Consider the following 56,690-nt stretch of genomic DNA (forward strand, 5'->3'; position numbering starts at 1 on the left):
TGTGATCCTCGAGAAATCTCATTCTTTCACCACGACAGGGCATTTCGCTGTTACAACCCGCCTCCCATCCCTACCTCATCGGTGAATCCAGGCTTAGATCGCCGGCCCGAGAAGGTCGTCGGCGTCCTTGATCACGTACCCGTAGCCCTGCTCGGCGAGAAAGCGCTGGCGGTGCGCGGCGTACTCGGCGTCGAGGCTGTCGCGCGACACGACCGAATAGAAGACGGCGCCGCCACCGTCGGCCTTGGGTCGCAGCAGCCGTCCCAGACGCTGGGCCTCCTCCTGTCGGGATCCGAATGTCCCTGAGACCTGGACTGCCACACTGGCTTCAGGCAGATCGATGGAGAAGTTCGCGACCTTGGAGACCACCAGGGTGCGGATCTCGCCGCGGCGGAAGCCGTCGAACAGGGCTTCGCGCTCGGCAGTCTTCGTCGACCCCTGGATCACCGGGGCGCCGAGTTCGGCGCCCAGTTCGTCGAGCTGGTCGAGGTAAGCGCCGATCACCAGCGTCGGCTCATCGGGATGTCGCTCCAGGATCGATTTGACCACGGCGATCTTGGTGTGTGCGGTCGCGCACAGTTTGTAGCGTTCCTCGGGCTCGGCGGTCGCGTAGAGCATGCGCTCGTTGTCGGTCATCGTGACGCGCACCTCGATGCACTCCGCGGGCGCGATCCAGCCTTGCGCCTCGATGTCCTTCCAGGGGGCGTCGTAGCGCTTGGGTCCGATCAGCGAGAACACGTCGCCCTCGCGGCCGTCCTCGCGGATCAGCGTCGCCGTCAGCCCCAGCCGTCTGCGGGACTGCAGATCGGCGGTCATCCGGAACACCGGCGCGGGCAGCAGGTGTACCTCGTCGTAGATGATCAGACCCCAGTCGCGGCTGTCGAACAGTTCCAGATGCTTGTACTCGCCTTTGGTGCGGCGGGTGATCACCTGATAGGTGGCGATCGTCACCGGCCGGATCTCCTTGCGTTCGCCGGAGTACTCGCCGATCTCCTCCTCGGTCAACGACGTCCGCGCCACCAGCTCGCGCTTCCACTGGCGGCCGGCCACGGTATTGGTGACCAAGATCAGCGTCGTGGCACCCGCCTTGGCCATGGCCGCCGCACCGACCAGCGTCTTGCCCGCCCCGCACGGCAGCACCACCACACCGGAGCCACCCGCCCAGAACGACTCCGCCGCCATCTCCTGGTAGTCACGCAGCTGCCAGCCGTCCTGCGCGAGGCTGATCGCGTGGGCCTCGCCGTCGACGTAGCCGGCCAGGTCCTCGGCCGGCCAGCCGATCTTCAGCAACAGCTGCTTGATATGGCCGCGCTCGCTCGGGTGCACGATCACGGTGTCGTCGTCGATACGCGCCCCCAGCATCGGCGCGATCTTCTTGTGGCGCATGACCTCCTCGAGGACCGCGCGGTCCAAGCTGACGAGGATCAGGCCGTGCACCGGGCTCTTGACCAGCTGCAACCGGCCGTAGCGGGCCATCGTGTCGACGATGTCGACCAGCAGCGGCTGCGGTACCGCGTAGCGGGAGAAGCTGACCAGGGCGTCGACGACCTGCTCGGCGTCATGCCCGGCGGCGCGGGCGTTCCACAACGCCAGCGGGGTGATCCGGTAGGTGTGGATGTGTTCGGGCGCGCGTTCCAGCTCGGCGAACGGGGCGATCGCAGCGCGGGCTGCCCCGGCCAGCTCGTGGTCGACCTCGAGCAGCACGGTCTTGTCGGACTGCACGATCAGCGGGCCGTCGGTCATGCGCGATCTCGATAGGAAGTCATCCGACCCATTATCCGGATTCCGCGGACACCACCGAAGTCACGCGGTGGATGGCGAACTCCCGGACCCTGCCGGACGCCGGGTCGTAGGCGGTCAACTGCCCGCCGCGGACGTTGATCGGCGCGACCACCCGCTGCGTCGCGACGCCCGCGGGGTCGACGTAACCGATCACCACCGACTCCTGATGGTGGGCGGCGTGCTGCAGTTCTGTTATGGCGACGGCGGGGTCCAACCGCATGCCCGAGGGCGTCGCCGCCACCTTGCGCAGCACCGCCACGATGGCGCCGAGCGTCTGATCCGTCGGAGTCAGGTTGTGCCGGTATCCGCGCCGCCGGCCCGGCGTGGGAACCCGCGAGCCGCGGCTGCGCAGATCCACGATCGCCCCGGTCGAGTCCTCGGCTGCAGGGGCGAAGCCGGCGTTCCGCAGCGCGGCGAGCACCTCGGCGATCGGCGCCTGTGACACCGCCACGGTCGGTGCGAGCAATCGCAGATCCACCGGCTCGGTAGCGGGTGCGGCCACCGCCTGGGCGAGCAGCGCAGCGTCTTCGCAGCGGACGAACGACGAGGCCATGCCGACGCGCAGCTGCCCGTGACGGCGCGCAACATCGTCGACCATGTACGTCAAAGATTGCGGCACAGGGGTTTTCGAGTGCCGTGCGAACAGTGCGTGCAGTTCCCCCGCGGTCCTTCCGGTGTCGAGTGCCCGCCGGATGGACGCTTCCGTGATGCGGTACACCATCGCCGCGCCCGCAGATTCCACCGTCGCGACTGCAGCCAGTTGCTCGGCCAAGGTTCGCTCGAGAGGGCCGGGCACGATAACGGTCAGGTCGGCCTGCAGCAGGAAGTGATCGATCGGCGCGGGAAGCACCTTGGCCATTGCGGCGACGACCGCGTCCTCGGGCTCACCGGCGAGCATGCGTCGAAGCGGTGTCGATAGGGCGCCGCGGCCCACCGCGCCGACGGCGTGGGCTTCGGTGAGCAGGTCGGCGACAGGGTCAGGCTGAAGCCGCACCGACCATCGGGGGCGCCGCCACACCATCGCCCTGGATGCGCTGTCGCCGTCCACTCCCGAACCCGGCGGCAGGTCGTCGAGCGTCTCGAGAAGAAGCCGACGATCCAGGGGAGCGGCCGTGGAGTACAGCGAATCTGACAGCGCCGCATAGGGTTTGCCATCAGGTCCGCGGCTTCCGATGAGGCTGGGCCTGCCCGGAAGATCCAGCCACGCCGACACGACCAGATGCCATTTGACCGCTGTCGGAGACTCGATGAACCGGTCGGCGGCGACCGTCGGCGTCCAGTACGGTCCCGCCGCGGTGAGTGGTTCGGGGTCGGGCATCCCCGGCGCGATCAGCCCGGCGGCCGCCGTCACCTCGAGTATCAACCCGAGTCGGCGTTCCTCGATGCCGGTCGACTTGGTCAGCCGCTTGACATCCCGTACGCCCAGGCCGCCGCTTCGGAGCTCGGGAATCGGTGTGGCGCTGAGAGTCTCGATCACGATCTCGACTTCACGCAACAGGTCCAGTGCCGCTCCGGCGGCCACGGCATCGACATCGCGTGCGCTTGTCGACGAGACGGTGGGGTCTGGCCTGCTCAGGCTGACCGGGCCGGGAACTTCGCCGCGCAACACCTGGCCGACCAGCCTGGGCAGGATCACGGTGTCGGTGTCGAGCCTGCGGAGCAGTCCGGCCGCCAGCAGGCGCTGCACAGGACGGTCGGGCGGGGCGTCCGGCATCGCGTCGCGGGTGCGGCCGACCGGCGACCCTTCGAGCAGTTTGTCCAGCAACTCGCGCGCGGGGGCATCCAGTGATGCGAGCGCTTCGCTGATTTCGGCACTCGACATCGCTGTGGTCTCCGCGGTGACCTGCCCCGGGTACCAGGGCATGCCGGACGCCGCCTCGGCGACCACGCGGAGCGGATCGTCCCCCCAGACGAGGGCACGCTCCCGCAGACCCTCGACGGCGGCGGTGAGGGCCGGCCCGTCGACCCGTTCACCCAGGGCACCGGTCAACTCGGTGAGGGTGATGGCGGTGGTCTCGGCATGCAGCGTGAGCAGCGCATCGAGCACCGCCAGATGTAGGAAATCAAGATCGTCGGTGGCGGCCTTGACCGACTGACGCGCAGCGGCGCGGGCGGCCAGTGCGGCGATGGTGCCCGGAGGGGGTTGGGTGAGGTCGGGGCGCAACCGCAGCAGCCGGATCAGCCGCTCGTCATCCAACTCGGCCAACCAGGCGCCCAGCGGCACGCCCGGGGAATTCCCGCTCATCGCCGTCTGCTCTTCGTCCGAGGCCTCATCGGCACGGTCTGCTCTTCGTCCGAGGCCTCATCGGCACGGTCTGCTCTTCGTCCGAGGCCTCATCGCTGACCAGCTTAAAGCAGGCGGCCGGCCTCGCCAGCCGGCAAGCAACCTGCCACAATGTCACCGTGGCTGACGAGAAACGGCAGAAGACCAAGTACATCGACCCGGGGTGGCCCACGACCGACGCCGACGACCACGCGGTCAGCGAGCTCGCCACCGACCGCACGGGCGCACTGTCGCCGTTCGGTGACATCACGTTCCCTCTGCCGGCGGAGGAGCTTCCCTTCATCCAGTCGGCCACCGTCATCAACAGGTAACGGTGGCCTCGAGCGGCGGAGACGGCCTCTCGCATCTCGACGAGTCGGGAGCGGCCCACATGGTCGACGTCACCGCCAAGGACGTCACCAGACGGATCGCGGTCGCCGCGGGATCAGTGCACACCCGCCCCGATGTGATCGCCTTGATCAGCGCCAACGGGCTGCCCAAAGGTGACGCCCTCGCCACCGCGCGTGTCGCCGGAATCCTGGCCGCCAAGCGCACCAGTGAACTGGTCCCGCTGTGCCATCCGCTGGCGGTCACCGGTGTGGACGTCGATTTCACCATCGGTGGCGTCGACGACGACCCGGGCTCGGTCGGCATCACCGCGACCGTGCGCACCACCGACCGCACCGGTGTGGAGATGGAGGCGCTGACTGCGGTCAGCGTCGCGGCGCTGACGATCTACGACATGATCAAGGCCGTCGACCGCGCCGCGCGCATCGACAACATCCGGGTCGTGCGCAAGGAGGGCGGTAAGACGGGTTCATGGGTCAGGTGACGTCCGCGTGACACGGTCAGGCGTGGTGATCGTCGCGTCCACCCGCGCATCCGCCGGTGTCTACGAGGACCGGTGTGGTCCCGTGATCGCGGACTGGCTCAACGGCCGCGGCTTCGTCACCGTCCCGCCCGTCGTCGTCGCCGACGGGGAACCCGTCGAATCCGCGCTGCGGGCCGCCCTGCGCGACAACCCCGACGTCATCCTCACCTCCGGGGGAACGGGAATCTCGCCGACGGACTCCACTCCGGAGACGACCGCGGCATTGGTCGACTATCAGATCCCGGGTCTCGCCGATGCGATCAGGCGCGCCGGGCTTCCGCACGTGCCGACCTCGGTGCTGTCGCGCGGTGTGTGCGGCGTCGCCGGCCGGACTCTGGTCGTGAACCTTCCCGGGTCCACCGGGGGTGTGCGGGACGGCCTGGGCGTCCTCGCAGACGTGCTGGAGCACGCGGTGGATCAACTGCGCGGCAAGGATCACCCGCGATGAGCCTCGTCGTCCGCGCTGCGCTGACCGATCGGCCCATCGACTCCGCCGAACACGAAGCCCTCGTGTCACACCACGCGGCGGGCGCTGTGGTGGTGTTCGCCGGTGTCGTCCGCGACCACGACGGGGGACGGACCGTGACGCGGCTGGACTACTCGTCGCACCCGTCCGCCGAGAAGACGCTGGCAGACGTCGTCGCCGAGATAGCGGCCGACTGCGCGGGTGTCCGTGCCATCGCCGTCAGCCATCGCGTCGGCACCCTGCACATCGGTGACGCCGCGCTGGTCGCCGCCGTGGCTGCCGACCACCGGCACGCCGCTTTCGAGACCTGCGCACGTCTGGTGGACAGCGTCAAAGAGCGGCTACCGGTGTGGAAGCACCAGTTCTTCGCCGACGGAACCGACGAGTGGGTGAACTCCGCCTGACCTGATCAGGCGGGCGGCAGCACCGGCGCCGGAGCGGGAGCAACCGGAGCGGCGCCCGCGGGAAGCGGCGTGTGGGGCGGCACACCGCCCGGGTCGGGCGTGCTCAGCGGACGCTGGGTCAGCGCCAGCAGCGCATCGCTGCCGGTGATCTCCTGAGTCTGGATCGCGTGCCAGATCTCCTTCAGATACGTCACGTTCGGGCTCTCGTTGGGCACGAGCGCCGGATCGACGGTGGTACCCGGGGGGAGGTTCTCGGGGCTCACGAGGTGCGGCATGCCCTCGGGCACGGGGAGCTCCCCGCTGACCGCCTGGTTGGCCAGGTCGTAGGCCTCACCGGGAACTGCGACACCGGCCAGCGGTGCCAGCGGTTCCGCGGGAGCGGGCGCCGGGGCGGGCGCCGGTGCCGGAGGCGGAAGGACCGGGGCACCGGGAGCGGGTTGCAGCGGGACGTCGGAGGGCAACGACCACAGCTGGGGCTGATCCGCGGGTGCGGGGACCTGCGCGGTGTCCCAGTTCCCCGCCGCGACGATCGGGAGCTCCGCCGGCGGGGCGTCGACGGGTGCCGGTGGGGGCAACGGTGCGTCGAGAGGTGCGACGACCGACACGTCGACGACCGGGGGAGCCGGCTCGGGCAACGGTGCGGGCGGCAGGGGCGCCGGCGCGGGCAGCGGGGCGTCCATCGGCATCGGGGCCGGCGGCAGCGGGGCGTCCATCGGCACGGGCGCCGGCGGAACCGCCTCGGGCAGCGGGGCGGGGGGAAGCGGAGCCGCGAGCGGATCGACGGGCGCGGGCGGCATGGGCGCGGGCGACAGCGGCGCCGACATCGTGTCGAACGGGGCCGGGGCGGGAGGCGGCGGTGGCGCGAACGGATCGAGGGGTGGCGGCGGGGGAGGCAGCACGCCGTTCAGTCCGATCGGATCGACAGGCTGCGGTTCCTCGTTGACGACGTTGCGCGGTGTGGACGCGGAGAGCGGTCCACCGCATGACGGCCACGCACCCTTGCCCTGGGATGCCAGGACGCGCTCGGCGACGGCGATCTGCTCTTCCTTGGTGGCGAGGTAGGCCGCGGGGGCGAACTCGCCACCGCCGTGGCCGGACCAGGTGCTCGGCGAGAACTGCAGGCCGCCGTGGTAGCCGTTGCCGGTGTTGATGGCCCAGTTGCCGCCTGACTCGCAGCTGGCGACGCGATCCCATTCACTGTCGGTGGCGGCACCTGCCTGCCCGGCGAGGGCGATGGTTCCACCACCGATTACTGCACCGGTGAAGGCGATCTTGGCGACGTTGACGCTTGACGAAGTGGGCTTGCGATGCCGTCCACTCATAAGTACGTGTGGTCCTCTCTGTAGCGCCCGCGAGGTCAGCTGTCGGGTTCGGGCTGGAGAGGTCGCCCGGCCGTCTTCGTCGGAACGAAGTCGGCTTCACCCCTAGGAGCCGATCGGCTCCAGGTCCTTCTGTTCGGTGGACCGGTGGGTCCCCCGCCTCCATCCAGGTTGTTTCTCGTTGTCCCCGTGGACCAACGGATGGAGCTCGGCGCAATTGGTCACACGGCGGGCCGATCGGGTTTGGGGTCGTCGGCCTGAGTCAAGACGGTAACCGGAAGGCGGTGCCTCGTCATCTCGTGGCCGCACCGGCGTTTCCGGCTGCGGCAAATACTAAAAAACCTCTAAATGCCCAGGAAGGTCTGTTGTTCCTGCAGGTGCCGCACGCCGCTACCGCGCCGTAGCCATCCTGTGACTATTCCGTTATGTGACGCAAATCACGGAATACCTTTTCGGGGTGGAAACCGCTACCCGCCGGCGAACGGCGGAAGAACGTCGACTGTCTGCGCGTCGCCCAAGACGGTCTGCGGATCCCGCACCGCCACTTCGTCGCAGAGAAAAGAGCACCTGGCCAGCACCTTCGACAGTTCGGCATCTCGCGCCTTGAGCATGTCGAGCAACTCGGTCACCGTCGTGCCTTCGGGCAGTTCGACCGTCTCGGCCTCGGTGCCCGCCGCGGCACGTGCTGCGGCGAAGTAGCGCACGGTGACCCGCACGCTGACGTCTGCGTGCATCGATCAGCCGCCGATCGCGCTCATCGGGCGATCGGGCTGGACGAAATCGGGGTCGTTGATGCCGTGCCCCGCGGCCTTGGCCCACATCGCCGCCCGCCACGCGGCCTCGAGCGCTGCGTCGTCCGCGCCCGTCCGCAGCAGGGCGCGCAGATCGGTTTCGTCGCGTGCGAACAAGCAGTTGCGAACCTGCCCGTCGGCGGTGAGCCTGGTCCGGTCGCACGCCGAGCAGAACGCCTCGGAGACCGACGCGATGATGCCGACCCGTCCGGCCACCCCCGACTCGTCGTGGACCTGCCACAGCGCGGCGGGCGCCGAACCGCGTGGGGCCGGATCGGGGGTCAGCGTGAAGTGACGCCGCAGCGTGGTGAGGACGCCGTCGGCGCTGATGGCGCGGTCTCGCTGCCAGGAGTGGTCGGCGTCGAGGGGCATCTGCTCGATGATGCGTAGCTGGTAGCCGTGCTCGAGGCAGAAGCGCAGCAGTGCCACCGCATCTTCGAGACCGGTGACCGGGTCGAGGACGGCGTTCACCTTCACCGGGCTCAGTCCTGCCGCCTTGGCGGCACTGAGCCCGGCCAGCACGTCGGCGAGCCGGTCACGTCGGGTGATGGCGGCGAAGTGCGCGGCGTCGACCGTGTCCAGGGACACGTTGATGCGGTCGAGGCCGGCCTCTTTCAGCGCGGCGGCACGTCGCGCCAGCCCGACGCCGTTGGTGGTCAGCGTGATCTCCGGGCGCGGGTGCAGCGCCGCCGTCGCCGCGACGACCTCCTCGAGATGGGGGACGACCAGCGGTTCACCCCCCGTGAAGCGGACGCTGGTGATACCGAGGCGGGTGACCGCGATGCGCAGCAGCCGGGCGAGCTCGTCGAGTTGCAGCTTCTGGTCGCCCGGCAGCCAGTCGAGACCCTCGGCGGGCATGCAATAGGTGCAGCGCAGATTGCACAGGTCGGTCAGCGACACCCGCAGGTCCGTCGCGACGCGGCCGAAGGTGTCCAGCAGGGGGCCGTCGGCGGGGGCGGGCGACAGGGGGCGGTGCACGGAGGGCACCCCGAGAGCGACGACCGTCACCGTGCGACTCCGCCAGGCATGTTGACGCCGTTGACGGCGTCCACCGGCACGATCTCCTTGCCGAGCGGCATCAGCGACACCGGGACGAGCTTGAGGTTGGCCAATGCCAGCGGGATGCCGATGATCGTGATGGCCATCGCGGCGGCAGTGATGATGTGGCCGAGGGCCAGCCACACGCCGAAGAGGATGATCCAGATGATGTTGCCGACGAGCGCGCCGGGGCGGGTGCCGGGCTTGTCGACGATCGTGCGGCCGAACGGCCACAGTGCGTAGGACGCGATGCGCAGCGACGCGAAGCCGAACGGAATGGTGATGATCAAGACGAAACAGATGAGCGCGGCGAGCAGGTAACCCAGCGAAAGCCACAGACCGCCGAAGATCAACCAGATGACATTCAGGATCAGTCGCATCTTCTTCCTCCAACGGTGACTGCAGCCTACCGATATAAGGGGATGCTGGCTGTGCGGGCGTCCGAGTAAGATCGCCTCGGACGCGTCCCAGCGCAGGCGGGGCGCTTTAGTTATGTACCCGACAGGTACAGACCTTTTATCAGCTCAGACAGACAAGCAGGTGAGACCAGTGCCTACCGGCCGGGTGAAGTGGTACGACGTGGAGAAGGGCTTCGGGTTCCTCTCCCAGGAAGACGGCGAGGACGTCTACGTGCGTTCCTCGGCGTTGCCCGCCGGTGTCGAAGGTCTGAAGGCCGGGCAGCGCGTCGAGTTCGGCGTGGCCGCCGGCCGTCGCGGACCCCAGGCGCTGAGCCTGAAGTTGATCGACCCGCCGCCGAGCCTGAGCAAGACCCGGCGCGAGGCCGAGCGGCCGGAACACAAGCACACCCCCGATGAGTTGCACGGCATGGTCGAGGACATGATCACGCTCTTGGAGGGCGCTGTGCAGCCGGAGCTTCGCAAGGGGCGTTACCCGGACCGCAAGGTGGCCCGCAGAGTCTCCGAAGTGGTGAAGGCCGTCGCGCGCGAACTCGACACCTAGTTCTTGGCGCGGCGCGCCGCGCCGGGCGCCGAAACTGAGGTTGTGACCGGTTTTCGGGCCGGACTTCGCGTAGACGTTCAGTTTCGGCGGGTATGACTGGAACCATGAGCTACGTCGCCGACCCGTCGTCCTCCAGCGGAGAGTTCAACCGCGACACCGACTACATCACCACCCGGATCACCGCCGACGGCCGCGACGGCTACCCCGTCAAACCCGGTCGGTACCGGCTGGTGGTCGCCCGAGCATGCCCGTGGGCGAACCGCACCATCATCGTGCGCCGCCTGCTCGGGCTGGAAGACGTTCTCTCCATTGGCTTCTGCGGACCCACGCACGACGAGCGCAGCTGGACCTTCGACCTGGACCCCGACGGCGTCGACCCGGTGCTGGGCATTCACTACCTGCGCGACGCCTACAACAACCGAATCCCCGACTACCCCAAGGGTGTGACGGTGCCCGCGATCGTGGAGGTCTCGACGGGTCAGGTGGTGACCAACGACTTCGCCCAGATCACGCTGGACTTCTCGACCGAGTGGACGGCCCACCATCGCGACGGTTCCCCGCAGCTGTACCCCGAGCCGCTGCGCGCAGAGATCGACGAGGTCGCCCAGCGGGTGTACACCGAGGTCAACAATGGCGTCTACCGGTGCGGGTTCGCGGGCTCGCAGCGGGCCTACGAGAAGGCCTACGACCGGTTGTTCACCACCTTGGACTGGCTCTCCGACCGACTGGCCGATCAGCGCTACCTGGTCGGGGACACCATCACCGAAGCAGACGTGCGGCTGTTCACGACGCTGGCCCGGTTCGACCCCGTCTACCACGGCCACTTCAAGACCAACCGGAGCAAGCTCGCCGAGATGCCGGTGCTGTGGGCCTACGCGCGTGACCTGTTCCAGACACCGGGGTTCGGGGACACCACCGACTTCGTCCAGATCAAGCAGCACTACTACATCGTGCACTCCGACATCAACCCGACCGGCGTGGTCCCGAAGGGGCCGGACCTGTCGAACTGGCTGACACCGCACGGTCGAGAAGCGCTGGGCGGCAGGCCTTTCGGTGACGGAACGCCGCCAGGTCCGACGCGTGAGGCCGAGCGCGTGCCCGACGCTCACGCCGCCGGTTAGGACTCGGCTAATCCCATACCGTGCGCACCGACCATTCGGCGTGCGGCACGGGGAACTCATTGCCTGCTTCGTCGCGGACCAGCGTCGGCAACTGCACGGCGATGCCGGTGAGCCGACCCCGCTGCGGGTCGACGGTCGGGATCGTCACCGCCAGCCTGGTGTCGGGGCGGAACTCCTCGATGACGTCGTCGTCCTCGTAGGCGCGCAGCAGCACCCACGGCGCCCGCGCGACGGCCTTCGGCACCGAAAGTTGGATGGGGAAGCGGCCCGTCACCGGGAGCTCACCCTGCTCACCCGGCTCCACGCAGTCGGTCGGATCGAGCACCTCGCAGAACCGGTACGGCCCCACCCGGGTCAGGTGCCCGTGCGAGTACGCGGAGATCTCGGGCAGCTCGGGTGTGTGATCGCGGGTGAGTCGCCAGACCAGCACGCCCGTACCGATCGACGCCAACAGCGCCACCGCCGCGAGAACGGCGACAACACGTTTCACTCCGGCGTCACCGCCGTCACGTCCGTCCACACGCCCTCCTGCTCGGCGAGCACCGGACGGTTGCCGCCCAATCCCGGTATCAACGACTCGCCGCGGTAGCTGACGATCGTCTGGGCCAGACCCAGGATCAGGATCGCGGTGATCGTGGTGAAACCCGCCCACAGGTCGGTGTAGATCAGGACACCGGTGGCTCCTCCGGCGACCCAGGCCAGCTGCAGCAGCGATTCCGACCGTCCGAACGCCGACGCCCGCGACTCCTCGGGCAGGTCGTCCTGCAGGGAGGCGTCCAGCGATGCCTTGGCGATTGCGCTGGCACCGGACGTCACCAAGGTGGCCGCCGCGGCGACCAGCAGGTTGCCGGTCAGCGCGGTCGCCAGCGCCACGGCGGTCACCGCGATGGCGCAGCGCACCACCAATCGCGCCGGGTGTCCGAGGCTGAGGCGCGCGGCGGTGAAGTTGCCCGCGAAGTTGCCGATGGCAGCCGCCGCGCCGATCAGTCCGAGGATGCGGAGCTGTTCCCACCCGCTGGCGTCGTGCGCCTTGGCCACGAACGCCGGATACAGGAACAGGAAGCCGACCATCACCTTCACCGTGCAATTGCCCCACAGGGCGGTGATGATGTTGCGGCCCAGCGGCTGGCGGGCCTTCGTCGTCGCTCGGTACTGTCCGTGGTCGCGGCGCAGGTCACCCGACCCGCCGTGATAGCTGAGGGTCGCGGGGACCTCGCCCTCGGTGACCTCGACCCACTTCGGGATCCGCATCGCCAGGACAGCGCCGGCCACCGTCACCGCCACCACGATGTAGAGCGCGCCCGGCATCTGGAAGAAGTGGAACCCCCATTCCGAGGCGGCCGCGACACCGCCGCCGACCAGGGTGCCGCCCAACAACCCGAAGGTCGTCAGCCGGGAGTTCACCCGCACCAGATCGATCGTCGGTGGTAGCACCCGAGGGGTGACGGCGCCGCGGAGCACCGAGAACGATTTCGACAGCACCATCATTCCGAGCGCGCACGGGTAGAGCACCCACGACGGGAAGCTGCCGGTCGCACTGTCGTAGTTGGCGATCAGCACCAACGCCAGCACGGTGCGCAGGCCGAACGACGTGGCCAGGGCGACGCGGCGGCCGTGCTGCAGGCGGTCCAGCGCCGGTCCGATCAGCGGTGCGATGACCGCGAACGGTGCGATGGTGATGAGCAGGTACAGCGCGACCTTGCTCTTGCTCTCACCGGAGGCGGCCGCGAAGAACAACGTGTTGGCCAGCGCCACCGCCATCGCCGCATCCACGGCAAAGTTGGCGACCACCGGCCAGGTCAACGCCGTCAGGCCGGACTTGTCGGCGCCGTCGGCGGTGGCCGCGCGGTGCACGAGGTCATACATCTTCGTGCCCATTTCACGGCTGCGCTGAGCGGCTGCCCGCGTCACCGTCACCTTCTCGCCGGCACCCGAGCCGAGTCGGCCCGACGGCGCGTCGAAGCGGTCGTAATGCGATGACGATCCGCCGTGGCGGGCGTTTTCGTCCAGCGGCGGCAGCCACCGGTTGGCACTCTGATTCGCCGAACCGGACCGACGCGTCGTCCGGTGATCGGGACTCCACGGCGGGTCGCTGGGGTAATTCGCCATCCCCGGGTGTTCACCCGCAGGTGGGCGCGGTGGGTAGTAGCGTTCACCGTGCTGACCGTCACGGTCTCGGTGGTCACGCCGCGCTCCGGTCACGTGTCGATTCTCCCCTATGCGGACGACAGCGGGCGTGCAGGCGACCGGTGTGGCTTCACGTTGCACCGTTCGGGCAAGATTGGAGGCAATGGACAGCGTGATCGAACCCTCGCAACAGTCCGAGCCGGACCCAGCACAGGCCGAAACGGACCCGGCACAGGAACCCGACCCCGGACAAGACCCGGAGGCGGCGCCCGTGCCGGCGTCGCAGGAGGTCCCCCCGGATCTGGCCGCGGTGCTGACGGGAGCCGTCGACGCGGCCAGGGCGGCGATCGTCGAGTTCAGCGGCGAGAACACGGTGGGCGAGTACCTGGGCGCCGGGTTCGAGGATCCGACGTCGGCCACCCACCGATTCCTCGCCGAACTGCCCGGCTACCGCGGCTGGCAGTGGGCCGTCGTCGTTGCGGCCTGCCCCGGTGCCGCGCAGGCCACCATCAGCGAGGTGGTGCTCGTGCCGGGTCCCACCGCGCTGCTCGCGCCCAAGTGGGTTCCGTGGGACGAACGGGTTCGCCCCGGTGACCTCGGTCCCGGTGACCTGTTGGCCCCGCCCACCGACGATCCCCGCCTGGTGCCGGGCTACATGGCCACCGGCGACCCGGAGATCGACGACCTCGCCGCCGAGATCGGGCTCGGCCGTCGTCAGGTGCTCAGCCTGTGGGGCCGCAACGACGCCGCCCAGCGCTGGCACGACGGCGACTACGGCCCGGGGTCGGCGATGGCGAAGTCGACCCGGCGGATGTGTCGCGACTGTGGCTTCTATGTGCCGCTCGGCGGAGCGCTCGGGGTGATGTTCGGCGTGTGCGCCAACGAGTTCGCCGCCGACGGGCACGTGGTCGACGCCGAATACGGATGCGGCGCCCATTCGGACACCCCGGCGCCGGCGGGGACCGGCTCGCCGCTGTACGACCCCTACGACGACGGCGTGCTCGACATGGTGGAGCAGCGCGCCGACGGCTAGCTCTCGGCCGCCGCTTTGATGCGGGTGAGCGAGTCGTTCATCCCCTCGATCAGTTCCTCCTCGAAGCTGGGCACGCCGCCCATCAGGTTCTTCACCAGGAAGTTCGACACCGCTGTCGTGCCGTTCTCCGCGTGCCGTGTCTCGACCAGCCGGGTTCCCGCCTCGGTCGGCTCCAGTTCGTAGGTCCAGACGGTGTGGTTCTCGTTGACCCGGAACGCCAGCTTCTGCTCGGGGATGAGCTCGGTGATGCGGCTGGTGGTGGGCCAGAACAGCAAGCCGCGTCGGTTGAAGTTGATGGTCCGGGCGCCCTGCCGTAGTCCGCCGATCGGTTTCATGTACCGGCACTGCGGGCTCCACTGCGGCATCTTGCCCAGATCGGACACCAGCGCCCACACCTTGGACACCGGTGCGTTGATGTCGATCTGCGCTTGCAACACGGGCGCTGCCATGGCTTCTCCCTCGTATCCTTCAACTCAATCCACTTTGGGCGCCACGGGATCCGCGACGCACCGCGTGACGTTGCCACAGAAAAATCGATGTGCCAACCACTCCGACGCCCAGCCCCGCGAGAGTGATCGGCCGCCAGTCGTGCAGCGAGCTCACCGTGAACGCGAGCACCGCGGCGATCAACCAGGCGCACGTGATCGCCACGATGACGGGCCACGGTGAGAGCAGCCCCGCGGGCAGCGGGGGCGGCTGCAGGGGTTCGTCCGCGCTCATCTGGTCGAACGTAGTCGATCGCCGGTCGGGCCCGAAGGCCCGCTGGGTAGTCTCGACGCTGTGAAAGCCGTCGGATGCGCTGTCGACGGCGGCGAAAACACGTGATGCCCAACGTCGTCGACGTCGACGACCCCGCCGATCCCCGGCTCGACGACTTCCGCGACCTCAACAGCGTCGACCGCAGGCCCGACCTCCCCACCGGCAAGGGGCTGGTGATCGCCGAGGGGGTTCTGGTGGTCCAGCGCATGCTGTCGTCCCGGTTCACTCCCCGCGCGCTGTTGGGCACCGACCGGCGGCTGGCCGAACTCGGCGCGGACCTCGACGGCCTCGACGCGCCGTTCTACCGGGCGAGCGCCGAGGTGATGGCCGACGTCGTGGGCTTCCATCTCAATCGCGGAGTGCTCGCCTCGGCCTCGCGGGCCGACGAGCTGACCGTGCCGCAGGTCCTCGACGGCGCCGCGACCGTCGCGGTGCTCGAAGGCGTGAACGACCACGAGAACCTCGGCTCCGTCTTCCGCAACGCCGCGGGGCTCGGGGTGGACGCGGTGGTCTTCGGCAGCGGGTGCGCCGACCCGCTGTATCGGCGCGCCGTGCGGGTGTCGATGGGACATGCGCTGCTGGTGCCTTTTGCCAGGGCCGAGAACTGGCCCGGCGACCTGAAACTGTTGCGGGAGGCCGGCTTTCGGCTACTGGCGATGACGCCTGACCGCGCGGCGCCGTCGCTGGCCGAGGCGATGGCGGGCCTGGCGGGGCAGCGGGTGGCGATCCTGGTCGGCGCGGAGGGCCCCGGCCTGCAAGAACACACGATGCGGTCGAGTGACGTGCGCGTGCGGATCCCGATGTCCCGGGGAACCGACTCGCTCAACGTCGCGACCGCCGCGGCACTGGCTTTCTACGAGCGGGATAGGGTCGCACGGGTGGAGGGCGGATGACGGACGATTCCACGCCGTGGGCGACGGGGCTGACGGTGGCGGCGTTCGTCGCCGCGGTGATCGCCACGGCCGTCGTCGTGCTCAGCATCGGCCTGTCGCGGGTCCATCCGCTGCTGGCCGTCGGTCTGAACCTGATCGCAGTGGGCGGACTGGCCCCCACCGTGTGGGGGTGGCGCAACGTGCCGGTGTGGCGCTGGTTCGTGCTCGGTTCCGGCGTCGGCGTCGGGGGTGCCTGGATTGCGCTGCTAGCGCTGGCCGCCGCTGGAACGAACGCCTAGCAGGACGTCTTCCCACGCCGGAACAGCCGGCCGCGCCTTCTTCGGCCGCGGCGGCTTGGTGGTCGGCGGCGGCTCGGGTGCCTCGGCCGGCGGGGTGAGTGGTGCGTCGGGTTCCTCGAGCGCCAGTTGTGCCACCGGCGCCAAGGGGCGCAGCGGGCGGGCGAACGTCGGGTCGATCAGCTCGCAGGCCGCGTCGTCGAAGGCGGTGACGGTGCCGCCGTGGGCGCCTGGAGCGAACCGGAAGTGCGCGACGTTGTCCGAGAGCCCGGCCTTCCAGCCCATCTGCACGGTCCAGCGTCCGTCCTCGTTGCGCCACGCGTCCCAGTTGGTGGCGTCGGGGTCGAGTCCGCGTGACACCAGTGCGGTGCTCACCGTCTCCAGCAGCGTCAGCACCGACGGGCCGTCGGCGAGCACGGGATGCGCCGCGGTGGCGAGTTCGGCGGCACGGGCGCGTTCCAGGAGGACGGGATGCGCGAACCGTTCGACGCGCGAGATGTCCGCTCCGGAGGCTGCGGCGACCTGCTCCACGGACGCGCCCGAACGAATCTTCGCCTGAATCTCTTTGGGGCGCAGCACGTTGGTGACCTCCACATCGATCGCGGTCTGGTTCGTACCGACCTGATCGCCGCGCACCGCGGCCTTGAGCCGATCATCGGAGCGCAGCACGAACTTCTCTCCGGAGTCGTCGGTTTCGCAGATGATGCGTCGGCTGTCGACGTCGAGTCCGACCACTTTGAGTTCCCGCATTGCGACCTCCTCCGGGCTAACGCCGAGCCCGATACGCAGGTCACCCTACTGCGTTATCAGTCCGTAACCCGGGTGACACGCTGCAGTCGGTCGCGGCTAAAGCCGCTCGCAGTCTGATGTCGCGGCCTAAAGCCGCTCGCAGTCTGATGTCGCGGCCTAAAGCCGCTCGCAGTCTGATGTCGCGGCCTAAAGCCGCTCGACCACAAAATCGATGCATCGCGTCAACGCGCTCACATCGTCGGGTTCCACGGCGGGGAACATCCCGACGCGGAGCTGATTGCGGCCGAGCTTGCGGTACGGCTCGGTGTCGACGATGCCGTTGGCCCGCAGGATCTTGGCGACCGCCGCGGCGTCGACGGCTTCGGTGAAGTCGACGGTACCCACCACCTGGGAGCGCAACCCGGGATCGGTGACGAACGGGGTGGCGAACGACGACGCCTCCGCCCACGAATACAACCGTGACGACGAGTCGGCGGTGCGCTTGGTCGCCCAGTCCAGGCCGCCGTTGCCGTTCAGCCAGTCGATCTGCTCGGCGAGCAGCACCAGCGTCCCGATCGCGGGCGTGTTGTACGTCTGGTTCTTGACGCTGTTCTCGATCGCGATGGGCAGCGACAGGAACTCCGGCACCCAGCGGCCCGCGCCGGCGATCGACTCCACCCTGGCCAGCGCAGCGGGGGACAGCAGCGCGAGCCACAGCCCGCCGTCGCCGGCGAAGTTCTTCTGCGGAGCGAAGTAGTACACGTCGGCGTCGCTGATGTTCACCGGCAGACCGCCCGCCGCGGACGTGGCGTCGATCGCGATCAGCGCGTCTCCCGATCCCGCCGGTCGTTCGACCGGGACCGCGACGCCGGTGGAGGTCTCGTTGTGCGCCCAGGCGATCAGGTCCACGGAGGGATCCGACACCGGTCGCGGCGCGCTTCCTGCGTCGGCCTTGACGATGATCGGGTCGCCGACGAACGGGTTCTTGGCCACCGCCGAGGCGAATTTCGCGCTGAATTCCCCGTAGGTCAGGTGCAGCGAGCGCTCGTCGATCAGGCCGAACGCCGCGGCGTCCCAGAACGCGGTGGAGCCGCCGTTGCCGAGGATCACCTCGTAACCGTCGGGTAGTGAGAACAGCTGGCGAAGACCGTCACGGACGCGTCCCACCAGGTTCTTCACCGGTGCCTGCCGATGCGAGGTCCCGAACAGGTCACCGGCGGCGGCCAACGCCTGCAACTGCTCCGGTCGGACCTTCGACGGTCCACAGCCGAAGCGGCCGTCGGAGGGCTTGAGATCAGGCGGGATGGTCAGGGAAGTCGAGGCGTCGGCCATGTCGACCAGCCTAGTTCCGGTACGCGGGCGCCCGAGCGTGGGTCCGGAGTGCGGAAGCCGGGCCAAACGCGCACGTAGAGCCCGCGGCCGGGCCCGAAGGGATGTGACTCCGGTCACATGTGACACAGATGACCGCACGGCACCACATCGCGGAAACGCCCTGTTAAATTCCTGGGACCACGGGTACTGTCTTTAGACAGCAAGCGGACGAATGTAAAGCACCCGAAAGGCCAGGAGGCTTCGAATGGCTGTCACGACTGCTAGGACGCCCATCATCCGGCGCTGGCGCAAGAACATGGAGATCGGCGACAGCCCTGAGGATCGGGAGTACGTCGACATGCTGACCACGTTGTCCGAGGGGTCGGTGCGACGGAACTTCAATCCGTACACCGACATCGACTGGGACTCACCCGAGTTTGCGGTCACCCCCGGCGACGCACGCTGGATCCTGCCGGGGACCGACCCGATCGGCCGCCATCCCTGGTACACCTCGCAGCCGGTCGAGCGGCAGATCGAGATCGGGATGTGGCGCCAGGCCAACGTCGCCAAGGTCGGCCTGCACTTCGAGTCGATCCTGATCCGCGGCCTGATGAACTACGCGTTCTGGGTCCCCAACGGGTCCCCGGAGTACCGGTACTGCCTGCACGAGTCGGTCGAAGAGTGCAACCACACCATGATGTTCCAGGAGATGGTCAACCGGATCGGCGCCGATGTGCCGGGCATGCCGAAAATCCTCAAGTGGCTGTCACAGTTCATTCCGCTCATCGCCGGACCGCTGCCGATCCCGTTCTTCTTCGGCGTGCTCGCCGGAGAAGAGCCCATCGACCACACTCAGAAGAACGTGCTGCGCGAGGGCAAGGCGCTGCATCCGATCATGGAACGCGTGATGGCGATCCACGTCGCCGAGGAGGCCCGCCACATCTCCTTCGCGCACGAATACCTGCGCAAGCGCGTGCCGAACCTGAACCGCAGGCAGAAGTTCCTGCTGTCGCTGAACGTGCCGATCATCATGCGGGTCCTGTGCCAGGCGATCATCGTGCCGCCGCGATCCTTCTGGAAGGAGTTCGACATCCCGCGCTCGGTCAAGAAGGAGATCTTCTTCGGCACCCCGGAGGCCCGCCAGTTCCTGCGTGACATGTTCGGCGACGTCCGGATGTTGTGTGAGGACACCGGGCTGATGAACCCCTTCGCCAAGCTGATGTGGCGGCTCTGCAAGATCGACGGCCCACCGAGCCGGTACCGCAGCGAGCCCGCCCGCCAGCACGTGGTGACCGCCGCCTAGGCGTCGCCGGCCACTCTTCTCGGACAGGAGCGCAGGGTTTCCGATGCCCCACGTCATCACTCAGTCGTGTTGCAGCGACGGGTCGTGTGTCTACGCATGCCCCGTGAACTGCATCCACCCGTCGCCGGACGAGCCGGGATTCGCCACCGCCGAGATGCTCTACATCGACCCGGTGGCGTGTGTCGACTGCGGCGCCTGCGTATCGGCCTGCCCGGTCGGGGCCATCGCCGCCGACACCAAGCTGACCGAGCGCCAGCTGCCGTTCGTCGAGCTGAACGCCGCGTTCTATCCGCCGCGGGAGGGCAAGCTGCCGCCGACGTCGAAGCTGGCGCCGGTGATCGAGGCGCCGGTGGTGCACGCGCGGTCCAGCGGTCCGCTACGGGTGGCCATCGTCGGCTCGGGGCCTGCGGCGATGTACGCCGCCGACGAATTGCTCACCCAGCGGGGGGTGCGGGTCAGCGTCTTCGAGAAGCTGCCGACGCCCTACGGACTGGTGCGTGCGGGCGTGGCTCCCGACCACCAGAGCACCAAGAGGGTGACCAGGCTGTTCGACCGGATTGCGCACCGTCCCGAGTTCTCCTTCTACCTCAACTGTGAGGTGGGATCGGATCTGACGCACGACGAGCTGCTCGAACACCACCACGCCGTGCTGTACGCGGTCGGCGCGCCGAGTGACCGTCGCCTCGACGTCGACGGTATGGGGCTGCCCGGCACTGCAACGGCCACCGAAGTCGTCGCGTGGATCAACGGGCATCCCGAGTTCACCGAGTTGCCGGTCGACCTCAGCGGGGAACGCGTGATCATCGTGGGCAACGGAAACGTGGCGCTGGACGTGGCGCGGATCCTGACGACCGATCCGGATGTGTTGGCGCGCACCGACATTGCCGACCACGCTCTGGCCGCTCTGCGGAACTCGAAGGTGCAGGAGGTGGTGATCGCCGCGCGACGGGGTCCTGCCGCATCGGCGTTCACGCTGCCCGAACTGATCGGTCTGACCTCGACGTGCGAGGTGGTACTCGACATCGCCGACCACGACCTGGTGATCCGTGACCTTGCGAACGAAGCCGATCCGCTGACACGCAACAAGCTCGAGATACTGGCCAAGCTGGGTGACGCCGCGACGCCGTCATCGCGGCCACGGATCCGCCTCGCTTACCATCTGACGCCCAAGCGGATCCTGGGGGAGAGCACCACCACCGGCGTCGAGTTCACGCTGACCGGGACCGACGAGTCGCGGACGTTGGCCGCGGGCCTGGTGTTGACGTCAATCGGCTACCGCGGCAAGCCCATTCGTGGTCTGCCATTCGACGAGGTGACCGCGGTCGTGCCCAACGACGGGGGCCGGGTGATCGATCCGGGTAGCTCCCAGCCGGTGCGGGGCAGCTACGTCGCGGGGTGGATCAAGCGCGGCCCGACCGGGTTCATCGGAACCAACAAGTCGTGTGCCGCGCAGACGGTGCACAATCTGGTCGCCGACTACAACGACGGCCTGTTGACCGAGCCCGTCCACAAAGCCGCCTCGCTGGACCGGTTCGTGCGGGGCAGGAAGCCCTCGGTGATCGATGCGGCCGGGTGGAAAGCCATCGATGAGGCCGAGATCGCCCACGGTGGCGGGATGCGGCCGCGGGACAAGTTCACCGGTGTCGCCGAGATGCTCGAAGTCGCCGCAACCGCGCCGCAACCGCCGGTGCATCGGCGCCTGCTCGCCGGCCTGCGGCACTGAACGTTACTTCGCCCAGATTTCGAGGACGTTCTCGTATTCCGTCGGCTCCACGGACAGATCCCCGACGTAGGGGTGCTCCAGCGCGAAGATCAGGTAGAGGACGAACGACAGCAGCGCCGCGGTCAGGCCGACAGCGAGAGCGTGGATGATCACATCGCGGGTGCCGAACAGGAACGTGAACGCCATCACCACGCCGCCCCCGCCCACCAGCAGCACCCAGAGCTCGCCGGGAACGGCGGCCGCGCCGGTCGAGACCCGCAGCGTGCGGTCGGTGTCCAGATCGCTCAACCGCCCGATCGCGTGGTCGAAGATCGCGATCTCATTGCGCGTCTCCGGTTGCACCTTCAGGTAGGCGTCCCATACAGCGGTCAGTTCGTCGGATCGCAGTTCGATGTTCTCGCCGGAGCGCATCCGCGGGAACTCGTCGTCGATCACGTGGCGGGTGTAGGCGATGAGGGCCTGCTCGATCTGGGTACGTGATTCTGCGGGTAGGGCAGCCGAGTCACGCAGCAGGTCGGCGATGGCGGCGGCCTCCATTTCACTCGCGTCTTCGGCATCTCCGAACTGCTCCCAGGCGACCACCACCATGAAGGCCACCAGTACGGCGTACAAGACGCCGGCCAGCTGGAACATGGTGCCCGACACCGCGTTCGCGTTCTCGAGCCGGGTGTGCGAGACCGCCTTGCGGAACACCAGGAGACCGCCCACGGAGACCCCGACGATCACGACGACCCAGAGGAAGCCCAAGCCGCCGCACCCCGTCACCGGGTGGCGAACACACCGGACTCGTGCTCGCGGAACCGTCTTTCGGCAAAGTCACCCGGCGGTACCCGGGCAGAGGTATGCAGTGGAGATGAACTCTGCAGAGGTCATCGGTCGTGTTGGAGGCCTGGCGGTGGCACTCGGCGTGGGTGCTGCGGTGTTCAGCGGATCCGGGCTGGCGTGGGCGACCGAAGAATCCGGCGGCAGTTCGTCGGCGCCCAGCGCCTCGGCGTCTGAGTCGGCAGGCCCGGCAGAGGCACCCGCCGACTCCGCCGGCGGAGATTCAGGCGAGGGGGACGTGGACGCCGAGTCCGACGAGGCCGATGCAGACGCCGAGTCCGCAGAAGACCCAGAAGACGCCGGAGACCCCGAAGACGCGGAAGTCACCGAAGACGCCGAGTCCGCAGAAGACGCCGAAGTCGGCGTAGTCACCGAAGACGGCGTAGTCACAGAAGATATCGACGAGCCGTCCCGTCGCGGCGCCGCGACGACGCCCGCCGAGCCGACCCGGGCCGACGATGCAGCCGACTCCGAGCGGGTCCCGCCACGCGCGGATGTCGTCGCTGACGACACCGAGACCGCGGAGGCCGAACCGGCTCGCCTGCAGGATGTCGGGTCCGATTCGATCGTCGACACCGCCGGTTCCCTGGCGCTGGCGCAGGAACCGTCCACCGAGCCGGTGGTACCCGCCACCGTCACGACCACCCTCGCGCCACCGGAGGTCCCGTCATGGCGGCCCTGGCCAACCGCATTCGACCTGCGCACTGCAGTCACCTATGTGGTGGATCTTGTCGGGAGCGTCGTCGACGCGCTGCTGCACCCGTTCGCGGCGGGACCGTACACCCCGTCCGCAGACCCGTCGGAATGGGCGTTGCTCGCATGGGTGCGGCGGGAGTTCTTGAACGAGACACCGGACGTCGTCGAGAATCCGCTGCCCTACACCCAGGGTCTCGACGCCGACGGCGAGGTGGTCGTGTCCGGCAACGTGGGGGTCGAGGACGGTGACGGCGACCCCCTGACCTACACCGTGGTCGGCAGACCGCTCAACGGCGGGACGGTGCAGATCGACCAGGACGGCAACTTCGTGTACCGGCCGATGAACGCCATGGCCGCCGTGGGCGGCACCGACTCGTTCACGGTCGCCGTCAGCGACGAGGACGCGGGCCTGCACGTGCACGGCCTCCTCGGCTGGCTGCAATTCGTACCCATTGTGGGCAACCTGCTGTATGCGGGCGGCGGTCACGGCCTGCCACGCACCATCACCGTCACGGTCGACCCGGTTGACGGTGTCGACCTGTCGCTACCGGACGGCTTCCGTTGGGGGGTGGCGCATTCCGGATTCCAGGCCGAGGGCGGCCCGGGCTCGCCCGTGGACACCCGGTCGGACTGGTACCGGTGGGTGCACGACCCGATCAACCGGCTGCTCGGCCTGGTGAGGGGAGTGCCCGAGGACGGCCCGGGCGCCTACGTCTCCTACGGGAGCGATGCTGAGCTGGCACGCGACGATCTGGGCGTGAACACCTTCCGGATGAGCGTCGAGTGGAGCCGGATCTTCCCGAACTCCACTGCAGCGGTCGACATCTCGGATGAAGGCGGGACCGTCAGCCTGGCCGACCTCGAGGCCCTCGACACCCTGGCGAATCTCGACGAGGTCGACCATTACCGGGCGGTGTTCGCGGCGCTGCGCGAACACGGTCTGGACCCGTTCGTCACCGTCAACCACTTCAGCCTGCCGGTGTGGGTGCACGACCCCATCATCGCCCGGCCGCTGATCCAGCTGGGACTGCCCGCGCCTGCGGCGGGCTGGCTGTCATCGAGCACCCCCGAGGAGTTCGAGAAGTACGCCGCCTACCTGGCGTGGAAGTTCGGCGACCAGGTGGACAACTGGGCGACGCTCAACGAACCGTTCCCGCCGGTGCTCACCGAGTTGCTGGCGATCCCGTGGGTGGTGCCGAACTGGCCGCCCGGCGTGATCCGTCCCGATCTGGCGTCGACCTTCCTGGTCAACCAAGCCGTCGGCCACGTCGCCGCCTACGACGCCATCCACGCGTGGGACACCATCGCGGCCACCGCCGACGGACCCGCGGCATTCGTCGGATTCACCCACAACATGATCCCGGCGCGTCCGGCCAACCCGGTGAACCCGCTCGACGTGCAGGCCGCCGATGCGTGGAACCACTACTACAACCAGTGGTTCCCCAACGCGGTGATCGACGGCTGGGTGGACGCCGACTTCGACGGCGTCAAGACCGCCGACGAGATCCATCCGGACATGACGGGCAAGGTCGACTTCCTCGGCGTCCAGTACTACGGGTCCCAGCCCATGGTGGGTTTCGGCGTGGCACCGGTGCCCGGGTTCCCGTTCCTGCGCGGGTTCCCGGTCCGGTGTTCGGCAAGTGCGCCGACGTGCAGTGATTTCAACCAGCCCACCGACCCCGGCGGCTTCCGGGAAGTGCTCGAGCTCGCGGCGTCCTACGGAAAACCGTTGTGGGTCACCGAGAACGGGATCGCCGACGCCGATGACTCCAAGCGGCCGTCCTACATCGTGAACCACATCGCCGTCGTGCAGGACATGGTCGCTCACGGAACCGACATCCGCGGCTACACCTACTGGTCGTTCGTCGACAACCTGGAGTGGGCCGAAGGCTATGACCTGAAGTTCGGTCTGTACGGCTCGGACCCGAACACCCCGGAACTCGAACGCACCCCCAAGCCGGCGAGCATCGCCGCGCTGAGCGGCATCACAGGTGCCAACGGATTGCCGCTCTGGCTGCTGGAGCAGTACGTCCCGAACGTGCCCGCGGCGGACTAACCGCCGCTCGCCATCTGGGCCATCATCTCGGCCATGTCGACCTCGCGCACCGTCTCGGCCAGCGACCACTGGTGGCCGAACGGGTCGCGGACCACTCCGTAGCGGTCGCCCCAGAACTGGTCCTCGAGGGGGTTCACGACGGTGGCGCCGGCGTCCAGGGCCCGCTGGAACCGGGCGTCGACATCGGCGCCGTGCAGGTGGATGGTCACCGGCGAGCCGCCGAGCGCGGTCGGCGTGGTCGACTTGCCGTCGTTCATCTCGGGGAAATCGTCGTTGAGGAACAGCATGACGCCGTTGATCCGAAATGCGGCGTGGATCAGCTTGCCGTCGGGCCCGGGAATCCGGGCCATCTCCTCGGCGCCGAACGCCTTGGCGTAGAAGTCGAGCGCCGCGGCGGCGTCGTCTACGACGAGGTGGGGCACCAGCATGGGTTGGTTGGCTTCAGGGTTGATGGCCATGGTCTCTCCTGGAATCTCGTAGGTGCCAGCCGGATGTCGGGGATGGCTGTCGATGCAGACCCGCCGCGCCGGGAAAACTCATCGCGCTCAGAAGACCACCGAGAATTCGGGCGGCAGGTCGCGGCGGCCGGTAAGTGCCAGCAGCACCGCGGGCCCTCGACCCAACTGCACGCCGATCCGGGCCGCGAGCGCGGCGGCCTCGGCGAGGACGTCGAGCGGCGGTGTGAAGTCGATCCCGGCAGCGGCGGCGATGTCCATGCCGTGCACGGCCAGTTCGAACGTCCGGGTGGGCAGGTAGCTGCTCAGCCGCATCCCCAGCCCCCCGATGACCTCGATCAGCGGGTCGTCCACCCCGTCCAGCTCGGCCAGCACGCGGGGGACCAGCGCGTCGATCGCGGCAACCGGATCCTCGCCCAGGTCACGCCCGGCCTGACGCCCACGCTCGACGATGGCCTCGGCGCCGGCACCCGCGGCGTAGTCCTGCATCCTCACGTAGTAGTCGGGCGCGGAGGCGACGTCCTCGCGCTGCGCGGTCGACCGCAGATAGGTGCTGACCGTGATCAGGGATCGCGAGGTGTGGCCGACGAGCGAGCGCATGTCCCACTCGCCCAGCCCCGGTCCGTCCCAGCACCCATCCGGCAGGCGTCGCACCAGCGCAGCGAAAGTCTCAGCGGCCGAGGCGAACACCGCGCGCGGTTCGGTCATGGTCATGCCCGGTCGAGAAGGTCCCAGCCCTCGACCGACTCCGGGCTGCGCGGGGCCGGGCCGACGTAGATGGCCGACGGGCGCACCAGCTTGCCCAGCCGCTTCTGCTCGAGGATGTGGGCGCACCAGCCCGCGGTTCGCCCACAGGTGAACATGGCGGGCATCATCTTCGGCGGCACCTGGGCGAAGTCGAGGATCACGGCAGCCCAGAACTCGACGTTGGTCTCGATCGCCCGGTCGGGGCGGCGTTCGCGGAGTTCGGTCAGTGCGGCCTGTTCGAGCGCGGCCGCCACCTCGTAGCGTGGCGCCGCCAACCGCTTGGCGGTCGCACGCAGCACCCGGGCGCGCGGATCCTCGGCCTGGTACACGCGGTGCCCGAAACCCATCAGCTTCTCGTTGCCGTCCAGGATGCCCTTCACCACGGCCCGCGCGTCGCCGGTCTTCTCGGCCTCCTCGATCATCGGGATCACCCGCGCCGGGGCACCGCCGTGAAGCGGTCCGCTCATCGCGCCGATCGCCCCCGACAGCGCGGCCGCCACGTCTGCGCCCGTCGACGCGATGACCCGCGCGGTGAAGGTGGAGGCGTTCATGCCGTGCTCGGCGGCGCTCACCCAGTAGGCGTCGATCGCCTCGACGTGCCGCGGGTCGGGATCACCTTGCCAACGGGTCATGAAACGTGCTGTCACGGTGTCGCATTCGTCGACCCTGCGTTGCGGCACCGCAGGCTGATAGATGCCGCGCGCGGACTGCGCCACGTAGGAAAGCGCCATCACCGACGCGCGGGCCAGTTGATCGCGGGCCGTCCCGTCGTCGATGTCCAGCAGCGGCGGGTAGCCCCAGATCGGTGCCAGCATCGCCAGGCCCGCCTGGACGTCGACGCGGACGTCGCCGCTGTGGATGGGCAGCGGGAACGGCTCGGCCGGCGGAAGGCCGGTACCGAACCGGCCGTCGACCAGCAGACCCCACACGTCCCCGAAGGTCACCCGGTTGGCGACCAGGTCCTCGATGTCGACGCCGCGGTAGCGCAGGGCCCCGCCGTCCTTGTCCGGTTCGGCGATCTCGGTCTCGAACGCCACCACGCCCGCCAACCCAGGAGCGAAATCCTTCGGCACCGCAGTCATGCGCCGATTGTCGCACCCGGTCCCATCGGCGGAGCCGCCAGTCCGGGTCCGGGCGTAGCGTTGTCGCGTGGGCACTTCTGATCACCTGGCTCGGATGCGGGTGGAGTACGAATCGGTGGAGAAGGACGGAAGCGGCGATCTGGACGCCGACTGGCTGGACGGCGGCTGGGTGGCGTTGCTCAGCACGTGGTTGGCCGAGGCCGAGAAGGCGGGTGTCGCCGAGGCCAACGCGATGGTCGTCGGCACGGTCGACGCCGCGGGCAGGCCCGTCACCCGCACCGTGCTGTGCAAGAGCGTGGACGAATCCGGCATCTCCTTCTACACCAACTACGACTCCGACAAGGGCAGGCAGCTGGCCGCCAACCCGTATGCGTCGGCGACCTTCCCCTGGTACTCGTTGGGTCGCCAGGTGCACATTCGCGGAGCTGTCACGAAGGTCTCCCCGGAGGCGACCGCCGACTACTGGTCCCATCGGCCGCGCGGGTCCCAGCTGGGGGCGTGGGCGTCGCTGCAGAGCAGGCCGATCGCCTCGCGCGCCGAACTGCTCCGACAGCTGGCCGAGGTCAGCGAAAGATTCGCCGGTGTCGACGAGGTCCCGGTGCCGCCGCACTGGGGCGGCTACCTGATCGCCCCCGAGGAGGTCGAGTTCTGGCAGGGTCGGGAGAACCGGGTGCACAACAGGATTCGTGTCCGCGGCGCGCTCGTCGAACGCCTGCAGCCGTAGTCGTGGGCGGGCCGTCTTCCATCGGGGGCGGGCCAGCGCCTGGCCGACCGCGACGAAAACCGCCGGTCAGCAAGTGTCCGGAGGTGCCAGTTTCTCACTCAATTCCTAGCTTGACGGGCTAGCATCCAGGATGTGGCTGAAGTCAGGGGGGAGCGCGGCCTCGGTCTGCGCGAGCGCAAGAAGCGCCGGACCCGCGCCACTCTGATCGACGCGGCCGTCGGCCTGTGTGAGCAGCAGGGTTTCGACGGCACCACCGTCGACCAGATCGCCGCGATCGCCGACGTGTCCCCTCGCACGTTCAGCCGCTACTTCGCCACCAAGGACGCGATTGCCCTCGCGTTGATCGACGAGGTGCTCGACATCGCGGCCGACGAACTCCGGCGCCAGCCGCTCGACATCGGTCATTTCGAGGCACTGCGGCGTTCCTACGTCGAGCTGGCGCTGAAGTCCAAGCGGGCTCCCGCCGGCGCGCTGTCCTCAGATCGTCTGCTGCAGATCGTGCGAATCACCTTCTCGTCGGCAACGCTGCGGCAGGCCGCTGTCGAATTCCGGGCCAGCGTCGTCGACGTGGTGATGGCGGAGCGGCTGGGGACCACCGTCGACGACCGCAGGGTCCGGCTGATCGCCGCGATGTGGGGTGCGTTCCTGATGACCGCGCTGGCGGATCTGGCCGGCGACGTCACCAGCGCTGCACGCATCACGGTCGACGACGTGGTGGCCGCCTTCGAGGCCACGTACACCGAGTTCGCCGGCGAAATCGCCGGCGTCGGGCAGCCCGCCTGACCGACTGTCGCCCCCCGCGGGCGTGGCTGCTGTAATGGGACTACCTTTTGTAGGCAGACTTCGCGACCTCCCGACAGATCCACCAGACCCCGAAGGGACGCCAGTGGCCGATAACGCCGAAGCCGGGCAGGAACACGCCACCATCAAGTACCCGGGTGGCGAGCTCGACCTTGACATCGTCCAAGCCTCTGAGGGAGCCGACGGCATCGCGCTGGGCTCGTTGCTGGCCAAGACCGGCTACACCACGTTCGACGGCGGGTTCGTGAACACGGCGTCGACCAAGAGCGCCATCACCTACATCGACGGTGACGCCGGCATCCTCCGCTACCGGGGTTACCCGATCGAGCAGCTGGCGGAGAAGTCGACGTTCATCGAGGTCAGTTATCTGCTGATCTTCGGCGAACTGCCTACCGCAGAGCAGCTGGAGAAGTTCACCACCCAGATCCAGCGGCACACGCTGCTGCATGAGGACCTCAAGCGCTTCTTCGATGGTTTCCCGCGCAATGCCCATCCGATGCCGGTGCTCTCGAGCGCCGTCAACGCACTGAGCGCGTACTACCAGGACTCGCTCGATCCGTTCGACCAGGGTCAGGTCGAGCTGTCCACCATCCGGCTGCTGGCCAAGCTGCCGACGATCGCGGCGTACGCGTACAAGAAGTCCGAGGGCCAGCCGTTCCTGTACCCGGACAACTCGCTGACGCTCGTCGAGAACTTCCTGCGGATGACCTTCGGGTTGCCTGCCGAGCCTTACGAGGTGGACCCGGAGATCGTGCGGGCGCTGGACATGCTGTTCATCCTGCACGCCGATCACGAACAGAATTGCTCGACCTCGACAGTCCGGTTGGTCGGATCGTCGCAGGCGAACCTGTTCACGTCGGTCTCCGGTGGCATCAACGCGCTGTGGGGTCCGCTGCACGGCGGGGCGAACCAGGCGGTGCTCGAGATGCTGTCGAGGATCCGCGACGGTGACGACGACGTCGCGACCTTCGTCAAGAAGGTGAAGAACCGCGAGGACAACGTCAAGCTGATGGGCTTCGGCCACCGGGTCTACAAGAACTACGACCCGCGGGCGCGCATCGTCAAGGAGCAGGCGGACAAGATCCTCGGCAAGATCGGCGTTCACGATGAGCTGCTCGACATCGCCAAGGAACTCGAGGAGATCGCGCTGACCGACGATTTCTTCGTCGAGCGCAAGCTCTATCCGAACGTGGACTACTACACCGGCGTGATCTACCGGGCCATGGGCTTTCCGACCCGGATGTTCACTGTGCTGTTCGCGCTGGGCCGGCTGCCGGGCTGGATCGCCCACTGGCGCGAGATGCACGGCGAACCCAACAAGATCGGCCGTCCGCGCCAGATCTACACCGGATACACCGAGCGCGACTACTCCGACCTCGACGCGCGTTAGCCCTTTCCCCCGCGAGCTCGCGCGTCTGCACGCCGACGCGCCGTGTATCGCGGCATTCTGCGCATGTTCGCGCCCCGCGAGGGTGACGAGATGCACGTTGCACGGGAGACGGTTGTAGTTTCACAATCATTGTGTGAATGAAACCGTCGAGGCGATGACGCGGCGGCGCAAGACCGTCATCCTGGTCTCCTGCTGCCTGAGCCTGCTCATCGTGTCGATGGACGCGACGATCGTCAACGTCGCCATTCCGGCGATCCGCACTGACCTGTCCGCCTCGCCCTCGCAGCTGCAGTGGGTCGTGGACATCTACACGCTGGTGCTCGCGTCGCTGCTGATGCTGTCGGGAGCCACCGGTGACCGCTTCGGGCGAAGGCGGGTGTTCCAGATCGGCCTCACCGTCTTCGCGATCGGTTCGCTGGCGTGCAGCCTGGCGCCGACCATCGACACGTTGATCAGCGCTCGATTCCTGCAGGGAATCGGCGGGTCGATGCTCAATCCCGTTGCCCTGTCAATCATCTCGCAGATATTCGTCGGCCGCGAGGAGCGTGCCCGCGCGCTCGGCGTGTGGGGTGCGGTGGTGGGCATCTCGATGTCCCTGGGCCCGATCGTCGGTGGACTGCTCATCGAGACCATCGGATGGCGTTCGGTGTTCTGGATCAACCTGCCGATCTGTGCGGCCGCGGTCCTGCTCACCGCGCTGTTCGTGCCCGAGACCAGGTCGGCGACGATGCGCGACGTCGATCCGATCGGCCAGTGTCTTGCCGTCTGTTTCCTGTTCGGCATCGTCTATGCGCTGATCGAAGGACCCGTCCTCGGGTGGACCAGCGCGCGCGTCATCGTCATCGCGGTGCTGGCCGTGGCCGCGTTCACCGCGTTCCTGCGCTACGAATCCCGGCGCCACGACCCATTTCTCGATCTGCGATTCTTCCGCAGCATCCCGTTCACGGCGGCGACGATCACCGCGGTCAGCGCATTCGCCGCGTGGGGCGCGTTCCTGTTCATGATGTCGTTGTACCTGCAGGGCGAGCGTGGTTACTCGGCCATGCACACCGGACTCATCTACCTGCCGATCGCCGTCGGCGCGTTGCTGTTCTCCCCGCTGTCGGGACGCCTGGTGGGTCGTTACGGCGCGCGCCCGTCGCTGGTGGTGGCGGGCGTGCTGATCTCCGTCGCGTCGGCGATGCTGACCTTCCTGACCGCGACGACACCGGTGTGGATGTTGCTGGTGGTCTTCGCCGTCTACGGTATCGGCTTCTCGATGGTGAACGCCCCGATCACCAATGCCGCGGTGAGCGGCATGCCGCTCGATCGTGCCGGGGCGGCCTCGGCGGTGACGTCGACCAGCCGCCAGGTCGGTGTGAGTATCGGTGTGGCGCTGTGTGGTTCGGTCGCAGGGTCGGCGATGGCGGGCGTGGGGGTCGACTTCGCGTCCGCCGCACGTCCGCTGTGGTTCATCTGTGTCGGCCTGGGCCTGGTGATCCTGGCGCTCGGGCTGTATGCGACGTCGCAGCGTGGTCTGCGCTCGGCGCAGCGGCTGGCGCCGTTGATCTCGGGAACGGTCGAGGAGGAGGGGACCCATGTCCGATAAGGCGCTCGCGGACGGGGTGTGGCGGGATCTTGCCGCCTTCGTCCTCGACAATCGCGACAGCTGGAAGCGGGCGGTCATCGAGCAATCGGGACTGCCGTTCAGCAGGATTCGCATCCTCAAGCGGCTCGGCCGGGCGCCGATGACGGTCAAGGAGCTTGCCGCGGCGGCGACCATCGACGCCCCCGCGGCCACGGTTGCGGTCAACGATCTCGAGGACGGCGGGCTGGCGGTGCGCCGTATCGATCCCGCTAACCGCCGGTGCAAGGTGGTGTCGCTGACCGATGCGGGCCGCGAGATGGTGGCCGCGATCGACGCGGTCGACGATCCCGCTCCCGAGGTCCTCGCCGCGCTCAGCGACGGCGAACTGGCGGCGCTGCGGTCCATCGTCGACAAGCTTGCCGCGCGTTAGCCCTCCAGCACCGCCATCGCCGCGTTGTGCCCACCGATGCCCGAGACGGCGCCACCGCGTCGGGAACCCGATCCGCACAACAGGATCCGATCGTGTGCGGTGGCGACACCCCAGCGCTGGGCCGGTGTTCCCAGTGGCTCGTCGTCCTCGACGAACGGCCACGTCAATGCGCCGTGGAAGATGTTGCCCTTGGTCATGCCCAGTGCGTGCTCCAGGTCGACGGTCGTCTTGGCCTCGATGCACAGCCGGCCCGACGAATCCTCCATCAGCACATCCTGAACCGGCTCGGCCAGAACGGAGTTCATCGACGTGAGCACCGCCGAGGTGAGTCCGTCGCGCATCCTCTCGGGTGTTGCCGACGCCATCAGGGTGTGCGGTGTGTGCAGCCCGAACACGGTCAGCGTCTGCGCACCTTCGGCGCGAAGCGAATCGGACAGGATCGTGGGGTCGGCCAGTGAATGGCAGTAGATCTCGCACGGCAGCGGGTCGGGTACCGCACCGTCCGCCGCCTGGCGGTACGCGGCAGCCAGCTGGGTGTAGGTCTCGTTGATATGGAATGTGCCCCCGAAAGCCTGTTCCGGCGTGACGGTTTGGTCGAGCAGTCGCGGTAGCCGCCGAAGCATCAGGTTCACCTTGACCTGCGCTCCCTGCGTCAGAACGGGTTCCTCCTCGCCGAGCAGGCGGGCGAGCACCGCGGGGGTCACGTTGGCCAGGACGTGGCCGGGCGCCACACGGTGCTCCTCATCCTCGCGCCGATAGCGGACCTCCCCGTCGGGATCGATCGCGTAAACCTCTGCGCTGGTGATGATTTCGGCGCCGAATCCCGCGGCGGCCGCGGCCAGGGCGCCGCTCAAGGCGCCCATCCCGCCGATCGGCACATCCCAGTCGCCGGTTCCGCCGCCGATCAGGTGATACAGAAAACACACGTTCTGGCGCAACGATTCGTCGTCGAGCCGGGCGAACGTCCCGATCAGCGCGTCGGTCGCCACCACGCCGCGGACCAGGTCGTTGCCCACCGCGGCGACGATCGCCTCGGCGATGGGCCGGTCGATCATCGACCGCCATGCCGCCTCGGCGTCGCCGCCAGGATCGGCCCCGACGGTGCGCACCATCTGGGAGCGGGTGCGCAGCGGCTCGGTCATCGTGGGCCACAGCCGTGACGTCACGGCGCCACACCGCCGGTAGAAGTCGCCGAAACCGGTTTCGTCGCCGGCTGCCCCGATTGCGCCGAAGGTGGAGGTCGGGCCGATCAGCAGCCCGGTACGCCCGCCGTCGGACGGGTCGGGCGTGTATGACGAGTACCGGCGCCGCGACAACCGGACGCGCACGCCGAGGTCGTCGACGATGCTTCGCGGCAACAGGCTGACCAGGTAGGAGTAGCGCGACAGGCGTGCGTCGACACCGTCGAAGGGGTGTGCGGACACCGCCGCGCCGCCCACGTGGTCGAGGCGCTCCAGCACCTGCACGCTGCGACCCGCCCGGGCCAGGTAGGCGGCGGCCACGAGGCCGTTGTGCCCGCCGCCGACGATGACGACGTCAGTGCGCGTCACCTGTTGTGCCACCGGTCAGCCGAGGTAGCCCTCGACCTCACCCTCGGGACGCACCTGCGCGTCCTCCGGGTCACCGCCGCTGGCACGCAGCGCCCGGCGCTGGCGCAGCAGATCCCAGCACTGGTCGAGTTGCACCTCGATCGACCGCAGGCGCCGGTGCTCCTCGGACTCGTCGATCTCGCGGTGCTGCAGCTTGCCGCGCAACTCCTGCTCCTCAGCGACGAGGTCGTTCACCTGAGCGAGAATGTCTTGATCCTTGACCACGCTTCTCAGTGTGCCCGCATTCGCCGCCCGCCGACCGGCAGATCCGCTCAAGTCGGCCATTAGGGTGGTCGGATGGCTACCAAACCCGAGATCGACTTCCCCGACGGCTCTCCCCCGACCGAGTTGGTGATCGAGGACATCGTGGTCGGTGACGGCCTCGAGGCGATTCCCGGCGCGAACGTCGAGGTGCACTATGTCGGCGTCGAGTACGACACCGGTGAGGAGTTCGACAGCTCCTGGAACCGCGGCGAGTCGATCGAGTTCCCGCTGCGCGGCTTGATCCAGGGCTGGCAGGACGGCATTCCCGGGATGAAGGTGGGCGGCCGCCGCAAGCTGACGATCCCGCCCGAGCAGGCGTACGGCCCGTCCGGCGGGGGACACCGCCTGTCCGGCAAGACTTTGATCTTTGTCATCGACCTGCTGGCCACCCGCTAACCCCGCCGGAATTGCATTCCAGCAGGTCCCCACTTGTAAAAGTTCTGCCGGAATGCAATTCCGGCGCAAAGAACTAGCGCGGTCCGGGCAGGCGGAGCAGCAACCGCGCGCCGCCGAGCGGGCTGGCTTCCAAAGTGGCGGTGCCGCCGTGTAATTCGGCCTGCTGGGCCACCAGAGCGAGGCCGAGCCCCGAGCCCGAATGCGAGGCCGTGGAGCCTCGGGAGAACCTGTCGAACACGATCGTTCGTTCCTCCTCGGGCACGCCGACCCCGTCGTCGTCGATCGCGATCTCGACTCCCTCGCGAGAGCTGACGGCCGAGAGCCGCACCCGGGTGGCCCCGCCGTGCTTGACGGCGTTGGCGATCGCGTTGTCGACCGCCAGACGCAGCCCGGCGGGCAGACCGACGATGATCACCGTCGGCGCGGGAACCAGCGACACCTCCAGCTCCGGGTAGACCCGCATCGCGTCGTGCGCGGCGCGGTCGAGCAGTTCGGTGATGTCCACCGGCACGTGGTCGTCCTGGGTGGACAACTCGCCCTGAGCGAGCCGCTCCAATGCTCCGAGCGTGGCCTCGATCCGGGTCTGCGTGCGGATGACGTCGTTGACGACCTCCTTGCGTTGGTCCTCGTCGAGGTCCAGCGTCGCGAGCACCTCGAGGTTGGTGCGCATCGCGGTCAGCGGGGTGCGCAACTCGTGGGCGGACACCGAGGCGAAGTCGCGCGCCGAGGCCAGCGCGGCCATGGTGCGGCCCTGCTCCTTCCAGATGCGCTGCAGCATGCCGTTGACGGCGTCGGCGATCTCGACTGCCTCGCTGGCGCCACGGACCTCGACATCGGGTGCCTCGTCGCCCGCGTCGATCTGGCGGGTCTGCTGGGCCAGCCGTTTCAGCGGCCGCACCGCGAACGCCGCGAGCAGCCAGCCGAGCAGCGTCGCCGCCCCCACCGAGAACACGCAGATGATGATCACCCGGCGGTGCAGGTTGTTGGTGTCGGCGATGGTGGCGTCATAGGTCGCGCCGACGGCCACCGACATCGGCTCGGGATAGCGGATCTCGACCGTGCGGACCCGGTAGCGCACATCGCCGACGTAGGTGTCGGCGTAGCCGGGTGCCAGTTGGGGCAGCACCACCTTGGAGTTGGACGTCTCCTGGCCGTCGGCGCGACGCACGGTGATGATCGCGTCCTGGTCGTTGGGCGAGGACGGGATCTCGTCGAGGCCGCGGGGCAGGAACGGGATCGCGAATCCGGCGGCCTCGTCAAGCCTGCGGTCCAGGCGTTCCTTGCGGTCGTTGGTGATGCCGACCCACACCACGGTCCCGACGATGACGACGACGATCGCGGCGCCGATCGCGGTGGCGAGCGCGACCCGGGTGCGCAGCGACGGTGTGCGGCGGAAGATCCGGGACAACGCGATCATGTCGGCCTACTGCTGCCGCAGAACGAATCCCACGCCACGGACGGTGTGCAGGAGCCGGGGCGCGCCGTTGGCCTCGAGCTTGCGCCGCAGGTAACCGATGAACACGTCGACGACGTTGGTGTCGGCGGCGAAGTCGTAACCCCACACCAGCTCGAGCAGCTGAGCGCGCGAGAGCACTGCGGTCTTGTGTTCGGCCAGCACGGCCAGCAGGTCGAATTCCCGTTTCGTCAGGTCGACGTCGACGCCGTCGACCCGCGCCCGCCTGCCGGGGATGTCCACCTCGAGCGGGCCGACCGCGATGGTCTCCGAGGAGAACGTCGCCGTGGACCCGCGTCGGCGCAGCAGCGCCTTGACCCTCGCCACCAGTTCGGCGAGCACGAACGGCTTGACCAGGTAGTCGTCGGCGCCCGCCTCCAGCCCCGCGACCCGGTCGTCGACGGAGGACCGGGCGGACAACACACACACCGGCACGTCGTTGTCCATCGCGCGAAGGGCGGTCACCACCGATACGCCGTCGAGGATCGGCATGTTGATGTCGAGCACGATCGCGTCGGGTCGGGTCTCGGTGGCGCTGCGCAGCGCTTCCGCCCCGTCGACCGCGGTGAAAACCTCGAACCCGGACAGCCGCAGTCCCCGCTCCAGCGAGGCGAGGACGTCGGGATCGTCATCGACCACGAGCACCCTGGGTGAGCCCAAACCACTGTCCATGTACGCAATCTTGCCCGATGACACGGCTCACTCGCGGGACGCTGTGCACTTGCGCCTGATTCACGCCGAGATCGACGTTCTGCAGGCCGGTACTCGCACTTCGTCTGCAAAACGTGGATGTCGCGGCGACCAGGCGGGTCCCTGGCGGGCGGGAAGGCTTTGACCTCATCCATTGTTGAGGTCTTACGGTGAATTCATGAGTTTGGAATCGGTCGCCCGGCAATCCCTGTACCGGCAGACGCGGGCGCGCGGCGGCGACCTGCACTCGTTGGCGGACCGTCGGCTACTCGCGCGCATCTGGCGCTTCGCGGGACGGCATCACCGCAGGCTGGCGGTCTTCCTCGCGGTCAGCGTGGTGAGCGCGATGCTGACGGTCGCGACGCCGCTGCTGGCCGGACGCGTGGTCGACGAGATCACCGGTGCGGGCAGCTCGGCGGTGGTGATGACGCTGGCGCTGGTCATCGCCGCGGTCGCGCTGGCCGAGGCCGGCGTGGCGCTGCTGACACGGTGGTTGTCGTCGACGATCGGCGAAGGCCTGATCCTGGATCTGCGGACCGCGGTGTTCGACCACGTCCTGCGGATGCCGGTGGCGTTCTTCACCCGGACGCGGACCGGTGCGCTGGTCAGCCGGTTGGGCAACGACGTGATGGGTGCTCAACGGGCATTCTCCGACACGCTGTCGGGGGTGGTGGCCAACCTCGTCACGCTGACGCTGACGCTGGCGGTGATGCTGCGCATCTCCTGGCAGATCACGCTGCTGTCGCTGGCACTCATGCCGTTGTTCTTGTTCCCGGCCCGCCGGATCGGCGCCACGATGGCCCGGCTGTCGCGCGAGGCCGCGAACCACAACGCGACGATGAACACCCAGATGACCGAGCGGTTCTCGGCGCCGGGGGCGACGCTGGTCAAGCTGTTCGGCGACACCCGCACCGAGTCCGACGAGTTCCGGGTGCGCACCGGCCAGGTCCGCGACATCGGGGTGCGCACCGCGATGCTGCAGGCGACGTTCATGAACTCGCTCACGCTGATGTCGGCGCTGGCCCTGGCGCTGGTGTACGGGCTGGGCGGGGCGCTGGCGATCGGCGGGCATCTGCAGGCCGGCGCGGTGGTGTCGTTGGCACTGCTGTTGACCCGGCTGTACGCACCGCTGACCGCGCTGGCCAATGCGCGCGTGGAGATCGCGAGTGCACTGGTGAGTTTCGAGCGGGTCTTCGAGGTGCTGGATCTGGTGCCGTTGATCCGCGAGCGTCCCGGCGCGACGGAGGTCCCGGATCACGGCGGGGTCGCCGTCGAATTCGATACGGTGCGCTTCTCCTACCCGGCGCCGACAAGGTGTCGCTGGCCTCGCTGGAGGAGGTGGCCGACCTCGATGCGCGCGGCGGTGACGAGGTGCTCCACGGGGTGTCGTTCACCGCGCAGCCCGGTCAGATGGTCGCGTTGGTGGGAACGTCGGGCGCCGGGAAGTCGACGATGGCGGCGCTGCTGGCGCGGTTGTACGACGTGGACTCCGGCGCGTTCCGGCTCAACGGGGTGGACGTGCGCGACGTGACGTTCGCCTCGCTGAAGGACACCGTCGGGATGGTCACGCAGGACGGTCACCTGTTCCACGAGTCCATCCGGTCCAACCTGGCGCTGGCCGCACCGGCGGCCGCCGACGCCGAACTATGGGACGCACTGCGGCGCGCTCGGCTCGCCGATGTCGTCGCTGACATGCCCGACGGTCTGGACACCGTTGTCGGTGAGCGCGGATACCGTCTGTCCGGCGGGCAGCGGCAGCGGTTGACGATCGCCCGCTTGTTGTTGGGGAGGTCGCGGGTGGTGGTGCTCGACGAGGCGACGGCGTCGCTGGACTCGGAGTCGGAGGTCGCGGTGCAGGCGGCCCTGGCCGAGGCCTTCGCGGGCCGCACGTCGATCGTGATCGCCCACCGCCTGTCCACGGTGCGCTCGGCCGACGTGATCCTTGTCGTCGAGGACGGGCGCATCGTGGAACGCGGAACGCACGAGCAGCTGCTCGCCCGCGGCGGGCGGTATTCCGAGCTGTACCGCACCCAGTTCCGCGACGAGGTGGCCGCATGACCGCCGGAACTGCATTCCAGCAGGGCCGCACTCGCACTTCCGCTGCCGGAATGCAATTCCGGCGGAGGGGTTATCCATTTGCCCGCAATGGGAAGATGTACTAAATGACCGACTCCTCCTCGAACGCGCTTCGCGCGGCGCCCGCGATCGCGCCGCCGCCCGAACGTGCGAGGTCGAGTTCGGATCTGTGGCGGATGCTGCCCTACCTGATGCCCTACCGCGTCCGCTGGATCGCGATGATCGTGGTGGCCCTGGCCAGCCTCGCCGCCACCGTGTCGATTCCGCTGATGACCAAGGCCGTGATCGACGGCCCGGTCCGCAATCAGGATCAGCAGGGGCTGTGGATACTGGGCACCGCCGCGATGGGGGTGGGCATCGCCGAGGCGGTGCTGTGGTTCATCCGTCGCTGGCTGGTGGCGCGCGCCACCATGGGCGTCGAGGCCGACATCCGCAAAGACCTCTACGCGCGGCTGCAGATCCTGCCGATGTCGTTTCACGGCAGATGGCAGTCCGGTCAGTTGCTGTCGCGAATCATGAACGACCTCAGCACGATTCGCCGGTTCATGTCGTTCGGTCTGATCTTTCTGATGCTCAACGTCCTGCAGATCACCATCGTCACGATCATCCTGCTGGCCATGTACTGGCCGCTGGGTGTGGTGGTGTTGGTGTCGATCGTGCCGATCACGCTGACGGTGCTGCACTTTCAGCAGGAGTACACCCGGCTGTCCCGGCAGGCGCAGGACCAGGCCGGCCACGTAGCCACCCACGTCGAGGAATCCGCTCTCGGGCTGCGGGTGGTCAAGTCGTTCGGCCGCGAGGACTACGTCTACGACCGGTTCGACGAGCAGCTCACCGACTTGTACGACACGCAGGTGCGCCGGGTGTCGGTGTCGGCGAAATTCTGGACGCTGCTCGAGGTCATCCCGAACCTGACGTTGATCGTGGTGCTCGGCTTCGGCGCCTATGCGGCCGGGCACGGGCAGGTGACCATGGGCACGCTCGTCGCGTTCATCACGATGATGCTGTCGCTGGTGTGGCCGATCGCGTCGCTGGGCTTCCTGCTGTCGATGACGCAGGAGTCGTTCACCGCGGCCAACCGCATCACCGAGATCTTCGACGCGCCACGTGACATCGTCGACGGCCCGCGGGACCAGACGCCCCAGGGCGGGCGGCTCGAGCTCGTCGATGTCGGCTTCAAGTTCCCCGGCAGCGATGACTGGGTGCTGCGCCACGTCGACGTCACCGTCGAACCGGGTGAGACCCTCGCGCTCGTCGGCGCCACCGGGTCGGGCAAGTCGGCGTTGGTGGCGCTGCTGTCGCGGCTCTACGACGTGACCGAGGGCGAGATCCGGATCGACGCGCAGGATATCCGCGAGCTGTCGCTGGACGCGCTGCGACGGGCGGTCGCCACCGCATTCGAGGACCCCACGCTGTTCTCGATGTCGGTGGCCGAGAATCTGCGGCTGGGCCGTCCCCCGGATAACCCGGCGACGGAGGCCGAGCTGCGTGAGGCTATCGACGTCGCCGCCGCGCAGTTCGTCTACGACCTGCCGTTCGGGCTGGACACCCGGATCGGGGAGCAGGGGATGAGCCTGTCCGGTGGTCAGCGCCAACGGCTTTCGCTGGCCCGGGCGATCCTGTCGCACCCGAGGATTCTGGTGCTCGACGACACCTTGTCCGCGCTGGATGTCCACACCGAGGCGGTGGTCGAGGAGGCGCTGCGCCGGGTGCTGCACGAGGTGACCGGCATCGTGGTGGCCCACCGGGCGTCGACCGTGCTGCTCGCCGACCGGGTCGCCCTGCTGCAGGACGGCACCATCACCCACGTCGGCACGCATGCCGAGATGCTCGCCCGGGTGCCCGGATACCGCTATCTGCTGGCCGCCGACGACGAGCTCGACGACGGCGCCGAGCACGAGTGCGACTGGGACGAGCCCGTTGCGCGACGGGACGCTGACACCGATGAGCCGCTTGCGCGAAGAGAGGACAACCACGCTCGGGTGAGCCTGGAAGACCAGATGCTGGAGAAGCGATGAGTGTCGGCGATGAGCGCTCGCGCGAAGAGCGGACGATCGCCGACTGGCGCGGGAAGTTCGACGAGCAGGGGGACCTGCCCATCGACGAGACGGTGCCGCGACAGCGTGAGGCCCGGGCGCTGCTGGGTTCGCTGCTGCGGCCCTTCCGGTGGACCTTGCTGGCACTGGCCGTGGTCGTCGTGGTGGAAAATGTTGCGCGGCTATCGGTTCCGCTGCTGGTGCAGAAGGGCATCGACGACGGCATTCCGCCGTTGCTCGCGGGAGGCCCGGCGCACACCCTGCTGCTGATCGTCGGGGCGTTGTGCGGGGTCGTGGTCGTGCAGGCGACCAGTCGGATGTACTTCCTGCGCCGGTCGGGACGCATCGGCCAGAAGGTGCTGCTCGAACTGCGCCGGCGGGTCTTCCGCCACTTCGGCCGCCTCGACATCGCGTTCCACGACCGTTACACCTCCGGGCGCGTGGTGAGTCGGTCCACCAACGACGTCGAAGCCATCCAGGACATGCTCGAGACCGGTTTCGACAGTTTGATCACCGCGGTGCTCACGCTGTTCGGCACCGCGGTGTTGTTGGTCGTTCTCGACGTCAAGCTCGGCCTGATGTGCCTGGCGGCGTTTCCCGTTCTGGTGCTGCTGGTCTGGTGGTTCCACGACCGCTCGTCGAAGATCTACCGCGAGGTCCGCGAGATCTCGGCACTGGTCATCGTGCAGTTCGTCGAGACGATGACGGGGATCAAGGCGGTGCAGGCGTACCGGCGTGAGCCGCGCAATCAGGAGATCTTCGAGGACGTCGCCGACCGCTACCGGGTCATCAACGAGAAGACGTTCAAGCTGCTCGCCGTGTTCATGCCCAGCGTCAAGCTGGTCGGCAACCTCACCACCGGTGTCGTGCTGCTCTACGGCGGCTATCGGGTGCTGCACGGCGAGATGACGATCGGCACATTGGCTGCGTTCCTGTTGTACCTGCGCATGTTCTTCGAGCCCATGCAGGAGATCTCGCAGTTCTTCAACACCTTTCAGTCCGCGTCCTCGGCGCTGGAGAAGCTGGCGGGTGTGCTGGCCGAGAAGCCGGGGATCGACGACCCGCAGGACCCCGTGCACTTGGAGTCCGTCCGCGGCGAGATCGCCTTGCGCGACGTGACATTCGAGTATGCGCGCGGTAGGCCCGTGCTGCCCGGGCTCGACCTGCAGGTGCCCGCCGGTCAGACGGTGGCGATGGTCGGCACCACGGGCGCGGGAAAGACGACGATCGCCAAGCTCGTGACCCGGTTCTACGACCCTGTGTCGGGCACGGTGACCCTCGACGGGGTGGACCTGCGGGACATGACGCAGGCCGAGTTGCGCCGTCACGTCGTGATGGTCACGCAGGAGAACTTCATGTTCGACGGGACCGTCGCCGACAACATCCGGTTCGGCAGGCCGGACGCCACCGACGAGGAGGTTCGCGGCGCGGCCGAAGCGGTCGGTGCGCACGGCTTCATCGAAGCGTTGCCCGAGGGGTATGACACCGACGTCGCCAAGCGGGGCGGCCGGCTCTCGGCGGGGCAGCGGCAACTCGTCGCGTTCGCACGTGCATTCCTCGCCGACCCCGCGGTGCTGATCCTCGACGAGGCGACGTCGTCGCTGGACATCCCGAGCGAGCGGATGGTGCAGCGAGCGCTGGAGACGGTGCTGGCCGACCGGACCGCGCTGGTGATCGCCCACCGGCTGTCGACCGTGCAGATCGCCGACCGAGTGCTGGTGCTCGAGCACGGCCGCATCGTCGAGGACGGTTCGCCGGCAGAACTCAGCTCCCGCGAGGACGGTCACTATGCCGCGCTGCACCAGTCGTGGATGCAATCGCTGGCCTGACAGTCCGCGCGAGAGTGACCTGCCGCCCGGGTGCGGTCACAGCAACTGAGCACAGCTATGAAGACGAGATCGATCGGTGGACCTCGTTCGCCGGGGCGCGGTGGCGGGAGGCCGGCACGATGCTCGGGATTAGCACGGCATCAAGGAAATTGCGTTCACCCACCATGGATGTGCCTTAGTGTTGCCTCGGCGGAGTTCCTACTGAGGGGAAATTGTCGGTGGCGAAAGCAAACTATGTCGGTCGGGTCGGTGCCCTTGCGGTTGCTCTCGGGATCGGCACCGCGGTGTTCGCGTCGCCGGGGGTGGTGTGGGCGCAGCCGAGCGACGACACGTCCTCCAGCGACAGCGCCGGCAGTTCTGCCGACCCTGCCGACCGCGACGATTCACCGCAGTCGGAGGGCGCCGAGTCGGGCGCCAGTGACGACGAGGCGGGCGACGACGAATCGGGGGACGACGAATCAGGCGACGGCGAGTCGGGCGACGACGACACGTCGAAGCCCAACAGGCGCTCGTCGCACGGGAGCAGGCAGCACGACGCCGCGCCGGAGCGTGCGGAGCGTGCGGACCGATCCGTCGAGGCCGCCTCCGAGGTGCACGGCGGCGAGCCCGAGACCGTCGATGATGCCAATCTTGCGGAGACTACGGCGGTGACACCGTCATCGACTCAGGTTGACGACGAACCCGGCGCTGTCCCGCCGAATAGCAGTGTCTCGCTGGACGACATCGCGGACGAGGAGGCAGAGCCGGTCGACCCGCCCGAGCCGCCGACGTCCAACCCAATCAGTCTGCTGCAGACCGTGTTCGCGCCGTCGACGACGCAATCCAGCACCAACGGACCCGCAGCGCCGATCGACACACCATTGCTGTGGACGATCGTGGCGTTCACGCGCCGTCAGTTCGAACAGCAGAAGGCCGTGATCGAGCAGACCGGAGCGCCGGCCGGCACCACCGAACTCGTGGAGGACGTCGACAACTCGTCTCCCGTCCCGGGAGAGGTGACCACGAGCGATCCCGGCTACTTCACCGGCTCGATCAGTGGCCGGGTGACGGCGACGGATCCCGACGGCGACCGGCTCACCTACTCGGGGTCGACGACGAACGACAAGGGCCGGGTCACGGTGTTGTCCTCTGGCCGCTTCGTCTACACACCAACCGCGGCGGCGCGACACGCGGCGGCGGCCGACAACGCCACTGCTGAGCAGAAGGTCAACACGTTCACCGTGACGATCACCGACAGCGCGGGCAACACGGCGACACAGCTTGTCACCCTGGATATCTCACCGACGAACACCGTGCCGTTCGGTGCGCGGGCCCGCGCCGGCGCCGGCAGTCTCACCACGGGATCGGTGATCGTCACGGTGAGCGCCTCCGACTTCGACGGAGACACGCTCACGTACAGCGGGCCCGCATCGACCGACAACGGCACGCTAGTCGACAACGGTGACGGCACCTTCACCTACACACCCACCGCCGCGGCACGTGAGGCCGCCGGTGCGCCGGACGCCCCGGCCGACGCCAAGACCGACACGCTGACATTCACCGTCAGTGACGGCCACGGCGGAATCCGCACTGCGACAGTGGCCGTCGCCGTCACGCCATACCGCGAGGCGAGTTCGTCGACACCCGGAAAGGCCGCAGGCCCGGTCGTCGTCAGCTCCAACGGCACCATCTACCAGGTCACTTACGATGTGGACCCGAACACGATGCTGCCCACCCGGACCCGGGTCAGCATCCTCGACGAGAACGGGCAGGTGCTGAAGACCACCGGCGATATCGCGGGTTCTCCACTGGAGCAGGCACTTCCGGTCGTGCGTTCCGACGGCAGCCTCGTCCTCACGACCTACAAACCGGCCACCAACACGTCGACCATCTCGATCGTGGACGGCTCCGGGGCGGTGACGACCGTCGGGACTGTCATCGGCGCGCCGTCCGCGCCGTTGAAGGTGGCGCCGAACGGCGCGGTGTACCTGCAGACCCGGCAGTTCGCGTCCGGCTCCGGTGACCGCCTCGTCCGCATCTCCGCGACCAACTCCCTGCGCGTGTACCGGGTCGGGAAGGCAGGCGGCACGCTGACCATCGCGCCGGACGGCAGTGCCTACCTGGTGGGCTCCACCCCGCTGTTGGGCACGCCCTCGTTGTTGGCCGTCGGGCCGGACGGAAACTCGCGTACCGTGTCCCTTCCGTCGGGCACGTTGACGCCCGAGGACGTCGTCATCGGTCCCGACGGCCGGGGCTACTTCACCGTCGCCCAAACGTCTTTCGGCACCACGGTAACTCGGGTGTACACCTTCACGGGGACATCGAGCACGGTGCGTGACATCCCCGGGTCTCCGGTCAGGGCCGAGGTGGTGACCGCCGACGGCGTCTACCAGGCGACCCATGACGCGTCGACCGGGAAGTCGTACATCTCGAGGATCACCGCGGAAACCCTCGAAACGTCCGATCCCATCGACGGTTCCGTCGTGAACGCCATCAGCGTCACCCCGGATGGCACCGTCTACGTCTCGGTACGCAACTCCGTCACGCAGGTCGACAGCGTCGCGGTCGTCACCAGCGAAGGCGACGTCACCACGGTCGCCGTACCCGGCGCGATCGTGCTGGTCGCCCCGAGGGTCAGTGCGTCGGTGGCGGGCCATGACGCCAACCCGAACATCGGCGACCAGGGTTACATCGCCTACACCTCCGCCGGCACGACCTATCTGGCGGTGCTGAATCCTGACGGGACGATCGCGCGCACGGTGCCCCTGCCCGACGGCGCCGTCGTCACCACCCCGGTGACGTTCGCCCCGGACGGCACGGCATACCAGGTGATCGAGCACCTCGATGCTGAGGGAAGGGTCGCGTCGGAGGCCGTGCTCGCACTGGCCGATGACGCGGTGACGGCCACCCTGCCGGGCTCGCCACTGCGACCGAACTACGATCCGATCCAGTTCGGCCCGGACGGCACCGGTTTCCTCGTCACCGTCGAGGCGGCGACGTTCACGCATCACATCCTGGTGTTCGACCAGAACGGCGCCACGGTCGTCACCCTGGATGTCACGGGTCCCCTTGTGCCCCAGCAACTCAACGACAACTTTTATCAGGCGCCATTGGCATTCGGAGCAGATGGCACCGCCTACGCCACCTTCGCAGGCGCGGACGCCGGGGTGTGGGCGCTGACGTCAGATGGCGCGACCAAGGTCCTCGATCTGGACCTGGGGCCCGGGGAGACGGTCAACCCCGTCACCTTCGGACCCGATGGCACGCCCTATGTGACGGTGACGGACCGGGTCGGCAACGAATACGTCACCTCGGTGAAGACGTTCACTCCGCCCACCGTGCTCTGAGGCGGCTACCGGAAATCGCCGAAGAACGCGGCGACGTCGTCGACGTAGAGCGCGGGCTGCTCAAAGGCGGCGAAGTGTCCGCCGCGCGGCATGTCCGTCCAGCGGGTGATGTTGTAGTTGGCCTCGCACCACGGCCGCGGCGAACGCAGGATCTCCTTGGGGAACGACGCGACACCGGTGGGGAGCGTGACCGGGTCGCCGCCGCTGAAGCTGCCGAAGCTCTCCCAGTACAGCCGGGCGGATGACGCGCCACTGCCGGTGGCCCAGTACATCATCACGTTGTCGAGCAGTTCGTCCCTGGTGAGGACGTTCTCGGGGTGACCGTCGCAGTCCGTCCACGACCAGAACTTCTCCACGATCCAGGCCAGTTGCCCGACGGGGGAGTCGACCAGGCCGTAGCCCAGCGTCTGCGGCCGGGTCGCCTGCTGCTTCGAGTAGCCCGAATCCCAGCGCTGGTAGTAGCCGAGGCGCTCGAGCGCCGCGGCCTCGTCGGGTGTCGGATCCCGCAGATTCTTCGGCGGACGTCCGAAAGGCATGTTGGTGTGGATGCCCACGCAGTGGCCGCGGTTGCGGCCGATCTGGGTGGTCACCGCCGCGCCCCAGTCGCCGCCCTGCGCGCCGTAACGCCGATAGCCGAGCCTGACCATCAGCTCGTCCCACGCCTCGGCGATGCGCTCGACACCCCAGCCGGTGGCCGTCGGCTTGCCGGAGAACCCGTATCCGGGTAGCGACGGGCACACCACGTCGAAACCGGCGTCGGTGAGCGGTTCGATCACCTTCGCGAACTCGACGGTCGAACCCGGCCAGCCGTGCGTGATGAGCAGCGGGAAGGCATTGCCGCGGGCGGAGCGTTGGTGGATGAAGTGGACGGGCAGCCCGTCGAGATCGGTCGTGAACTGGTCGAACCGGTTGAGTGCGGCTTCCCTTGCACGCCAGTCGTATTCGTTGGCCCAGTAGTCGGCGAGCTCCCGGGTGTAGGCCAGCGGGATGCCTTGGCTCCAGTCGTCGACACATTCGGCGTCGGGCCACCGGGTGCGCTGCAACCGGTCCTTGAGGTCGGCGAGGTCGGTCTCGGGGACGGCGATTCGGAACGGCTGGATCTGGGCCATGGTCCGTTCAGGATAATCAACAGGCGTGAGCACCCCGATTCTGGTTCTGATCGCCGTCACGACCCTTGCCGCGTGCATCTCGCTGGGCGGTGCGCTCTACGAGGCGCTCGTCGTCGACCCGTACTGGCCCAAGCGGCCCGGCATCATCCAGACGCACAACGGTGGCATCTCGCGGGTGCGGTTCTGGCTGCCCGTGCACACGCTGTTCGAGGTGCTGCTCGTCGTGACGCTGGTCCTCACGTGGGGCGACGCGAACGTCGGCACCGCGCTACTGGTGGCGTTGGTGAGCCACGCCGTGATGCGGATCTGGTCGGTGTTCGACCTCATCCCGAAGGCGGCCGAGTTCGAGAGGAAGGACCCCGCCGAGGTCGACGAGGCGGCGGCGCGACGATGGATCCGGCGCAGCCTGCTGCGGCTGCCGCTGATGCTCGTGACCTGCGCGGCGATGCTGGGGGCGCTCGCGGCGGGGTGAAACCATCGAGTGAGTTGGCTGGGCCGGAAACGGTCCGGCCACTTCGCCTTTCAGGCCTCGATCTCGCCGATGACCTTGCTCTCGATCGCGGCACGCGTCACGGCGGGCAGCACGATCAGGCCGTCGAGCTCGCGCCGCGCCCTGCCGTACGCGTTACGCCGCTCCTGCGGGGTGGCCGCGTCGTCGGAGGCCAATCGCAGCAGGCTCGAAGCGCGGGCCAGCCGCTCCTGGTCCTCGGATGAGAAGTCGCTGCGCCGCCGCCGCACGGCCTCGGCCTCCGCGACGTCGAAGGCCCCGACATAGTCGGCGACGGCGTCGCGGTATTCGAGCTGGGCGTCCCGATCGGACAGGATGTCCTCGACGCCGGCGGGCCGCAACAGGTCGGCGCGGCTCTTGGCCTTGTGGAAGCCGAGCGTCAGCGGGTCCCGCACGTCGGTCATCAGCGGGAAGTCGAGCAGCTTGGCCACGTCGATCTCGTAGGACAGCCAGCGTGTGTCCGTCGCGTCGTGGCGCGCCAGCACCTTGGTCATCTCGCGCCGGTTGACTTCCGAGTTGGTCTGTCCCGCGGCCTTCGCTTCCGCCTGTTTCGCCGCTGCAGCGGCGGTCGCGAGCGCGACCTTGGTCTCCTGTTTGATCCGGTAGCGCTCGAGGCGGCGCTGCGCGCGTCGCTCGTTGGCTGCCGCGACCCCCTTGGCCGCGCCGCCGATCACGCCACCGAGCGGAAAGATCAGCCACCAGAAGTTCCCGGCGAAGTTCAGCAGGGCTTCCACATCCCCAGAATGCCATCGCCTGCTCACGCCGGCGGATCGGCACGAATAATGGAGCGATGGGTGACCCGACAGCCGCAGCGCCGACCAATGGAAGGAACAGCCAGCGACGTCTGGTCGACTTCGCTGGCACCGTGTTCTTCCTCCTGCTGCAGGCAGCCGTCTTCCGGGCGACGTTGTTCCTGGCAGGCGGCTCGGTCGAGCTGACGTTCTACGGCGGGATGGCGCTGCTGCTCATCAGCCTGGGCCTGTGTATCTGGCGGCTGGCACGGGTGCGGCCGGCCGCGATCTTCGCGCTCGCCGGGCTGGCGCTGCAGCTCGGTCTCAGCGGGCTCGCCTATCTGATGGCGTCCTGAACTACGCCATGCCGCCCCCATCGAGGCCGCGGTGAGGGCGCCCGCCACTCGAAGTTCTTCGCCGTCAGCGCAGTGTGAACGTCACAGGCCAGTCAGCCCGATGCGGCGGTAGCGCTCGAACCTTGCCGCCAGTCGCCGCTCGTCGGGCACCGACCGCAGCCGGTGCAGCTCGTCGGCGATGGTGGCCGACAGCCGATGGGTGAACTCCTCGGGCTCGTCGGCGGCATCGGGGTGCTCGGCCACGATCGCGTCGACGATGCCGTTGCGCAGCAGATCGGCTGACCGGATGCCTTGGGCGGCAGCTAGTTCCGGTGCGTGGTCGAGGTCGCGGAACACGATCGCGCTGGCCCCCTCGGGCGGCAGCGGTGCCAGCCAGCCGTGCAGCGCGGCCAGCACCCGGTCAGCGGGCACCATCGCCAGGGCGGGCCCGCCGCTGCCCTGTCCGAGCAGCACCGACACCGTGGGGGTGTCCAGCGTGACGAGGTCGGCGAGGCAGCGCGCGATCTCCCCGGCCAGCCCGCCCTGCTCCGCCTCGGTGGACAGTGCCGGTCCCGCGGTGTCGATGACGAGGACGAGCGGCAGCTTCAGCCCAGCGGCCAGTGCCATCCCTCGGCGGGCCTCCCGCAGCGCGGCCGGACCCACCAGGCCACCCACCACCCGCTGCTGGCCGAGGACCACCGCCGGTTGCCCGCCGAATCTCGCCAACGCCAGGACGGTCGTCGCGGCCTCGCCGAACCCGGTCCCCGACAGCAGGACCCGCTCGGTGGTGCCGTGCCGCAACAGGTAGCCGACGCCGGGGCGGTCGGGCCGGCGCGAGGTCTCCACCGACTCCCACGCGGGGATGTCGGGAAGGGGTTCGGGTTCAGGGGCCGGCGGCGGAACCCCCGGCGCGTCGGAGACGACCTTGAGCGTGCGATCCAGGGTGGAGCGCAGCACGTCGAGTGGCACCACGGCGTCGATCACGCCGTGGCGCTGCAGGTTCTCCGCGGTCTGGACACCGGACGGGAAGGGCTCGCCGTAGAGGTGCTCGTAGACCCGTGGTCCGAGGAACCCGATGAGGGCCCCCGGTTCTGCGGCGGTGACGTGGCCCAGCGATCCCCACGACGCGAACACGCCACCGGTGGTGGGGTGGCGCAGATAGACCAGGTAGGGCAGGTGGGCCTGCTTGTGCAGTTCGACCGCGGCGGCGATCTTGACCATCTGCAGGAACGCCACCGTGCCTTCCTGCATGCGGGTGCCGCCGGAACTCGGCGACGCGAGCAGCGGCAGTCCCTCGGCGGTGGCCCGGCGCACCGCCGCGGTGATGCGTTCGGCGGCAGCGACGCCGATCGACCCCGCCAGGAAGTCGAACTCGCAGGCCACCAGCGCCACCCGGCGGCCGAAGACCCGACCCTCGCCGGTCACCACGGACTCGTCGAGACCGGTCGCGGCCGCGGCGGCATCCAGTTCCCTGCGGTATGCGTCGCTGGTGGGGATGTCCAGCGGCGGCCCGTCCCAGCTGAGGAAGGACCCTTCGTCCAGCAATGCGTCGCGCAGCGCCAGGGCGCCGATCCGGCTCACAGGGAAAGGGTAGTCAGCGTTTCACTAAGGTGGAGCCATGATTGGTGTCACCCGGGACGGCCACGTGATGACGTTGGAGATGCAGCGGGCTGACCGCCGCAACGCGCTGAACAGCGAACTCGTCGACAGCCTGCGGGAAGTGATCGAGAAGGCTGCCGCCGAGGACGTCCGTGCGATCGTCCTCACCGGCCAGGGCCACGTCTTCAGTTCCGGCGCGGACCTGTCCGGCGGCCAGGGCGTCGCCGATGAACTGCCCGACAAGGCCAGGGCGCTGAACCTGGCGATCGATTCCGCGCCGGTCCCGGTCATCGGCGCGGTCAACGGCCCGGCGATCGGCGCCGGGGTCATCCTCTCGATGATCTGCGACCTGCGCGTCGTGGCGCCGGAAGCCTATTTCCAGTTCCCCGTCGCGAAGTACGGCATCGCGCTGGACAACTGGAGTATCCGCAGGCTGACGTCGCTGGTCGGGGCGGGCCGGGCGCGAGGCATGCTGCTCGGCGCCGAACGGCTGACCGCCGAGGTGGCGCTGCAGACCGGGATGGCCAACAGGATCGGCACCTTGGCCGACGCCCAGGCGTGGGCGCAGGAGATCGCTGGGTTCGCGCCGCTGGCCCTGCAGCACGCCAAGCGGGTGCTCAACGACGACGGCGCCTACGAGGATCCCTGGCCCGCGCACCGGGAGCTGTTCGACCGGGCATGGTCCAGTCAGGACATCATCGAGGCGCAGGTGGCGCGCATCGAGAAGCGGCCGCCCCGGTTCCAGGGCGCCTGATGGCGGTGCGGGCGGCGCTTCGGTTCGGCTTCGGCACGGCGTCGTTGCTTGCCGGCGGGTGGGTGCTGCGCGCGCTGCACGGCACGCCGGCCTCGCTGGGCGCCACCCCGGCCGAGATCGCACAAGTGGCCAGACGGTCGCCGCACTACCGCGACGGGGTGTTCGCCAACCTGGAGCCGCCGTCCGGAATCACGATGGACCGCGAGCTGCAGCGCATGCTGCTGCGCGACCTCGCCAACATGGGCTCGCTGGGCAAGCCGCCCGGTCCCGTCCCGCTGGCCGACGAGCCCGGCGCGGACATCACGGCATCTCGGGCGGCGGCCCGCTGGTACGGACACTCGAGTGCGTTGATCGAGGTCGACGGCTACCGGGTACTGGCCGACCCGGTCTGGAGCCGGCGCTGCTCGCCGTCGCGATCGGTAGGCCCCCAGCGGATGCACGAGGTGCCGCTGCAGCTGGAGGCGCTGCCCGCCGTGGACGCGGTGCTGATCAGCCACGACCACTACGACCACCTCGACATCGACACGATCGTGGCGCTGGCCCGTACCCAGCGCGCTCCGTTCGTGGTGCCGCTGGGTATCGGCGCGCACCTACGTAAGTGGGGGATACCGGAGGGCCGGATCGTCGAGCTCGACTGGCACGAGAGCCACCGGATCGGCGATCTGACGCTGATCTGCACGCCGGCACGGCATTTCTCCGGCCGGTTGTTCGCCAGGGACACCACGCTGTGGGCATCGTGGGTGGTGGCAGGGCCGACGCACCGCGCGTTCTTCGGCGGGGACACCGGCTACACCAAGAGCTTCGCCGAGATCGGCGCCGAGCACGGGCCGTTCGATCTGACGCTGCTGCCGATCGGTGCCTACCACCCGGCGTTCGCCGACGTCCATATGAATCCCGAGGATGCGGTGCGGGCCCACCTCGACATGGCCGACAGGGACAGCGGCGTGATGGTGCCCATCCACTGGGCCACGTTCCGACTGGCGCCGCACCCGTGGGCGGAGCCCGCGGAGCGCCTGGTCGCCGCCGCGGACACCGAGCGCGTGCGCATCGCGGTGCCGATCCCGGGCGGGCGGGTCGACAACGAGTCGGTGTTCGACCCGTGGTGGCGCCTGTAGGCGGCCCCGACACGTTACGGTGCTGACCATGAACCCACCGGCCCGGCTGGCCGTGCTCGCGTCACTGGTCGCGCTGCTGGCAGGCTGCGGTGCCGACCCTGCCGAACCCGCCGACTCCACGACGTCCACCACGACGACACAGGAAAGCCAGGCCTCCGAGGTCCCGCCGCCCCTGGTGCCCGCGATGCCCCTGCCCGAGAACGCGGTGCCCAACGCCGTCGCGCGCCTCGACGGCATGGTCGCCGACCTGATGACGAAGACGGGGCTGCCCGGTATGGCCGTCGCTGTCGTGCACGGTGGAGAAACGGTCTACGCCAAGGGCTTCGGCGTCAAGGATGTGCGCAACGGCGACGACCCGGATGACGCGGACAACAAAGTGAACCCGGACACCGTGTTCCAGCTGGCGTCGATGTCGAAGCCGCTGGGCGCCACCGTCATCGCCCACCAGGTCGGTGAGGGGGTGATCAGCTGGGACACCCCGATCGTCGACAAGCTGCCCTGGTTCGCGCTGTCCGACCCCGCCGTCACGAAGATGGTCACCGTCGGCGACATGTACTCGCACCGCTCCGGCCTGCCCGACCACGCCGGTGACCTGCTGGAGGATCTCGGTTTCGACCGGCGCCAAGTGCTGGACAAGCTGCGTGACTATCCGCTTGATCCGTTCCGGATCTCCTACGCCTACACCAACTTCGGGCTGACCGCCGGTGCGGAGGCGGTGGCGTTCGCGTCGGGCAGATCGTGGGAGGACCTCAGCCGCGACGTGCTGTACGGGCCCTTGGGGATGTCGTCGACCAGTTCACGCTTCGACGAGTACGTGGCCCGTGCCGACCGCGCCGTCGGTCACATCCACGTCGACGGAAGCTACCAGCCCGACTACGTGCGTGACCCGCAGGGCGAAGCGCCCGCCGGTGGCGCCAGCAGTTCCGTCAACGACCTGACGAAGTGGCTGTCCATGATGCTCGCGAACGGCAGCCACGACGGAAAGCAGATCGTCGACCCCAAAGCCCTGCTGCCCGCGCTCACCCCCCAGATCGTTTCGGACCGCGCGTCCGAGCCGGCCATGAGGTCGGGCTTCTACGGCTACGGCTTCAACGTGGGGACGACGTCGGCGGGCCGCCAGCAGTTGAGCCACTCGGGCGCCTTCGAGTTGGGCGCGGGAACGAATTTCCTGATGCTGCCGTCGGCCGACGTGGCGATCGTCGTACTGACCAACGCCACCCCGTCCGGAGCGCCGGAGACGCTGACCGCGCAGTTCGCCGACCTCGTCCAGTACGGCGAGGTGCGGGAGGACTGGTGGACGCTCTACCACCGCGCCTTCGAGCAGATGGAACAACCGGTCGGTTCACTCGTCGGTCAGCAGCCGCCGGCCGACCCCGCGCCGCCCGCCCCGTTGGCGAGCTATGTCGGCGTGTACACCAACGACTTCTGGGGCCCCGCGCGCGTGAACGAGCGTGACGGCGGCCTGCAGCTCGCGCTGGGCTCCACGCTGACCGTGCCCCTCACCCATTGGGACGGCGACGTGTTCACCTTCAAGTTCGTCACCGAGAACGCGCCCCCTGGAACGATTTCGAAGGCGACCTTCGACGGTGACGAGCTGACGCTGGAGTATTACGACGAAGAGGGGAAGGGCACGTTCGCCCGATGAGCGCTGCACTTGCGGTCGGCCTCTCCGACGCCGACGTCGCCCAGCGCGTCGCCGACGGCAAGACCAACGACGTTCCGACCCGCGCGGCGCGCAGCGTCTCGGAGATCGTCCGCGGCAACGTCTTCACCCGCATCAACGCCATCCTCGGCGTCCTGTTCGTCATCGTGCTGTCGACGGGTTCGGTCATCAACGGCGCGTTCGGCCTGCTGATCGTCGCCAACAGCGCGATCGGCATCATCCAGGAACTGCGCGCCAAGCAGACGTTGGACAAGCTGGCCATCGTCGGGCAGGCGAAGCCGTTGGTGCGCAGGCAATCCGGAACCCGACCCCTGGCCCCCAGCGAGGTGGTGCTCGACGATGTGATCGAGCTGGGTCCCGGCGACCAGATCGTCGTCGACGGCGAGATCCTGGAGGAGGCCAACCTCGAGGTCGACGAATCGCTGCTGACCGGTGAGGCCGACCCGATCAACAAGGACGCCGGCGATCAGGTGATGTCGGGCAGCTTCGTGGTGGCAGGCAGCGGCGCCTACCGGGCCACCAAGGTCGGCCGCGAGGCATACGCGGCCAAGCTGGCCGAGGAGGCCTCCAAGTTCACCCTGGTGAAATCCGAACTGCGCAGCGGGATCAACAAGATCCTGCAGTTCATCACCTACCTGCTGGTGCCCGCCGGGGCGCTGATCATCTACACCCAGCTGTTCACCACCGGTGCCGGCTGGCGGGAGTCGGTGCTGCGGATGGTCGGGGCGCTGGTTCCGATGGTGCCCGAGGGGCTCGTGCTGATGACGTCGATCGCGTTCGCGGTCGGCGTGATCCGGTTGGGCCGCAGGCAGTGTCTGGTCAACGAGCTGCCTGCGATCGAGGGTCTGGCCCGCGTCGATGTGGTCTGCGCCGACAAGACCGGAACGCTGACCGAGAACGGGATGCGGGTCAGCGACCTGAAGAACCTCGACGGCCGCGCGGGCTCCGTGGCCGACGTCCTGGCCCAGTTGGCCGCCGACGACGCCCGCCCCAACGCCAGCATGGCCGCCATCGGCGAGGCCTGCAAGATGCCGCCCGGCTGGACCGCGACCGCGACCGCGCCCTTCAAGTCGGCCACCAAGTGGAGCGGCACGTCGTACGCCGATCACGGTAACTGGGTGATCGGCGCGCCCGACGTGCTGCTGGATCCCGCGTCCCCGCCGGCCGAAGAGGCCGAGCGCATCGGTGCGCAGGGACTGCGTGTGCTGCTGCTGGGTTCCAGCGACCTACCGGTCGACGACCCCGGCGCGCCGGGGGCGGTCACCCCCGCGGCGCTGGTGGTACTCGAGCAGCGGATCCGTCCCGACGCGCAGGACACATTGGATTACTTTGCCTCGCAGAAGGTGTCGGTCAAGGTGATCTCCGGCGACAACGCCGTGTCGGTCGGCGCGGTGGCGAGTTCGCTCGGGCTCGACGGGCAGACCATGGATGCCCGTCAGCTGCCTGAGGCCCCCGAGGAACTCGCAGACGCCCTGGAGCATTACACGACGTTTGGGCGGGTGCGGCCCGACCAGAAGCGCGCGATGGTGCACGCGTTGCAGTCGCGAGGGCACACGGTCGCGATGACCGGCGACGGCGTCAACGACGTGCTGGCGCTCAAGGGCGCCGACATCGGTGTCGCGATGGGCTCGGGAAGCTCGGCGTCCCGAGCTGTGGCCCAGATCGTGCTGCTGGACAACAAATTCGCCACGCTGCCCTATGTGGTGGGCGAGGGCCGACGGGTCATCGGCAACATCGAACGCGTCTCCAACCTGTTCCTCACCAAGACGGTGTACTCGGTGTTGCTCGCGGTGCTCGTCGGGTTGGCGGGATTGTCCGCCGAACTGTTCGGAACCGACCCGCTTCCGTTCCCGTTCCAGCCGATCCACGTCACCATCGCGGCCTGGTTCACCATCGGCATCCCGGCCTTCGTGCTGTCGCTGGCGCCGAACACCGAACGCGCCCATCCCGGGTTCGTGCGGCGTGTGATGACCTCGGCGCTGCCGTCGGGACTCGTCGTGGGCGTCGCGACGTTCACCTCGTATCTGCTGGCGTACGAGGGGCGGGCGGCCACCGAGACCGAACAGACCCAGGCGTCTACCGCGGCGCTGATCACGTTGCTGGTGTCCGCGATCTGGGTGCTGGCCGTGGTGGCCCGGCCCTACGAATGGTGGCGGGCCGCGCTCGTCTCGGTGTCCGGCCTGGCCTACGTCGTGATCTTTTCCATTCCCTGGGCCCGTGAGTTGTTCATCTTGGATCCGTCGGACGTGGGCCGCACGTCGATGGCGCTGGTCATCGGCCTTCTCGGAGCCCTCGCCGTCGAGGTGATCTGGTGGGTGCAGGGCGCCGTCCTCGGCGAACGCCGCAGGTTGTGGCGCCCGCGCGAGCGGTAGGGTTGATGCCATGGGATTTCTTGACAAGGCCAAAGATCTGTTGGGCAAGAATGCCGACAAGGTCGACACCGCGATCAACAAGGCCGGTGACCTCGTGGACAAGAAGACACAGGGCAAGTACGCCTCGACGGTCGACAAGGTGCAGGACGCCGCCAAGAAGGCCGTCCACGACAACGCCGGCGCAGGCGGGCAGGTGCCACCGGGGCAGCAGTCGGGGCAGGTCCCGCCGCCTCAGCCGGCGCCAGGCACCCCGCCGCAGCAGCAACCCCCGACGGCCCCGCCGACGTCCTAGGCCGGAGTCGCGGTATGGCCAAGTTGTCCGTTTCCGTCGACGTGCCGCTGCCGCCGGAGGAGGCGTGGGGCAGCGCGTCCGATCTCGCTCGGTACAAAGAGTGGCTTTCCATCCACCGGGTGTGGCGTTCAACGCTGCCCGAGACGATCGAGAAGGGCACCACGCTGGACTCGATCGTCGAGGTCAAGGGCATGCTCAACCGGGTGCGGTGGACCGTGGTGCACTACCGGCCGCCGGAGGCGATGACGCTCAACGGCGACGGCAGGGGCGGGGTCAAGGTCAAGCTGATGGGCAAGGTCAAGCCTGGTGAGAAAGACCCGGCTGGCTCCTCGACGGTGACGTTCGACGTGCACCTCGGCGGGCCCGCACTGTTCGGCCCGATCGGCATGGTGGTCGCCGGCGCACTCAAGGGAGACATCCAGGAATCGCTCAACCGCTTCAAGTCGGTGTTCGCACCGTCGTGAGTTGAGCGGTGGCCCGAAGAGCTAGCCCTGCATCTCGCAGAACTTCTTGATGTTCTCGAGCCCCGCCCGAAAGTTGCGGTTCGCGGTCCCGGACATGAACATCAAGACGATCCAGAACGGAAATCGATAGTCGCCGTAGGTGGATCCGGTC

General features: G+C 68.5%; 53 protein-coding genes, 1 pseudogene and 1 riboswitch (1 of these 55 running past the window's edge). Of the genes and pseudogenes, 30 read left to right on the top strand and 24 right to left on the bottom strand.

The features are described 5' to 3' along the window. Positions 1–93 precede the first annotated feature (93 nt). Together H7I57_RS29850 and H7I57_RS29855 are read right to left on the bottom strand one after the other, a co-directional pair. Positions 94–1,743 carry a DNA repair helicase XPB gene (locus H7I57_RS29850; protein ID WP_264028146.1) on the bottom strand — a complete coding sequence of 550 codons (1,650 nt, stop codon included), beginning with the start codon at positions 1,741–1,743 and terminating at the stop codon, positions 94–96. 31 nt (positions 1,744–1,774) lie between these two features. Continuing rightward, on the bottom strand, positions 1,775–4,027 hold the full coding sequence (locus H7I57_RS29855; protein WP_264028147.1) for a helicase-associated domain-containing protein: 2,253 nt from the start codon (positions 4,025–4,027) through the stop codon (positions 1,775–1,777). 158 nt (positions 4,028–4,185) lie between these two features. On the opposite strand from H7I57_RS29855, the gene H7I57_RS29860 reads away from it, so the two are divergent. Genes H7I57_RS29860 through H7I57_RS29875 form a run of 4 tightly spaced genes read left to right on the top strand, consistent with a single transcriptional unit; the run spans position 4,186 to position 5,786 of the window. Further along, complete coding sequence (locus H7I57_RS29860; RefSeq protein WP_264028148.1) at positions 4,186–4,377, top strand: hypothetical protein; 192 nt, start codon at positions 4,186–4,188, stop codon at positions 4,375–4,377. Between the two features lie 59 nt (positions 4,378–4,436). After that, positions 4,437–4,877 (top strand): cyclic pyranopterin monophosphate synthase MoaC, encoded by a 441-nt coding sequence (gene moaC / locus H7I57_RS29865; RefSeq protein ID WP_275081900.1) that lies wholly within the window; start codon positions 4,437–4,439, stop codon positions 4,875–4,877. A gap of 7 nt (positions 4,878–4,884) precedes the next feature. After that, the gene (locus H7I57_RS29870; RefSeq protein ID WP_264028150.1) at positions 4,885–5,364 is read left to right on the top strand and encodes a MogA/MoaB family molybdenum cofactor biosynthesis protein; all 480 of its coding nucleotides are present in this window, start codon (positions 4,885–4,887) and stop codon (positions 5,362–5,364) included. Beyond that, the gene (locus H7I57_RS29875; protein WP_264028151.1) at positions 5,361–5,786 is read left to right on the top strand and encodes a molybdenum cofactor biosynthesis protein MoaE; all 426 of its coding nucleotides are present in this window, start codon (positions 5,361–5,363) and stop codon (positions 5,784–5,786) included. Before H7I57_RS29870 ends, H7I57_RS29875 begins: the two co-directional genes overlap by 4 nt. Positions 5,787–5,791: 5 nt before the next feature. Here H7I57_RS29875 and H7I57_RS29880 read toward each other — a convergent pair whose 3' ends face one another. The 4 genes from H7I57_RS29880 to H7I57_RS29895 form a co-directional block, all read right to left on the bottom strand. After that, a complete protein-coding gene (locus H7I57_RS29880) occupies positions 5,792–7,108 on the bottom strand; it encodes a transglycosylase family protein (protein ID WP_264028152.1) in 1,317 nt (438 codons plus the stop codon). Positions 7,109–7,117: 9 nt separating this feature from the next. Then, a riboswitch (cyclic di-AMP (ydaO/yuaA leader) is annotated at positions 7,118–7,288 on the bottom strand. A gap of 284 nt (positions 7,289–7,572) precedes the next feature. Continuing rightward, positions 7,573–7,839, bottom strand: coding sequence for a MoaD/ThiS family protein (locus H7I57_RS29885; RefSeq protein ID WP_264028153.1), 267 nt, complete (start codon positions 7,837–7,839; stop codon positions 7,573–7,575). Positions 7,840–7,842: 3 nt separating this feature from the next. Further along, on the bottom strand, positions 7,843–8,904 hold the full coding sequence (gene moaA, locus H7I57_RS29890) for a GTP 3',8-cyclase MoaA (RefSeq protein WP_264028154.1): 1,062 nt from the start codon (positions 8,902–8,904) through the stop codon (positions 7,843–7,845). Next, positions 8,901–9,314: a YccF domain-containing protein gene (locus H7I57_RS29895; RefSeq protein WP_264028155.1), complete on the bottom strand. Its 414-nt coding sequence runs from the start codon at positions 9,312–9,314 to the stop codon at positions 8,901–8,903. Before H7I57_RS29895 ends, moaA begins: the two co-directional genes overlap by 4 nt. 169 nt (positions 9,315–9,483) lie before the next feature. On the opposite strand from H7I57_RS29895, the gene H7I57_RS29900 reads away from it, so the two are divergent. Continuing rightward, on the top strand, positions 9,484–9,894 hold the full coding sequence (locus H7I57_RS29900) for a cold-shock protein (RefSeq protein ID WP_264028156.1): 411 nt from the start codon (positions 9,484–9,486) through the stop codon (positions 9,892–9,894). A 104-nt stretch (positions 9,895–9,998) separates the two neighbouring features. Continuing rightward, complete coding sequence (locus H7I57_RS29905; RefSeq protein ID WP_264028214.1) at positions 9,999–11,015, top strand: glutathione S-transferase family protein; 1,017 nt, start codon at positions 9,999–10,001, stop codon at positions 11,013–11,015. Positions 11,016–11,022: 7 nt separating this feature from the next. Here the strand turns inward: H7I57_RS29905 and H7I57_RS29910 are convergent, their stop codons facing one another. Together H7I57_RS29910 and H7I57_RS29915 are read right to left on the bottom strand one after the other, a co-directional pair. Then, positions 11,023–11,505, bottom strand: coding sequence for a DUF2771 domain-containing protein (locus H7I57_RS29910; protein WP_264028216.1), 483 nt, complete (start codon positions 11,503–11,505; stop codon positions 11,023–11,025). Continuing rightward, the gene (locus H7I57_RS29915) at positions 11,502–13,217 is read right to left on the bottom strand and encodes an MFS transporter (RefSeq protein WP_372510491.1); all 1,716 of its coding nucleotides are present in this window, start codon (positions 13,215–13,217) and stop codon (positions 11,502–11,504) included. Before H7I57_RS29915 ends, H7I57_RS29910 begins: the two co-directional genes overlap by 4 nt. Positions 13,218–13,305: 88 nt before the next feature. Here H7I57_RS29915 and H7I57_RS29920 point away from each other — a divergent pair, with 88 nt between their 5' ends. Further along, complete coding sequence (locus tag H7I57_RS29920) at positions 13,306–14,175, top strand: DUF3027 domain-containing protein (protein ID WP_264028158.1); 870 nt, start codon at positions 13,306–13,308, stop codon at positions 14,173–14,175. Here the strand turns inward: H7I57_RS29920 and H7I57_RS29925 are convergent. Then, positions 14,172–14,624: an SRPBCC family protein gene (locus tag H7I57_RS29925; protein ID WP_264028159.1), complete on the bottom strand. Its 453-nt coding sequence runs from the start codon at positions 14,622–14,624 to the stop codon at positions 14,172–14,174. The genes H7I57_RS29920 and H7I57_RS29925 overlap by 4 nt on opposite strands. Positions 14,625–14,643: 19 nt before the next feature. Beyond that, positions 14,644–14,895, bottom strand: a complete 252-nt coding sequence (locus H7I57_RS29930; protein WP_264028161.1) for a DUF2530 domain-containing protein — start codon at positions 14,893–14,895, stop codon at positions 14,644–14,646. A gap of 104 nt (positions 14,896–14,999) precedes the next feature. Between H7I57_RS29930 and H7I57_RS29935 the strand changes: the two genes are divergently transcribed. Then, positions 15,000–15,827, top strand: a complete 828-nt coding sequence (locus tag H7I57_RS29935; RefSeq protein ID WP_275081898.1) for a TrmH family RNA methyltransferase — start codon at positions 15,000–15,002, stop codon at positions 15,825–15,827. Beyond that, complete coding sequence (locus tag H7I57_RS29940) at positions 15,824–16,105, top strand: DUF2537 domain-containing protein (protein ID WP_264028163.1); 282 nt, start codon at positions 15,824–15,826, stop codon at positions 16,103–16,105. The genes H7I57_RS29935 and H7I57_RS29940 overlap by 4 nt, the downstream gene beginning before the upstream one ends. Here the strand turns inward: H7I57_RS29940 and sepH are convergent. Together sepH and serC are read right to left on the bottom strand one after the other, a co-directional pair. Continuing rightward, the gene (gene sepH, locus H7I57_RS29945; RefSeq protein WP_264028164.1) at positions 16,073–16,852 is read right to left on the bottom strand and encodes a septation protein SepH; all 780 of its coding nucleotides are present in this window, start codon (positions 16,850–16,852) and stop codon (positions 16,073–16,075) included. The two genes, H7I57_RS29940 and sepH, sit on opposite strands and share 33 nt — an antisense overlap. A gap of 186 nt (positions 16,853–17,038) precedes the next feature. After that, positions 17,039–18,163, bottom strand: coding sequence for a phosphoserine transaminase (gene serC / locus H7I57_RS29950; protein ID WP_264028165.1), 1,125 nt, complete (start codon positions 18,161–18,163; stop codon positions 17,039–17,041). Between the two features lie 244 nt (positions 18,164–18,407). Here serC and H7I57_RS29955 point away from each other — a divergent pair, with 244 nt between their 5' ends. Continuing rightward, positions 18,408–19,445 carry an AurF N-oxygenase family protein gene (locus tag H7I57_RS29955; RefSeq protein WP_264028167.1) on the top strand — a complete coding sequence of 346 codons (1,038 nt, stop codon included), beginning with the start codon at positions 18,408–18,410 and terminating at the stop codon, positions 19,443–19,445. Positions 19,446–19,488: 43 nt separating this feature from the next. Further along, positions 19,489–21,168, top strand: coding sequence for an FAD-dependent oxidoreductase (locus H7I57_RS29960; protein ID WP_264028168.1), 1,680 nt, complete (start codon positions 19,489–19,491; stop codon positions 21,166–21,168). Positions 21,169–21,171: 3 nt separating this feature from the next. On the opposite strand, the gene H7I57_RS29965 is transcribed toward H7I57_RS29960, so the two are convergent. Then, complete coding sequence (locus tag H7I57_RS29965; protein ID WP_264028169.1) at positions 21,172–21,915, bottom strand: bestrophin-like domain; 744 nt, start codon at positions 21,913–21,915, stop codon at positions 21,172–21,174. A gap of 106 nt (positions 21,916–22,021) precedes the next feature. Between H7I57_RS29965 and H7I57_RS29970 the strand changes: the two genes are divergently transcribed. Next, the gene (locus H7I57_RS29970) at positions 22,022–24,742 is read left to right on the top strand and encodes a family 1 glycosylhydrolase (protein ID WP_264028171.1); all 2,721 of its coding nucleotides are present in this window, start codon (positions 22,022–22,024) and stop codon (positions 24,740–24,742) included. Here H7I57_RS29970 and H7I57_RS29975 read toward each other — a convergent pair. The 3 genes from H7I57_RS29975 to H7I57_RS29985 form a co-directional block, all read right to left on the bottom strand. Then, the gene (locus H7I57_RS29975; protein ID WP_264028172.1) at positions 24,739–25,200 is read right to left on the bottom strand and encodes a VOC family protein; all 462 of its coding nucleotides are present in this window, start codon (positions 25,198–25,200) and stop codon (positions 24,739–24,741) included. The genes H7I57_RS29970 and H7I57_RS29975 overlap by 4 nt on opposite strands. Before the next feature lie 87 nt (positions 25,201–25,287). Beyond that, positions 25,288–25,905 carry a maleylpyruvate isomerase family mycothiol-dependent enzyme gene (locus H7I57_RS29980; protein WP_372510492.1) on the bottom strand — a complete coding sequence of 206 codons (618 nt, stop codon included), beginning with the start codon at positions 25,903–25,905 and terminating at the stop codon, positions 25,288–25,290. A 2-nt stretch (positions 25,906–25,907) separates the two neighbouring features. Beyond that, positions 25,908–27,026, bottom strand: a complete 1,119-nt coding sequence (locus H7I57_RS29985) for a citrate synthase 2 (RefSeq protein ID WP_264028174.1) — start codon at positions 27,024–27,026, stop codon at positions 25,908–25,910. Between the two features lie 67 nt (positions 27,027–27,093). Between H7I57_RS29985 and pdxH the strand changes: the two genes are divergently transcribed. The 5 genes from pdxH (at position 27,094) to H7I57_RS30010 (ending at position 31,938) form a co-directional block, all read left to right on the top strand. Further along, on the top strand, positions 27,094–27,750 hold the full coding sequence (pdxH, locus tag H7I57_RS29990) for a pyridoxamine 5'-phosphate oxidase (RefSeq protein ID WP_264028175.1): 657 nt from the start codon (positions 27,094–27,096) through the stop codon (positions 27,748–27,750). Between the two features lie 132 nt (positions 27,751–27,882). Continuing rightward, positions 27,883–28,533 (top strand): TetR/AcrR family transcriptional regulator, encoded by a 651-nt coding sequence (locus tag H7I57_RS29995; RefSeq protein WP_264028176.1) that lies wholly within the window; start codon positions 27,883–27,885, stop codon positions 28,531–28,533. Between the two features lie 103 nt (positions 28,534–28,636). Continuing rightward, entirely contained in the window at positions 28,637–29,941 is a 1,305-nt protein-coding gene (locus H7I57_RS30000; RefSeq protein ID WP_264028177.1) for a citrate synthase, read from the top strand. 154 nt (positions 29,942–30,095) lie between these two features. Continuing rightward, positions 30,096–31,529, top strand: a complete 1,434-nt coding sequence (locus tag H7I57_RS30005) for an MFS transporter (protein WP_264028218.1) — start codon at positions 30,096–30,098, stop codon at positions 31,527–31,529. Further along, positions 31,519–31,938, top strand: coding sequence for a MarR family winged helix-turn-helix transcriptional regulator (locus H7I57_RS30010; protein WP_264028178.1), 420 nt, complete (start codon positions 31,519–31,521; stop codon positions 31,936–31,938). The genes H7I57_RS30005 and H7I57_RS30010 overlap by 11 nt, the downstream gene beginning before the upstream one ends. Here H7I57_RS30010 and H7I57_RS30015 read toward each other — a convergent pair. Both H7I57_RS30015 and H7I57_RS30020 read right to left on the bottom strand, forming a co-directional pair. Next, positions 31,935–33,488, bottom strand: a complete 1,554-nt coding sequence (locus tag H7I57_RS30015) for a phytoene desaturase family protein (protein ID WP_264028179.1) — start codon at positions 33,486–33,488, stop codon at positions 31,935–31,937. The two genes, H7I57_RS30010 and H7I57_RS30015, sit on opposite strands and share 4 nt — an antisense overlap. A 15-nt stretch (positions 33,489–33,503) precedes the next feature. After that, positions 33,504–33,752, bottom strand: coding sequence for a DUF2630 family protein (locus H7I57_RS30020; RefSeq protein WP_264028180.1), 249 nt, complete (start codon positions 33,750–33,752; stop codon positions 33,504–33,506). Between the two features lie 72 nt (positions 33,753–33,824). On the opposite strand from H7I57_RS30020, the gene H7I57_RS30025 reads away from it, so the two are divergent. Then, on the top strand, positions 33,825–34,187 hold the full coding sequence (locus H7I57_RS30025; protein ID WP_264028181.1) for an FKBP-type peptidyl-prolyl cis-trans isomerase: 363 nt from the start codon (positions 33,825–33,827) through the stop codon (positions 34,185–34,187). Between the two features lie 73 nt (positions 34,188–34,260). Here H7I57_RS30025 and H7I57_RS30030 read toward each other — a convergent pair whose 3' ends face one another. Beyond that, positions 34,261–35,604 carry a HAMP domain-containing sensor histidine kinase gene (locus tag H7I57_RS30030; RefSeq protein WP_264028182.1) on the bottom strand — a complete coding sequence of 448 codons (1,344 nt, stop codon included), beginning with the start codon at positions 35,602–35,604 and terminating at the stop codon, positions 34,261–34,263. Positions 35,605–35,610: 6 nt separating this feature from the next. Continuing rightward, positions 35,611–36,312, bottom strand: coding sequence for a two-component system response regulator PrrA (gene prrA, locus H7I57_RS30035; protein WP_275081899.1), 702 nt, complete (start codon positions 36,310–36,312; stop codon positions 35,611–35,613). A 196-nt stretch (positions 36,313–36,508) separates the two neighbouring features. Here prrA and H7I57_RS30040 point away from each other — a divergent pair. The 4 genes and pseudogenes from H7I57_RS30040 to H7I57_RS30055 all read left to right on the top strand — a co-directional run bounded on the left by H7I57_RS30040 (position 36,509) and on the right by H7I57_RS30055 (position 45,597). Beyond that, a pseudogene (locus H7I57_RS30040) lies at positions 36,509–38,388 on the top strand (ABC transporter ATP-binding protein). 104 nt (positions 38,389–38,492) lie between these two features. Continuing rightward, positions 38,493–40,424, top strand: a complete 1,932-nt coding sequence (locus H7I57_RS30045; RefSeq protein ID WP_264028183.1) for an ABC transporter ATP-binding protein — start codon at positions 38,493–38,495, stop codon at positions 40,422–40,424. After that, entirely contained in the window at positions 40,421–42,271 is a 1,851-nt protein-coding gene (locus H7I57_RS30050) for an ABC transporter ATP-binding protein (RefSeq protein WP_264028184.1), read from the top strand. The genes H7I57_RS30045 and H7I57_RS30050 overlap by 4 nt, the downstream gene beginning before the upstream one ends. A 218-nt stretch (positions 42,272–42,489) precedes the next feature. After that, the gene (locus H7I57_RS30055) at positions 42,490–45,597 is read left to right on the top strand and encodes a cadherin-like domain-containing protein (RefSeq protein ID WP_264028185.1); all 3,108 of its coding nucleotides are present in this window, start codon (positions 42,490–42,492) and stop codon (positions 45,595–45,597) included. Between the two features lie 5 nt (positions 45,598–45,602). Here H7I57_RS30055 and H7I57_RS30060 read toward each other — a convergent pair whose 3' ends face one another. Next, the gene (locus tag H7I57_RS30060) at positions 45,603–46,706 is read right to left on the bottom strand and encodes an epoxide hydrolase family protein (RefSeq protein ID WP_264028186.1); all 1,104 of its coding nucleotides are present in this window, start codon (positions 46,704–46,706) and stop codon (positions 45,603–45,605) included. 25 nt (positions 46,707–46,731) lie between these two features. Here H7I57_RS30060 and H7I57_RS30065 point away from each other — a divergent pair, with 25 nt between their 5' ends. Beyond that, a complete protein-coding gene (locus H7I57_RS30065) occupies positions 46,732–47,178 on the top strand; it encodes a hypothetical protein (protein ID WP_264028187.1) in 447 nt (148 codons plus the stop codon). A gap of 50 nt (positions 47,179–47,228) precedes the next feature. On the opposite strand, the gene H7I57_RS30070 is transcribed toward H7I57_RS30065, so the two are convergent. Further along, positions 47,229–47,948, bottom strand: coding sequence for a hypothetical protein (locus tag H7I57_RS30070; protein WP_264028188.1), 720 nt, complete (start codon positions 47,946–47,948; stop codon positions 47,229–47,231). 56 nt (positions 47,949–48,004) lie between these two features. Between H7I57_RS30070 and H7I57_RS30075 the strand changes: the two genes are divergently transcribed. Then, positions 48,005–48,301 (top strand): hypothetical protein, encoded by a 297-nt coding sequence (locus H7I57_RS30075; protein ID WP_264028189.1) that lies wholly within the window; start codon positions 48,005–48,007, stop codon positions 48,299–48,301. An 81-nt stretch (positions 48,302–48,382) separates the two neighbouring features. On the opposite strand, the gene H7I57_RS30080 is transcribed toward H7I57_RS30075, so the two are convergent. Beyond that, positions 48,383–49,861 (bottom strand): acetyl-coenzyme A carboxylase carboxyl transferase subunits beta/alpha, encoded by a 1,479-nt coding sequence (locus tag H7I57_RS30080; protein WP_264028190.1) that lies wholly within the window; start codon positions 49,859–49,861, stop codon positions 48,383–48,385. A 37-nt stretch (positions 49,862–49,898) separates the two neighbouring features. Between H7I57_RS30080 and H7I57_RS30085 the strand changes: the two genes are divergently transcribed. Genes H7I57_RS30085 through H7I57_RS30110 form a run of 6 tightly spaced genes read left to right on the top strand, consistent with a single transcriptional unit; the run spans position 49,899 to position 56,539 of the window. Then, positions 49,899–50,633 (top strand): enoyl-CoA hydratase, encoded by a 735-nt coding sequence (locus H7I57_RS30085; protein WP_264028191.1) that lies wholly within the window; start codon positions 49,899–49,901, stop codon positions 50,631–50,633. Next, positions 50,633–51,748: an MBL fold metallo-hydrolase gene (locus H7I57_RS30090; RefSeq protein WP_264028192.1), complete on the top strand. Its 1,116-nt coding sequence runs from the start codon at positions 50,633–50,635 to the stop codon at positions 51,746–51,748. Before H7I57_RS30085 ends, H7I57_RS30090 begins: the two co-directional genes overlap by 1 nt. 28 nt (positions 51,749–51,776) lie before the next feature. Further along, positions 51,777–53,393, top strand: a complete 1,617-nt coding sequence (locus H7I57_RS30095) for a serine hydrolase (protein ID WP_264028193.1) — start codon at positions 51,777–51,779, stop codon at positions 53,391–53,393. Then, on the top strand, positions 53,390–55,783 hold the full coding sequence (locus H7I57_RS30100; RefSeq protein ID WP_264028194.1) for an HAD-IC family P-type ATPase: 2,394 nt from the start codon (positions 53,390–53,392) through the stop codon (positions 55,781–55,783). The genes H7I57_RS30095 and H7I57_RS30100 overlap by 4 nt, the downstream gene beginning before the upstream one ends. 10 nt (positions 55,784–55,793) lie before the next feature. After that, a complete protein-coding gene (locus H7I57_RS30105; RefSeq protein ID WP_264028195.1) occupies positions 55,794–56,075 on the top strand; it encodes an antitoxin in 282 nt (93 codons plus the stop codon). 14 nt (positions 56,076–56,089) lie between these two features. Then, entirely contained in the window at positions 56,090–56,539 is a 450-nt protein-coding gene (locus H7I57_RS30110; RefSeq protein WP_264028196.1) for a type II toxin-antitoxin system Rv0910 family toxin, read from the top strand. 21 nt (positions 56,540–56,560) lie between these two features. Here the strand turns inward: H7I57_RS30110 and H7I57_RS30115 are convergent, their stop codons facing one another. Then, positions 56,561–56,690: the final stretch of an SRPBCC family protein gene (locus H7I57_RS30115; RefSeq protein WP_264028197.1), read on the bottom strand. Its footprint extends 329 nt past the window's final position; only the last 130 of its 459 coding nucleotides appear in the window; its start codon lies beyond the right edge, outside the window — the gene reads right to left on this strand; the stop codon is at positions 56,561–56,563.

This window comes from Mycolicibacterium pyrenivorans (assembly GCF_025821625.1).
GTDB classification, from domain to species: Bacteria; Actinomycetota; Actinomycetes; order Mycobacteriales; family Mycobacteriaceae; genus Mycobacterium; species Mycobacterium pyrenivorans.

Excerpts from the sequence above, each read along its gene's own strand:
- H7I57_RS29850 (WP_264028146.1), bottom strand. The coding sequence starts at position 1,743 with ATGACCGACGGCCCGCTGATCGTGCAGTCCGACAAGACCGTGCTGCTC.
- H7I57_RS29855 (WP_264028147.1), bottom strand. The coding sequence starts at position 4,027 with ATGAGCGGGAATTCCCCGGGCGTGCCGCTGGGCGCCTGGTTGGCCGAG.
- moaC (WP_275081900.1), top strand. The coding sequence starts at position 4,437 with ATGGTCGACGTCACCGCCAAGGACGTCACCAGACGGATCGCGGTCGCC.
- H7I57_RS29875 (WP_264028151.1), top strand. The coding sequence starts at position 5,361 with ATGAGCCTCGTCGTCCGCGCTGCGCTGACCGATCGGCCCATCGACTCC.
- H7I57_RS29880 (WP_264028152.1), bottom strand. The coding sequence starts at position 7,108 with ATGAGTGGACGGCATCGCAAGCCCACTTCGTCAAGCGTCAACGTCGCC.
- H7I57_RS29885 (WP_264028153.1), bottom strand. The coding sequence starts at position 7,839 with ATGCACGCAGACGTCAGCGTGCGGGTCACCGTGCGCTACTTCGCCGCA.
- H7I57_RS29895 (WP_264028155.1), bottom strand. The coding sequence starts at position 9,314 with ATGCGACTGATCCTGAATGTCATCTGGTTGATCTTCGGCGGTCTGTGG.
- H7I57_RS29905 (WP_264028214.1), top strand. The coding sequence starts at position 9,999 with ATGAGCTACGTCGCCGACCCGTCGTCCTCCAGCGGAGAGTTCAACCGC.
- H7I57_RS29920 (WP_264028158.1), top strand. The coding sequence starts at position 13,306 with ATGGACAGCGTGATCGAACCCTCGCAACAGTCCGAGCCGGACCCAGCA.
- H7I57_RS29925 (WP_264028159.1), bottom strand. The coding sequence starts at position 14,624 with ATGGCAGCGCCCGTGTTGCAAGCGCAGATCGACATCAACGCACCGGTG.
- H7I57_RS29930 (WP_264028161.1), bottom strand. The coding sequence starts at position 14,895 with ATGAGCGCGGACGAACCCCTGCAGCCGCCCCCGCTGCCCGCGGGGCTG.
- H7I57_RS29935 (WP_275081898.1), top strand. The coding sequence starts at position 15,000 with ATGCCCAACGTCGTCGACGTCGACGACCCCGCCGATCCCCGGCTCGAC.
- H7I57_RS29940 (WP_264028163.1), top strand. The coding sequence starts at position 15,824 with ATGACGGACGATTCCACGCCGTGGGCGACGGGGCTGACGGTGGCGGCG.
- sepH (WP_264028164.1), bottom strand. The coding sequence starts at position 16,852 with ATGCGGGAACTCAAAGTGGTCGGACTCGACGTCGACAGCCGACGCATC.
- serC (WP_264028165.1), bottom strand. The coding sequence starts at position 18,163 with ATGGCCGACGCCTCGACTTCCCTGACCATCCCGCCTGATCTCAAGCCC.
- H7I57_RS29955 (WP_264028167.1), top strand. The coding sequence starts at position 18,408 with ATGGCTGTCACGACTGCTAGGACGCCCATCATCCGGCGCTGGCGCAAG.
- H7I57_RS29960 (WP_264028168.1), top strand. The coding sequence starts at position 19,489 with ATGCCCCACGTCATCACTCAGTCGTGTTGCAGCGACGGGTCGTGTGTC.
- H7I57_RS29970 (WP_264028171.1), top strand. The coding sequence starts at position 22,022 with ATGAACTCTGCAGAGGTCATCGGTCGTGTTGGAGGCCTGGCGGTGGCA.
- H7I57_RS29975 (WP_264028172.1), bottom strand. The coding sequence starts at position 25,200 with ATGGCCATCAACCCTGAAGCCAACCAACCCATGCTGGTGCCCCACCTC.
- H7I57_RS29980 (WP_372510492.1), bottom strand. The coding sequence starts at position 25,905 with ATGACCGAACCGCGCGCGGTGTTCGCCTCGGCCGCTGAGACTTTCGCT.
- H7I57_RS29985 (WP_264028174.1), bottom strand. The coding sequence starts at position 27,026 with ATGACTGCGGTGCCGAAGGATTTCGCTCCTGGGTTGGCGGGCGTGGTG.
- H7I57_RS30005 (WP_264028218.1), top strand. The coding sequence starts at position 30,096 with ATGACGCGGCGGCGCAAGACCGTCATCCTGGTCTCCTGCTGCCTGAGC.
- H7I57_RS30010 (WP_264028178.1), top strand. The coding sequence starts at position 31,519 with ATGTCCGATAAGGCGCTCGCGGACGGGGTGTGGCGGGATCTTGCCGCC.
- H7I57_RS30025 (WP_264028181.1), top strand. The coding sequence starts at position 33,825 with ATGGCTACCAAACCCGAGATCGACTTCCCCGACGGCTCTCCCCCGACC.
- H7I57_RS30030 (WP_264028182.1), bottom strand. The coding sequence starts at position 35,604 with ATGATCGCGTTGTCCCGGATCTTCCGCCGCACACCGTCGCTGCGCACC.
- prrA (WP_275081899.1), bottom strand. The coding sequence starts at position 36,312 with ATGGACAGTGGTTTGGGCTCACCCAGGGTGCTCGTGGTCGATGACGAT.
- H7I57_RS30045 (WP_264028183.1), top strand. The coding sequence starts at position 38,493 with ATGACCGACTCCTCCTCGAACGCGCTTCGCGCGGCGCCCGCGATCGCG.
- H7I57_RS30050 (WP_264028184.1), top strand. The coding sequence starts at position 40,421 with ATGAGTGTCGGCGATGAGCGCTCGCGCGAAGAGCGGACGATCGCCGAC.
- H7I57_RS30060 (WP_264028186.1), bottom strand. The coding sequence starts at position 46,706 with ATGGCCCAGATCCAGCCGTTCCGAATCGCCGTCCCCGAGACCGACCTC.
- H7I57_RS30075 (WP_264028189.1), top strand. The coding sequence starts at position 48,005 with ATGGGTGACCCGACAGCCGCAGCGCCGACCAATGGAAGGAACAGCCAG.
- H7I57_RS30085 (WP_264028191.1), top strand. The coding sequence starts at position 49,899 with ATGATTGGTGTCACCCGGGACGGCCACGTGATGACGTTGGAGATGCAG.
- H7I57_RS30090 (WP_264028192.1), top strand. The coding sequence starts at position 50,633 with ATGGCGGTGCGGGCGGCGCTTCGGTTCGGCTTCGGCACGGCGTCGTTG.
- H7I57_RS30095 (WP_264028193.1), top strand. The coding sequence starts at position 51,777 with ATGAACCCACCGGCCCGGCTGGCCGTGCTCGCGTCACTGGTCGCGCTG.
- H7I57_RS30100 (WP_264028194.1), top strand. The coding sequence starts at position 53,390 with ATGAGCGCTGCACTTGCGGTCGGCCTCTCCGACGCCGACGTCGCCCAG.
- H7I57_RS30105 (WP_264028195.1), top strand. The coding sequence starts at position 55,794 with ATGGGATTTCTTGACAAGGCCAAAGATCTGTTGGGCAAGAATGCCGAC.
- H7I57_RS30110 (WP_264028196.1), top strand. The coding sequence starts at position 56,090 with ATGGCCAAGTTGTCCGTTTCCGTCGACGTGCCGCTGCCGCCGGAGGAG.